General features: G+C 72.0%; 56 protein-coding genes (2 of these 56 only partly in view). 20 read left to right on the top strand and 36 right to left on the bottom strand.

All coding sequences use genetic code 11. The annotated features are described in order from the left end of the window. The 3 genes in view from ABGB18_RS19975 to ABGB18_RS19985 are tightly spaced (each overlapping or abutting the next) and all read left to right on the top strand, a layout consistent with a single transcriptional unit that may run on beyond the window. Positions 1–205: the 3' portion of an amino acid adenylation domain-containing protein gene (locus tag ABGB18_RS19975; RefSeq protein ID WP_347697043.1), read on the top strand. It extends 6,395 nt beyond the left edge of the window; only the last 205 of its 6,600 coding nucleotides appear in the window; its start codon lies off the left edge, out of view; the stop codon is at positions 203–205. Next, entirely contained in the window at positions 202–4,212 is a 4,011-nt protein-coding gene (locus tag ABGB18_RS19980) for an amino acid adenylation domain-containing protein (RefSeq protein ID WP_347697044.1), read from the top strand. Before ABGB18_RS19975 ends, ABGB18_RS19980 begins: the two co-directional genes overlap by 4 nt. Further along, a complete protein-coding gene (locus ABGB18_RS19985) occupies positions 4,190–5,485 on the top strand; it encodes an MFS transporter (RefSeq protein WP_347697045.1) in 1,296 nt (431 codons plus the stop codon). Before ABGB18_RS19980 ends, ABGB18_RS19985 begins: the two co-directional genes overlap by 23 nt. A gap of 80 nt (positions 5,486–5,565) precedes the next feature. Here ABGB18_RS19985 and ABGB18_RS19990 read toward each other — a convergent pair whose 3' ends face one another. From ABGB18_RS19990 to ABGB18_RS20030, 9 genes are all read right to left on the bottom strand, one after another. Next, complete coding sequence (locus ABGB18_RS19990; RefSeq protein ID WP_347697046.1) at positions 5,566–6,603, bottom strand: LLM class flavin-dependent oxidoreductase; 1,038 nt, start codon at positions 6,601–6,603, stop codon at positions 5,566–5,568. A gap of 64 nt (positions 6,604–6,667) precedes the next feature. Then, on the bottom strand, positions 6,668–7,885 hold the full coding sequence (locus ABGB18_RS19995) for a cytochrome P450 (RefSeq protein WP_347697047.1): 1,218 nt from the start codon (positions 7,883–7,885) through the stop codon (positions 6,668–6,670). Then, entirely contained in the window at positions 7,789–9,114 is a 1,326-nt protein-coding gene (locus ABGB18_RS20000) for a cytochrome P450 (protein WP_347697048.1), read from the bottom strand. The genes ABGB18_RS19995 and ABGB18_RS20000 overlap by 97 nt, the downstream gene beginning before the upstream one ends. After that, entirely contained in the window at positions 9,111–9,689 is a 579-nt protein-coding gene (locus ABGB18_RS20005; protein WP_347697049.1) for an ATP/GTP-binding protein, read from the bottom strand. Before ABGB18_RS20005 ends, ABGB18_RS20000 begins: the two co-directional genes overlap by 4 nt. Then, complete coding sequence (locus tag ABGB18_RS20010) at positions 9,670–10,020, bottom strand: DUF742 domain-containing protein (protein WP_347697050.1); 351 nt, start codon at positions 10,018–10,020, stop codon at positions 9,670–9,672. The genes ABGB18_RS20005 and ABGB18_RS20010 overlap by 20 nt, the downstream gene beginning before the upstream one ends. After that, the gene (locus ABGB18_RS20015) at positions 10,017–10,472 is read right to left on the bottom strand and encodes a roadblock/LC7 domain-containing protein (RefSeq protein WP_347697051.1); all 456 of its coding nucleotides are present in this window, start codon (positions 10,470–10,472) and stop codon (positions 10,017–10,019) included. Before ABGB18_RS20015 ends, ABGB18_RS20010 begins: the two co-directional genes overlap by 4 nt. 7 nt (positions 10,473–10,479) lie before the next feature. Beyond that, positions 10,480–12,057, bottom strand: a complete 1,578-nt coding sequence (locus ABGB18_RS20020; protein ID WP_347697052.1) for a hypothetical protein — start codon at positions 12,055–12,057, stop codon at positions 10,480–10,482. Between the two features lie 949 nt (positions 12,058–13,006). Further along, a complete protein-coding gene (locus ABGB18_RS20025; RefSeq protein ID WP_347697053.1) occupies positions 13,007–14,440 on the bottom strand; it encodes an MFS transporter in 1,434 nt (477 codons plus the stop codon). A 72-nt stretch (positions 14,441–14,512) separates the two neighbouring features. Further along, the gene (locus ABGB18_RS20030; RefSeq protein WP_347697054.1) at positions 14,513–14,992 is read right to left on the bottom strand and encodes a MarR family winged helix-turn-helix transcriptional regulator; all 480 of its coding nucleotides are present in this window, start codon (positions 14,990–14,992) and stop codon (positions 14,513–14,515) included. Positions 14,993–15,389: 397 nt separating this feature from the next. Between ABGB18_RS20030 and ABGB18_RS20035 the strand changes: the two genes are divergently transcribed. Next, positions 15,390–15,962: a TetR family transcriptional regulator gene (locus tag ABGB18_RS20035; protein WP_347697055.1), complete on the top strand. Its 573-nt coding sequence runs from the start codon at positions 15,390–15,392 to the stop codon at positions 15,960–15,962. Positions 15,963–16,104: 142 nt separating this feature from the next. Next, entirely contained in the window at positions 16,105–16,974 is an 870-nt protein-coding gene (locus tag ABGB18_RS20040; protein WP_347697056.1) for an NAD(P)H-binding protein, read from the top strand. 3 nt (positions 16,975–16,977) lie between these two features. Here the strand turns inward: ABGB18_RS20040 and ABGB18_RS20045 are convergent, their stop codons facing one another. From ABGB18_RS20045 to ABGB18_RS20065, 5 genes are all read right to left on the bottom strand, one after another. Continuing rightward, positions 16,978–18,180, bottom strand: coding sequence for an MFS transporter (locus ABGB18_RS20045; RefSeq protein WP_347697057.1), 1,203 nt, complete (start codon positions 18,178–18,180; stop codon positions 16,978–16,980). Positions 18,181–18,400: 220 nt separating this feature from the next. Beyond that, a complete protein-coding gene (locus ABGB18_RS20050; protein ID WP_347697257.1) occupies positions 18,401–18,808 on the bottom strand; it encodes an amidase family protein in 408 nt (135 codons plus the stop codon). After that, on the bottom strand, positions 18,805–19,542 hold the full coding sequence (locus tag ABGB18_RS20055; RefSeq protein ID WP_347697058.1) for an SDR family oxidoreductase: 738 nt from the start codon (positions 19,540–19,542) through the stop codon (positions 18,805–18,807). Before ABGB18_RS20055 ends, ABGB18_RS20050 begins: the two co-directional genes overlap by 4 nt. Before the next feature lie 166 nt (positions 19,543–19,708). Further along, on the bottom strand, positions 19,709–20,566 hold the full coding sequence (locus tag ABGB18_RS20060; RefSeq protein ID WP_347697059.1) for a helix-turn-helix transcriptional regulator: 858 nt from the start codon (positions 20,564–20,566) through the stop codon (positions 19,709–19,711). Between the two features lie 68 nt (positions 20,567–20,634). Then, on the bottom strand, positions 20,635–20,874 hold the full coding sequence (locus ABGB18_RS20065; protein ID WP_347697060.1) for a phosphopantetheine-binding protein: 240 nt from the start codon (positions 20,872–20,874) through the stop codon (positions 20,635–20,637). Positions 20,875–20,995: 121 nt separating this feature from the next. On the opposite strand from ABGB18_RS20065, the gene ABGB18_RS20070 reads away from it, so the two are divergent. Further along, positions 20,996–22,498, top strand: coding sequence for a class I adenylate-forming enzyme family protein (locus tag ABGB18_RS20070; RefSeq protein ID WP_347697061.1), 1,503 nt, complete (start codon positions 20,996–20,998; stop codon positions 22,496–22,498). Here the strand turns inward: ABGB18_RS20070 and ABGB18_RS20075 are convergent. From ABGB18_RS20075 to ABGB18_RS20100, 6 genes are all read right to left on the bottom strand, one after another. After that, a complete protein-coding gene (locus ABGB18_RS20075) occupies positions 22,493–23,947 on the bottom strand; it encodes a glycosyltransferase (RefSeq protein WP_347697062.1) in 1,455 nt (484 codons plus the stop codon). The genes ABGB18_RS20070 and ABGB18_RS20075 overlap by 6 nt on opposite strands. Continuing rightward, positions 23,944–25,149: a 4Fe-4S cluster-binding domain-containing protein gene (locus tag ABGB18_RS20080; protein ID WP_347697063.1), complete on the bottom strand. Its 1,206-nt coding sequence runs from the start codon at positions 25,147–25,149 to the stop codon at positions 23,944–23,946. The genes ABGB18_RS20075 and ABGB18_RS20080 overlap by 4 nt, the downstream gene beginning before the upstream one ends. Before the next feature lie 15 nt (positions 25,150–25,164). Continuing rightward, positions 25,165–25,680 carry a hypothetical protein gene (locus ABGB18_RS20085; protein ID WP_347697064.1) on the bottom strand — a complete coding sequence of 172 codons (516 nt, stop codon included), beginning with the start codon at positions 25,678–25,680 and terminating at the stop codon, positions 25,165–25,167. A gap of 60 nt (positions 25,681–25,740) precedes the next feature. Further along, positions 25,741–26,223, bottom strand: a complete 483-nt coding sequence (locus ABGB18_RS20090; RefSeq protein ID WP_347697065.1) for a cupin domain-containing protein — start codon at positions 26,221–26,223, stop codon at positions 25,741–25,743. Positions 26,224–26,325: 102 nt separating this feature from the next. Further along, positions 26,326–26,973, bottom strand: a complete 648-nt coding sequence (locus ABGB18_RS20095; RefSeq protein WP_347697066.1) for a Type 1 glutamine amidotransferase-like domain-containing protein — start codon at positions 26,971–26,973, stop codon at positions 26,326–26,328. A 7-nt stretch (positions 26,974–26,980) separates the two neighbouring features. Further along, a complete protein-coding gene (locus tag ABGB18_RS20100) occupies positions 26,981–27,973 on the bottom strand; it encodes an aldose epimerase family protein (RefSeq protein ID WP_347697067.1) in 993 nt (330 codons plus the stop codon). A 92-nt stretch (positions 27,974–28,065) separates the two neighbouring features. Between ABGB18_RS20100 and ABGB18_RS20105 the strand changes: the two genes are divergently transcribed. The 7 genes from ABGB18_RS20105 (at position 28,066) to ABGB18_RS20135 (ending at position 37,057) form a co-directional block, all read left to right on the top strand. Beyond that, positions 28,066–29,010 carry an LLM class flavin-dependent oxidoreductase gene (locus ABGB18_RS20105; protein WP_347697068.1) on the top strand — a complete coding sequence of 315 codons (945 nt, stop codon included), beginning with the start codon at positions 28,066–28,068 and terminating at the stop codon, positions 29,008–29,010. Between the two features lie 127 nt (positions 29,011–29,137). Next, complete coding sequence (locus ABGB18_RS20110; RefSeq protein WP_347697069.1) at positions 29,138–29,995, top strand: TauD/TfdA family dioxygenase; 858 nt, start codon at positions 29,138–29,140, stop codon at positions 29,993–29,995. Positions 29,996–30,012: 17 nt separating this feature from the next. Beyond that, on the top strand, positions 30,013–31,572 hold the full coding sequence (locus ABGB18_RS20115) for a pyridoxal phosphate-dependent aminotransferase (protein ID WP_347697070.1): 1,560 nt from the start codon (positions 30,013–30,015) through the stop codon (positions 31,570–31,572). A gap of 4 nt (positions 31,573–31,576) precedes the next feature. Further along, complete coding sequence (locus tag ABGB18_RS20120; protein ID WP_347697071.1) at positions 31,577–32,356, top strand: BtpA/SgcQ family protein; 780 nt, start codon at positions 31,577–31,579, stop codon at positions 32,354–32,356. Next, a complete protein-coding gene (locus ABGB18_RS20125) occupies positions 32,353–33,405 on the top strand; it encodes an SIS domain-containing protein (RefSeq protein ID WP_347697072.1) in 1,053 nt (350 codons plus the stop codon). Before ABGB18_RS20120 ends, ABGB18_RS20125 begins: the two co-directional genes overlap by 4 nt. Continuing rightward, positions 33,402–35,219: a non-ribosomal peptide synthetase gene (locus ABGB18_RS20130; RefSeq protein ID WP_347697073.1), complete on the top strand. Its 1,818-nt coding sequence runs from the start codon at positions 33,402–33,404 to the stop codon at positions 35,217–35,219. The genes ABGB18_RS20125 and ABGB18_RS20130 overlap by 4 nt, the downstream gene beginning before the upstream one ends. Then, entirely contained in the window at positions 35,219–37,057 is a 1,839-nt protein-coding gene (locus tag ABGB18_RS20135; RefSeq protein ID WP_347697074.1) for a hypothetical protein, read from the top strand. Before ABGB18_RS20130 ends, ABGB18_RS20135 begins: the two co-directional genes overlap by 1 nt. A 4-nt stretch (positions 37,058–37,061) precedes the next feature. Here ABGB18_RS20135 and ABGB18_RS20140 read toward each other — a convergent pair whose 3' ends face one another. From ABGB18_RS20140 to ABGB18_RS20175, 8 genes are all read right to left on the bottom strand, one after another. Continuing rightward, positions 37,062–38,723 carry a condensation domain-containing protein gene (locus ABGB18_RS20140; RefSeq protein WP_347697075.1) on the bottom strand — a complete coding sequence of 554 codons (1,662 nt, stop codon included), beginning with the start codon at positions 38,721–38,723 and terminating at the stop codon, positions 37,062–37,064. A 13-nt stretch (positions 38,724–38,736) separates the two neighbouring features. Further along, complete coding sequence (locus tag ABGB18_RS20145) at positions 38,737–40,215, bottom strand: amino acid adenylation domain-containing protein (protein WP_347697076.1); 1,479 nt, start codon at positions 40,213–40,215, stop codon at positions 38,737–38,739. Positions 40,216–40,228: 13 nt separating this feature from the next. Then, positions 40,229–41,461, bottom strand: a complete 1,233-nt coding sequence (locus ABGB18_RS20150) for an MFS transporter (protein WP_347697077.1) — start codon at positions 41,459–41,461, stop codon at positions 40,229–40,231. Continuing rightward, positions 41,458–42,747 carry a hypothetical protein gene (locus ABGB18_RS20155; RefSeq protein WP_347697078.1) on the bottom strand — a complete coding sequence of 430 codons (1,290 nt, stop codon included), beginning with the start codon at positions 42,745–42,747 and terminating at the stop codon, positions 41,458–41,460. The genes ABGB18_RS20150 and ABGB18_RS20155 overlap by 4 nt, the downstream gene beginning before the upstream one ends. Before the next feature lie 10 nt (positions 42,748–42,757). Next, the gene (locus ABGB18_RS20160) at positions 42,758–42,994 is read right to left on the bottom strand and encodes a phosphopantetheine-binding protein (RefSeq protein ID WP_347697079.1); all 237 of its coding nucleotides are present in this window, start codon (positions 42,992–42,994) and stop codon (positions 42,758–42,760) included. A gap of 22 nt (positions 42,995–43,016) precedes the next feature. Next, on the bottom strand, positions 43,017–44,279 hold the full coding sequence (locus tag ABGB18_RS20165) for a hypothetical protein (protein ID WP_347697080.1): 1,263 nt from the start codon (positions 44,277–44,279) through the stop codon (positions 43,017–43,019). A 606-nt stretch (positions 44,280–44,885) separates the two neighbouring features. Continuing rightward, positions 44,886–45,704, bottom strand: coding sequence for a phosphotransferase (locus ABGB18_RS20170; protein ID WP_347697081.1), 819 nt, complete (start codon positions 45,702–45,704; stop codon positions 44,886–44,888). A 25-nt stretch (positions 45,705–45,729) separates the two neighbouring features. Further along, positions 45,730–46,371 (bottom strand): TetR/AcrR family transcriptional regulator C-terminal domain-containing protein, encoded by a 642-nt coding sequence (locus ABGB18_RS20175; RefSeq protein WP_347697082.1) that lies wholly within the window; start codon positions 46,369–46,371, stop codon positions 45,730–45,732. 26 nt (positions 46,372–46,397) lie between these two features. Here ABGB18_RS20175 and ABGB18_RS20180 point away from each other — a divergent pair, with 26 nt between their 5' ends. Beyond that, on the top strand, positions 46,398–46,766 hold the full coding sequence (locus ABGB18_RS20180; RefSeq protein WP_347697083.1) for a hypothetical protein: 369 nt from the start codon (positions 46,398–46,400) through the stop codon (positions 46,764–46,766). Between the two features lie 18 nt (positions 46,767–46,784). Here the strand turns inward: ABGB18_RS20180 and ABGB18_RS20185 are convergent, their stop codons facing one another. Together ABGB18_RS20185 and ABGB18_RS20190 are read right to left on the bottom strand one after the other, a co-directional pair. Then, the gene (locus tag ABGB18_RS20185; protein WP_347697084.1) at positions 46,785–47,123 is read right to left on the bottom strand and encodes a metalloregulator ArsR/SmtB family transcription factor; all 339 of its coding nucleotides are present in this window, start codon (positions 47,121–47,123) and stop codon (positions 46,785–46,787) included. Positions 47,124–47,209: 86 nt separating this feature from the next. Continuing rightward, entirely contained in the window at positions 47,210–47,461 is a 252-nt protein-coding gene (locus tag ABGB18_RS20190; RefSeq protein WP_347697085.1) for a hypothetical protein, read from the bottom strand. A gap of 138 nt (positions 47,462–47,599) precedes the next feature. Here ABGB18_RS20190 and ABGB18_RS20195 point away from each other — a divergent pair, with 138 nt between their 5' ends. Continuing rightward, positions 47,600–48,676, top strand: a complete 1,077-nt coding sequence (locus tag ABGB18_RS20195; protein WP_347697086.1) for an acetamidase/formamidase family protein — start codon at positions 47,600–47,602, stop codon at positions 48,674–48,676. A gap of 63 nt (positions 48,677–48,739) precedes the next feature. Here the strand turns inward: ABGB18_RS20195 and ABGB18_RS20200 are convergent, their stop codons facing one another. Continuing rightward, complete coding sequence (locus ABGB18_RS20200) at positions 48,740–48,913, bottom strand: hypothetical protein (RefSeq protein ID WP_347697087.1); 174 nt, start codon at positions 48,911–48,913, stop codon at positions 48,740–48,742. A 219-nt stretch (positions 48,914–49,132) separates the two neighbouring features. Here ABGB18_RS20200 and ABGB18_RS20205 point away from each other — a divergent pair, with 219 nt between their 5' ends. Then, positions 49,133–49,918: a GntR family transcriptional regulator gene (locus ABGB18_RS20205; RefSeq protein ID WP_347697088.1), complete on the top strand. Its 786-nt coding sequence runs from the start codon at positions 49,133–49,135 to the stop codon at positions 49,916–49,918. Positions 49,919–50,068: 150 nt separating this feature from the next. On the opposite strand, the gene ABGB18_RS20210 is transcribed toward ABGB18_RS20205, so the two are convergent. Further along, positions 50,069–50,500, bottom strand: coding sequence for a calmodulin-binding protein (locus ABGB18_RS20210; RefSeq protein WP_347697089.1), 432 nt, complete (start codon positions 50,498–50,500; stop codon positions 50,069–50,071). Between the two features lie 248 nt (positions 50,501–50,748). Here ABGB18_RS20210 and ABGB18_RS20215 point away from each other — a divergent pair, with 248 nt between their 5' ends. After that, on the top strand, positions 50,749–51,390 hold the full coding sequence (locus ABGB18_RS20215; RefSeq protein ID WP_347697090.1) for a response regulator transcription factor: 642 nt from the start codon (positions 50,749–50,751) through the stop codon (positions 51,388–51,390). A 90-nt stretch (positions 51,391–51,480) separates the two neighbouring features. Here ABGB18_RS20215 and ABGB18_RS20220 read toward each other — a convergent pair whose 3' ends face one another. Then, positions 51,481–52,323: a universal stress protein gene (locus ABGB18_RS20220; RefSeq protein ID WP_347697091.1), complete on the bottom strand. Its 843-nt coding sequence runs from the start codon at positions 52,321–52,323 to the stop codon at positions 51,481–51,483. A 123-nt stretch (positions 52,324–52,446) separates the two neighbouring features. Next, positions 52,447–53,037, bottom strand: a complete 591-nt coding sequence (locus ABGB18_RS20225) for a DUF305 domain-containing protein (protein WP_347697092.1) — start codon at positions 53,035–53,037, stop codon at positions 52,447–52,449. Between ABGB18_RS20225 and ABGB18_RS20230 the strand changes: the two genes are divergently transcribed. Continuing rightward, positions 53,036–53,209: a hypothetical protein gene (locus ABGB18_RS20230; protein ID WP_347697093.1), complete on the top strand. Its 174-nt coding sequence runs from the start codon at positions 53,036–53,038 to the stop codon at positions 53,207–53,209. The genes ABGB18_RS20225 and ABGB18_RS20230 overlap by 2 nt on opposite strands. Here ABGB18_RS20230 and ABGB18_RS20235 read toward each other — a convergent pair. Continuing rightward, the gene (locus ABGB18_RS20235; protein WP_347697094.1) at positions 53,188–53,397 is read right to left on the bottom strand and encodes a heavy metal-associated domain-containing protein; all 210 of its coding nucleotides are present in this window, start codon (positions 53,395–53,397) and stop codon (positions 53,188–53,190) included. The two genes, ABGB18_RS20230 and ABGB18_RS20235, sit on opposite strands and share 22 nt — an antisense overlap. Positions 53,398–53,611: 214 nt before the next feature. Here ABGB18_RS20235 and ABGB18_RS20240 point away from each other — a divergent pair, with 214 nt between their 5' ends. Further along, positions 53,612–55,021, top strand: a complete 1,410-nt coding sequence (locus tag ABGB18_RS20240; RefSeq protein WP_347697095.1) for an MFS transporter — start codon at positions 53,612–53,614, stop codon at positions 55,019–55,021. Positions 55,022–55,143: 122 nt separating this feature from the next. After that, a complete protein-coding gene (locus tag ABGB18_RS20245) occupies positions 55,144–56,112 on the top strand; it encodes an NlpC/P60 family protein (protein ID WP_347697096.1) in 969 nt (322 codons plus the stop codon). A gap of 66 nt (positions 56,113–56,178) precedes the next feature. Here the strand turns inward: ABGB18_RS20245 and ABGB18_RS20250 are convergent, their stop codons facing one another. Next, a protein-coding gene (locus tag ABGB18_RS20250; RefSeq protein ID WP_347697097.1) for a hypothetical protein crosses the window boundary here: on the bottom strand, positions 56,179–56,303 show its 3' portion. The gene runs 163 nt beyond the window's last position; only the last 125 of its 288 coding nucleotides appear in the window; its start codon lies off the right edge, out of view; it ends in the stop codon at positions 56,179–56,181.

Here is a 56,303-nt window from a genome sequence, read left to right on the forward strand (position 1 = left end):
CAGTCTCAAGGTGGTCGCCCGCCTGCGCGAGGCCGGTTACGCGGTCCGGCTGGAGCAGCTCTTCCGCCACCAGACCATCAGGGAGCTGGCCGGACGGCTCCTGCCCGCATCGGCGGTGGCCGAACCACCCGAGGCGCCCGAAACCCCGTTCGGCCTGCTCAATCCCGAGGACCTGGCACGACTGCTGGAAGGCGAGAGGCGATGACCGTCACGACGGGAGCCGCGCGCGGCCTGGAGGACGCCTATCCTCTGGCCGCGTTGCAGGCCGGGATGCTCTACCACAGCGCGTACGAGCCGGACGCGGCCACCTACCACGACCTGACCACGATCACCTTGCGCGGCCGGTTCGACGCGGCGGCGTTCGAGGCGGCGCTGGCCGAGGTGACCGCCCGGCATCCCGTCCTGCGCACCTCGATCGACCTGACCGGGTTCAGCGAGCCGTTGCAGCTCGTGCACCGCGTCGCCACGCTGCCGCTGGAGGTGACGGACCTTTCAGGCGATCCGGCGGCGGGCGACCTGCTGGCGGAGTGGTCGGAGGCGGAGAAACGGCGGCCGTTCGACTGGTCGTCGCCGCCGCTGGCCCGCGCGCATGTGCACGTGCTGTCCGGGGAGCTGTTCGCGTTCAGCCTGAGTTTCCACCACGCCATCCTCGACGGGTGGAGCGTGGCTGCCCTGGTCACCGAACTGTTGAGCCGCTATCACGGGCACCTGTCCGGAGACCCGCTGCCGCTCACCCGCCCCGGCGCGGCCTTCCGCGATCTGGTGGCCACGGAACGCACCGCGGTCGCCTCCCCAGAGACACGCGCCTTCTGGCACACCCAGGTGACCGACGCCCCCGACACCCGCCTCCCCCGCCCACCCAAGCTGAACGGCGAGCCGGGGGCTGAGGTGTTGCGGGTGCCGCTGGCGGCGGAGTCGCTGGAACGGCTCAGCGCTGCGGCCAGGGAGCTGGCGGTGCCGTTGCGAACCCTGCTGCTGGCCGCCCACCTGCGCGTGCTCGCCCTGCTCACCGGTGAGAGCGAGGTGATGACCGGTCTGGTCACGCACAGCCGGCCGGAGAGCGAGGCCGGGGAGGAGGTGCTCGGCCTGTTCCTGAACACCGTGCCGCTGCGCCTGGACGTGACCGCCCCGACCTGGGCGGTGCTGGTGCGCAGGGTGTTCGAGGCGGAGGTGGCGCTGCTGCCGCATCGGCGGTATCCGTTGTTCGAGATCCAGCGGGCGGCCGGCCGTTCCCCGCTGCTGGACGTGCTGTTCGACTTCCGCGACTTCCACGTCTACCGTGGCCTGCCCGGCGTCGAGATCGTGAGCCAGGACTTCTTCGAGCAGACCGACGTGCCGTTCGCCGCCGCGTTCAGCCGCTCGCGCGAGCACGGCGGGTTCGACCTCACCCTCACCTACGACCGGGCCCAGTTCGGTGCCGACCAGATCGGCCGGATCGGCGAGCACTACCTCACCGCGCTCCGCCAGGCCGCCGACCCCGCCTCCGACCCGCGCCCCGCCGACCCGTACCTGGTTCGCGACGCCGCCGCCATCGACGGCTGGAACGCCACAGCCCAGCTCTACCCGAGCGCGACACTGCACGACCTGATCAGCGAGCAGGCCGCGCGCACCCCGACCGCGCCCGCCGTCTGCTACGACGGCACGTGGATCACCTACCGCGAGCTGATCGAGCGAGCCCGCGCGATCACCGCCCGGCTGCTGGCCGCCGGCACCCGCCCCGGCGACGTCGTCGGCGTCTGCCTCGAACGCGGCCCCGACCTGCTGCCCGCCCTGCTCGGCGTGCTCGGTGCCGGTGCCGCCTACCTGCCACTGGAGCCCGACCTGCCACCGGAACGGCTGGCGTACATGATCGAAGACGCGCGGGCGCGCACGGTCCTGACCGCGAATACGGCCGGCATGGCGGGCGAAGCGGGGACGGCGGTGCTACCGGACGGTGTCGCCCTGACCCTCACCGACCCTGGCCCGGTCAGCGAGGCCACCACCGCCGACGCCACACCCCCGGCAACCACCATGCCCGGCGCCAGCGCGTCGCCGCCGCGTGTGCATCCTGACGCGCTGGCGTACGTGATCTTCACTTCGGGCTCCACCGGCCGCCCCAAGGGGGTCGGTGTGTCGCATCGGGCGATCGTCAATCGGCTCCGGTGGATGCAGGAGGCGTTCGGGCTGGCCCCGGACGAGCGCGTACTGCACAAGACGCCGCTGTCGTTCGACGTCTCGGTGTGGGAGCTCTTCTGGCCGCTCATGGTCGGTGCCGGGCTGGTGGTCGCCGAGCCCGGCGGGCACCGGGACAGCGCCCGGCTGGCCGCGCTCGCCGCCGACCACAACGTCACCACCATGCATTTCGTCCCGTCCATGCTGGAGCTCTTCCTCGACGAGCCCGACCTGCCGGCGCTGCGCCGGATCGTCTGCTCGGGCGAGGCACTGGGCGCCGAGCTCGCCGCCCGCTGCCACGGCCGCCTCCCGCACACCGAGCTGCACAACCTGTACGGCCCCACGGAGGCGGCCGTGGACGTCACCTGGCATCCCTGCGAGCCGGGCGAGCGGCAGGTGCCCATCGGCCGGCCCGTCGCCAACACCCGCCTGGAGGTCCTCGACGCCGACGGCCGGCGGGTCCCCGTCGGCACCCCGGGCGAGCTCTGCCTGGGCGGTGTACAGCTCGCCCGCGGCTACGTCAACCGGCCCGAGCTCACGGCCGAGCGGTTCGTGCCCGACCCGTACGGCCCGCCGGGCGCACGGCTCTACCGCACCGGCGACGTGGCCCGCTGGCTGCCCACCGGCGAGGTCCAGTACCTCGGCCGGACCGACTTCCAGGTCAAGATCCGCGGTCAGCGGGTCGAGCTCGGCGAGATCGAGGCGCTGCTGGCCGCCGATCCCGCCATCCGCGCCGCCGTCGTCGTGCTGCACGGCGAGCGGCTCGTCGCCTACGTCGTCCCCGACAGCGGCGACCGGCCCGAAGGTGACGGCGTCCCCGAGAGCGGCCACCTCACCACCGGCGACGAACTTCTCCAGAACGACCTGGAGGCGGCGCTGCGCAGGCGGTTGCCCGACCACATGGTCCCGACCGCCTGGGTACGGCTGGACGCGCTGCCCGTCACCGCCAACGGCAAGCTCGACCGCGCCGCCCTGCCCGAGCCCGGCGACGCCGGGCGCGCTCCGTACATCCCGCCCCGCGACCCGTTCGAGGCCAGGCTGGGCACGCTGTGGGAGGAGACGCTGGGCGTGGACGCCATCGGCGTGCACGACGACTTCTTCGCCCTGGGCGGCCACTCCCTGCTGGCCCTGCGCCTCACCATGCGGCTGCGCAAGGAGCTGGGCCGCGACGTGCCGCTGTCGGCCGTGCTCACCGCGCCGACCGTGGCCAGGCTCGCCACTGAGCTGCGCCGCCCGCAGGACAATGACGGCGCCCCGCAGCGGATCGTGCCGTTGCGCCCCACCGGCGACCGCGACCCGGTCTTCCTGTTCCACGCGCTCGGCGGCCAGGTCTTCCGCTACCTGCCGCTGACCCGCCACCTCGGCCCCGACCAGCCCGTATACGCGGTCCAGGCAGCCGGGCTGGCCCCCGGCGAGGAGCCGCACGCCACGCTGGCGGAGATGGTGGACGACTACACCGCCCACCTGCTGAAGCTCCGCCCGCACGGCCCGTACGTGCTGGGCGGCTACTGCATCGGCGGCAACATCGCCCTGGAGACCGCCCGGAGGCTGCGCGAGCTGGGCGAGAAGGTGCCGCTCGTCGTCCTGTTCTACTCCGACGCGGACGAGCCGGTGCTGCGCGCCTCGCTGGAGGACGACGCCGTCCTGCTCACCCACGCCCTGGCCGGCGGCAAGGTCCAGGTCGACCTGGACGACCTGCACCGGATGAGCCCGGACGAGCGGCTGCTGGCCGTGATCGACGCCGCCGCCCGCGCCGACACCCTGCAGCCCGACACCGCCGACCTGCGCCAGGCCCGCCGGTTCGTCGAGGTCTTCCGCGCCAACGCGCACGCCGTCGGCCACTACCGGCACGCCCCGTACGACGGCGACGTCCTGCTGTTCTCGCCCGCCGCCGAGGGCGTCCCGCCCGACGACATGGGCTGGCGGAGCGTCGTCACCGGCCGCCTGCGCATCTCGCCCATCCACGGCGAGCGCTTCACCGTCATGTACGAGCCCCGGGTCGCCCTGGCGGCCGCCGAGTTGAGGAGCAGCATCGACCATGGCCTCACCCCCCACGACTGAGCCCCCCACAACTGGGCCCCCCACACTGCCTCCCACGCTGTGGCAGAACCGCGACTTCCTCAAGCTGTGGAGCGGCGAGAGCCTGTCACTGGTCGGCTCCCAGGTGACGGTGCTCGCCATGCCGATCGTCGCCTACCTGTGGCTGAACGCCTCGGTCGCCGAGATGGGCGTGCTCGGCGCGCTGTCCAGGCTGCCCATGGTGCTGTTCTTCGTCGTGGGCGTGTGGGTGGACCGGATGCGGCGCCGGCCGGTGCTCATCTGGAGCGACGTCATCCGCGCGTTCATGCTGGCCACCGTGCCGCTGCTGTTCGTCATGGACATGCTGACGCTGTGGTGGCTGTACGCGGTCGTGTTCGTGATGGGCGTCTTCGGGGTGCTGTTCGAGATCGCCTACCGGTCGTACCTGCCGGTGCTGGTGGTCCCCGAACACCTCGGTGACGGCAACAGCAAGCTGCAGCTCAGCGACTCGGTCTCCAAGGCGGTCGGGCCCAGCCTGGCCGGGTTCCTGATCGCCACCCGCTCGGCGCCGCTGGTCATCCTGGTGGACGCGATCAGCTACGTGCTGTCGGCGCTCTGCCTGATCTCCATCCGCAAGCGCGAGGACCCGCCGCCGCCCGACAGCGGGGGCACCATGATCGCGGCCATCCGCGCCGGCTTCGGGTGGGTGATGTCCCATCCGGTCGTCCGCCCGCTGGCCATCGCCAGCGCCGTCTACTCCTTCTTCGACATCGGCATCCTGCAGACCCTCTACATCCCGTACGTCATCGACGGCGCCGGCGTGCCGGCCGGCTGGGTCGGGGCCGTGCTCGCGGTCGGCGGGGTCGGCGCCGTGGCCGGCGCGTGGCTGTCGGTGCGGCTCATGAAGGGCGTGGGGCCGGGGCCGACCATGTTCTGGTCCACGGTCATCGGCAACAGCGCGCTCATCCTGGTGCCGCTGGCGGGCGGGCCGCTCTGGCTGGCGATCGGCGTGCTGGCCTGCTCTCAGTTGCTGGTCGGCCTGTGCACGCAGGTGTTCGTGGTCAACAACATCACCGTGCTGCAGTCGGCGACGCCGCGCGAGCTCGTCGGCCGGGTCATCGCCACCATCTGGGCGATGGGGCTGGTGCCCGCGCCGCTCGGCGCCCTGCTGGCCGGGCTGCTCGGCGAGGCCGTGGGCATGCGGCCGGTGGTCCTGGTCGCGGCGGTGATCGGCGCGGTCGTGCCGATGATCGTGCTGGCGCTGTCCCCGATCCCCCGGATGCGCGAGATGCCCGAGGCGCCGGCCGCGACCTGACCCGGACCGCGGCCGGGCGAACGTTCAGGAGTTGAGCTCGACCGGCCGGCCGAGCTGCTCGGCGCGGCCCTCCAAGGGGTTCAGGAGTTGAGCTCGGCCAGCCAGCCGAGCTGCTCGGCGCGGTCCTCCACGGTGGGCGCGTTCAGGCCGACGATCACCCTGGTCGCGCCCGCCTTGCGGTATGCCTCCAGCCGCTCCCGCACCCGCGCGGGCGTGCCGCACAGGGCCAGGGCGTCGACCAGGTCGTCGGGCACCTCCTCCATCGCCTCGCCCAGGTCACCGCCGAAGTAGGCGTCCTGCACGCGCGCCGCCGCCGGGCCGAACCCGAGGCGGTGCGCGAGCCGGTTGTAGAAGTTGACCCCCTGGGTGCCCATGCCGCCCAGGTAGAGCGCCAGCATCGGCCGGATCAGGTCGCGCGCGTAGTCGGCGTCGTCGTCCACCATGGCCATGACCATCGGCGAGACCTCGACCCGGGCCGCGTCCCGCCCGGCCCGGGCCGCCCCGGCCCGCAGGTGCTCCATCGTCTCGGCGAGGTGCTCGGGCGGGAAGTGGATCGGCAGCCACCCGTCGGCGATCTCCCCGGCCAGCGCCACCGCCTTCGGCCCCATGGCCGCCAGATGGATCGGCAGCGGCTGCCGCGCCGGCGAGACCGTCATGCTCAGCGCCTTGCCGCGGCTGTCCGGCAGGGGCAGCACGATCTCCGGCCCGGGGTGCTCGACCGGCCGCCCCTCCAGCGCGGTACGCACCACGGCCACGTAGTCGCGCAGGTGCGCCAGCGGCCGCTCGTACCGCTGGCCGTGCCACCCCTCGGCCACCTGCGGGCCGGAGGCGCCCAGCCCGAGCAGGAACCGGCCGCCCGACACCCGGTCGATCGTGGTGGCGGCCATCGCCGCCGAGATCGCGGTGCGGCCCGTCACCTGGATGACGCCGCTGCCCAGGCCGATGCGCTCGGTGCCGGCCGCCAGCCAGGCCAGCGTGGTCGCCGGATCCACCCCGTACCCCTCAGACGCCCACACCGAGTCGTATCCGAGCCGCTCCGCCTCGCGCACCAGCGTCAACTGGGCTTCATGGGTGGCCGCCACAGGACCGAGGGTGCCGATGCTGAATCCGAGCCGCACTACCGCCTCCTCACGGGCCGATCTTGCTCTACTGTCCCGCAGAAGCCGGGCTCAGACCAGGGGCTCAGCGCAGCAGCAGCGGCAACTCGCTCCACCCGTGCGCGATGAACGACGGGACCTGCTTCACCTCGTCCGCGGCCACGGCCAGGTGCAGCCCGGGGAAGCGGGCGAACAGCGCGGGCAGCGCGGTGAGCGCCTCCTGCCGGGCCAGCGGCGCCCCGATGCAGCGGTGCACCCCGATGCCGAAGGACAGGTGCTCGTCACGCTCCTGCGTGGCGTCGAACCGGTCGGCGTCCTGGCCGTGCCGGTCGAAGTCGTGCCCGGCGGACATGTAGGTGGTGACGATGGCGTCGCCCGCCCCGATCCGTACGCCGCCGACCTCGATGTCCTCGATGGCGAAGCGCAGCGGCAGGTTGGCGATGGAGGGCGCCCAGCGCAGCGTCTCCTCGATCACCGCCTCCCAGGTGATCTCCCCGGACAGCACCCGCCCAAGCTGGTCGGGATGGGTGAGCAGGGCGTGCACGGCGTTGCCGATCAGGTTGACCGTCGTCTCGTGCCCGGCGCCGATGAGCAGCAGCAGCGTGTCGCGCAGCTCGTCGTCGCTCAGGCGGTCGCCCTCGTCGCGGGCGTTGATCAGCTCCGTGGTGAGGTCGTCGCCCGGGTGCTCGCGCTTGTAGTCGACCAGCGCGGGCAGCACGGTGGCGATCCGCTGCAGGGTGGCCATCGCCGCCTCGGGAGTGGCGGTGGTGTCCATGATCTCTTCCATGAGCTGCGCCATGTCATCCCACATGTGGTCGGGGACGCCGAACAGCTCGCAGATCACCCGCATCGGCAGCGGGTACGCGTACGCGGCACGCAGGTCGACCACCTGACCCTCGGGCACCGCCGCCATGGCGTCGAGCTGCTCGGCGACGATCCGCTCGATGATCGGCTGCAGGGCCTTGCTGCGGCGGGCGGTGAAGCTGGGCGAGATGAGCTTGCGCAGCCGCCGGTGCTCCTCGCCGTACGTGCTCAGCATGTTACGCACGCCGATCCAGACCTTGATCCACGTCCAGGCGTGCTCGGAGTCCACCCGCGACAACAGCCGCCAGTGCTGCTTGTCCTTGCTGACCAGCGGGTTGAGGATGAGCTCCTTGAGCAGGTCGTGGCGGGTGACGGCCCAGGCCGGGATCCCTCCGGGCAGCTCTACGAGGACCACGGGGCCGAGGTCGTGTAGTCGTCTGACCTCGGCGGCGAGGTCGGATCCGAAGGGGTCGAGGACGACGGGTGCTGCGTTGACCAAGGGGATTCTCCTGGCTGGTCGGGACGGATGGGGGTGAAGCGCACCGGCAGGTGGGCCAGGGACCGGTGGAACGGCCCGGGCCGCCAGTCGAGCTGCTCGCGGGGCACGGTCAGCTCCAGGTCGCTCAGGTGGGAGGTCAGTCGCTCGATGGCGGTCATCGCGATGAGCAACGCGGGGTCGGTGGCCGGGCAGCGGTGCGGCCCGGCGCCGAGGCCCACGTACGCGCCGCTGTCCGAGCGCAGCTCCTCGGGCACGTCGCAAGGCTCGGTGTTGGCCGCCGCGTAGGACACCAGGACCAGCTCTCCGGGCTGGATCCAGGTGCCGTGGAACTCCGTCGGCCGCGAGACGAAGTACGGGCCGTAGTTGGCCATCGCGGGCTCGGCGCGTATCACCTCCAGCAGCGCGTCGTACGTGCTCAGCGCGCCGTTGGACAGAGAGTTGTAGTAGCGGTCGTCGCTGACCATGCGCGAGATCGCGTTGGAGATCAGGCTGGCCATCGGCTCGAAGCCGGCGCCGATGATGAGGATGAGGTGCTGCAGCACCTCCTCGGGGCTCAACGCGGCCGGGTGGTCGATGAACCAGGAGGTCAGGTCGTCGCCGCGTTTGGCGTATTTCGACTCGATGAGCTCGCCGATGTAACGGCCGTAGGCCTCTGCGCCGCGCGCGCCCACCTCGCCGTCGGCCTCCAGCATGTCGGACAGGGCCGAGATCAGCGCGGAGCTGTCGGCGTCCGGCCGCCCGAGCAGACGGTTGAAGACCCGCAGCGGGATCGGCCGGGCGAAGTCGGCGGCCAGGTCGGCCGTGCCGGTGGCGGCGAAGCGGCTGATGAGCGAGTCGGAGATGTCGATCACCAGGGCGCGCAGCTTGTGCGGCTGGATCATGCTGAAGCAGTCGGCGATGACCTTGCGGTAGCGGGCGTGCTCGGCCCCGTCGGCGAACAGGACATTGGTCCGGTAGCCGAGCATGCCGATCATGGCCGCGGCCTCGGGGGTCTCGGGCAGCCGCGCCTGCCAGGCGCGCGCGTCCTTGGTCCAGACGCCGCCCACGTTGGTGAGCACGTCCACGGCCGCCTGGTAGCCGATCACCAGGTGGGCCTCGACGCCGGGGGCGATCTCGGCGGGCGCGACCACGCCGTGGTGGGCCCGCATGGCGGCGTAGATCGCCTGCGGGTCACGGGCGAACTCCGGTCCGTACAGTTTGCCCGCGTCGGGCAGGTAGCGCAGGGTCATGGCAGCATCAGCTCCCGGATGTGCTCCACCAGAGCGATCAGCGAGGCTCTCGCGGAGGCGGGGTCGCGGGCGTCGCACACCAGCAGCGGCGTACGCGGGTCAAGGTCGAGTGCCTGGCGCACGGCCTCGATCGGGTATTCGGGCGAGTCGGGGAAGTGGTTGACGGCCACGGCATACCGGACTCCGGTGCTCTCCACCAGGTCCAGTACGGAGAAGCTGTCGTCGATGCGCCGGGTGTCGGCCAGCACCAGCACGCCGAGCGCACCGCGGGCCAACTCCTGCCACAGGATCTGGAACCGGGTCTGCCCCGGCGCCCCGAACAGGTAGAGCACCACGCCGGGCAGGGTGAGCCGGCCGAAGTCGATGGCGGTGGTGGTGGTCGTCTTCTCGTTGACGCCGGTGAGGTCGTCGACCAGCGTGCCTGCCTGGGTCAGGATCTCCTCGGTGTTGAGGGGCTTGATCTCCGACAGGGAGTCCACCATGGTCGTCTTGCCCACGCCGAACGGCCCGGCGATGATCAGTTTGACCGGTATGTGGTCGGCACTGATACGGGTGTCAGAGGGCGCGGAGGCCACTGAGTACCAACTCCAAGATCTCGAGGTCGGGTGCGGTCACGCGGGGCGGATCTCGGGTCAGCAGCATCCCTGCTTCCGCCAGGCCCGCCACCAGCAGCCGCACCACGCAGTACGGCAGGCCGAGGTGTGCCGCACACTCGTACACCGACAAAGGTCCCTCGTGCAGCAGGGCGACCAGGTGGGAGCCGGGCGGGTCCAGCCCGCCCGCGACCGCGTCCGGGGCGACGTAGACGAGGGTGGTCCGCTCCACACTGATGTGCTCGGGCACGGCCAGCTTGGCAGCGGCCATGTAGTCGGGGACGACACGCCGCCGCTGCCGCCCGGAGGTCATGCCGGGATGTCCGGTGTCCTGGCGGCGCTGGCGTCGTTGAGCGCCTTGATGAGCTTCTGCACCTGGAGCTGCACTTCGTAGGCCAAGGAGCCGATGTTGACCGCCCCGGTGGCCGCCACCACGATGGCGGCGCGGTCACCCGCCGGGGCGATGTAGTAGTAGCCGGTGCCCGCGGAGATGACGATGTCCACCACCTCTCCGTCGGCGCCGTTGCTGAGCCCGTCGCACAGCGCGCGGGCGGCACCGAGCACGGAGCTCGTCATGGCGGCCGTACGCTCTCCGGCCTCGACGCTCACGTCGGCGGAGCCGCCGAGAATGAGCCCATCGCGGCTCAGCACCACGCCGCTGGTGACTCCGGGCAGCGCCAGCAGCGGCGACAGGACCCAGGACACGTCGAGCGTCAGCGGCCGGCGCCGGCCTTGGGCGGCGGCGGCGGTGGTGTGGGCGTCCATGGAGCGGTCAGTTCCCTTCGATAGCGTCGTGCGGCTTTGACGGCATCGCGTCACGGCGTCCGGCTTCGGCCCCCGTCTGGAAGTCGCCCCACCGCCTCTGGGCCTCCTCAGGAGTGGTGCGGGCTGTCATCTCGGGGGAACGGGGGGCGGCGGACGGCGGGGGCTGCCGGCGGCGCTGTGGGAGCCCGGGCAGCGCCCCGGCCGCCGTGGCCGCCGGGCTCACGGGCTCCGGCGACGCCTCGCCCTCCACCACCGCGGGCTGCTCCACCGCGGGCCGGCCGACAGGGATCTCCGCGGTGACCGGCTGCCGTACGGGGAGCTCCGCCGTGGCCGGCTGCCGCACGGGCAGCTCAGCGGTGGCGGGCTGGCGCACGGGCAGTTCGTCGGCCGCCCGGCGCTGGGCCGGTGCGGTGGACACGGGCCTGACCGGGTCGGGCGCCAGCACCGAGGGCCGGGTGCCGTCCGGCATCTCCACCAGCAGCGCCGCGGGCACGCTGACCACGGCCTGGACGCCGCCGAACGCGCTCTTCTTGACCGTGACCTGCATGCCGTAGTGGCTGACCTGGCGGCCGATCGCCGCCCAGCCGGTGCGCGGCGGGTTGCCCAGGTCGACCAGCCGCACGGGGTGCTTTCCGCTGAGCAGGCGGGTGGCCCGCGCGTACTGCTCCTCGTTGAGGCCCACGCCCGCGTCGTCGATGACGATGGCCGCCCCGGTGTTGGTCTCGTGAACGGCGATGGTCACCTTGAGCGTGCCGTGGGAGTGGTGCACGGCGTTGGCCAGCAGCTCCGAGGTGATGAACAGGATCGGCTCCGCGGCCCGGGCCGCCACCCCGACCCGGCGGCGCAGGTGGTTGGCCGGTCCCTCGATGCGCTGCTCGAAGTTCTCGACGCGGGAGATCGCGCCCACGACCAGGTCCACCAGATAGGTGTCGTCGCGTGAGAGGCCCGTGGTGGCGCCGCAGGCGATGCCACTGGCCTGCGCGCGACGCACGATGAGTTCGTTGAACATGTCGAGCCCCAGCACCTCGCGCACCAGCGCGGTGTGCTCGTCGCCGCTGTAGCGCTGCTGCACCCCCGCCAGCAGGTCCTGGGCCCGCAGTGCCTGGGTCTGCACGCGGGACATGGCGCCCCGGACGACCGCCTGGGCCGCCTCGTCGATCCGCTCCCCCTCCTCGCGCACGCCGTGGGCGACGGCGTCGAGGATCTCACGGTGCTGCCTGTCGAGGTCGGTGCCGGCCAGCGCCGCGTTCTGCAGGCCGGGCACGATCACGTGCGGGGCCCGCAGGTGCGACATCAGAGCGGGAATGCGGCTGGAGAGCAGGTGGTCGGTCTCCGCGCGCGCGAGGTCCTGCTGGGCGCGGGCCTTGCGGACCTGCTCCGCGGCCTCCTTGACCTTCCGGTCGGCCTCCTTGAGCTGCCGCTCGGCCTGCTGCAGCCGCTGCTCCCGCCCGCCGCTCTCGCGGGACAGGCGTTCCTGCCCCCGGCGCGCCTCGGCAAGCTGTCTGCGGGTCTGGGTGAGCTCCTTGTTGACGCTGTTGCGGTAGAGCAGCACGCCCACGACGGCAACGACGATGACGCCGATCACTATCGCAACGCTGAGGGAATCTGGCGGCATGACAGTCCTGGGGTCTGGGGGGCAGGGAGAACCGGCGCCGTGCGCCAACCAGTATTACCGTCGCGTCAACATAGTCAAACGATCAGCAAACCACCGACACGCGCTCACATATACCCAAAAACCATGACAAACCGCCACTAAATGGTCTTTTTCCGTGACTCACGGTGATAGTTTGCCCGCACCGTCCACCCACACCGGAAACCCATCCGCCACATGCGCCCCGAGCTGCGCAAACACCTCAGAACTGCCGCGAGATCCCTCGCGCCGCCACCCGGCGCCCCAGCACCGTCCCCGGCCGAATCGGGCCTCCAGAACTGGTGCTTTGCCCGGCCCCATGACGGTGGCGCCCCCTGCCGCCGGGCGGGACATCGGCTCGCGCCACGGAAACAGACCGTGACTTCCATCCACCGGAATCCTCGCGCCCGTCCCGGCCCGGCCTGACATCTCGCCTGACATGCAGAGAACGCGCCGAAGCTCTTTCCAGGCGCCCCGAAAATGGGCATAGTGAGGCCATCAAGCGCGGGAGGAGGGGCCGTCAAGGCGGTGCAAGCCTGCCGCAGCGTTGCTCACCGTCGCCTGCCCCTCCTGCCCGTTCCATATGAACATTTATCCATTTTGTACGAGAAAGCCATCAAAAGGCCGTATATGTCGCTTGCTGGTGGCGCCTCGCGCACCGCATAGTGGATGGCGCTGACACTTTCTGAGTCCTTCCCAGGACAGGTGCAGCGCGGGCCGTGACGACCACGACCCGCGGCGTGCCGGCCTTCCATCCGCACGGACGTTTCGGCACACGGCCTCCCGGTGCATTCGCGGCCGGCCACGACACACGGTCGGGCAGCCGTGTCACGGCCTGCTCCCTTTCTCGGGAGGCCCCCGCCGGGGCATGGCATGCACGCCGGCGGGGACCACGGCCTTCGCTTCAGGAGGCCCGGACGGCGACCTTCCCGGCCTCCGCGAAGGGTGCGGGCGCGGCGCGGCGCAGCACCGCCAGGCTGACGACGAGGGCGGCGGCGAGCAGCCCGGCCGCGACCACGAACGCCAGCCGGTACCCGCCCGCCAGCGCCGCAGCCTCGGAGGCCCCGGAAGTGAGCATGGTGCCGGTGCGCGAGGCGGCCAGCGTGGACAGGACCGCGACGCCGAGCGCCATGCCGATCTGCTGGGTGGTGTTGAACAGCCCGGACGCGAGGCCCGCGTCGTCGGCCTTTGCGCCCGACATGCCCAGTGCGGTCAGCGCGGGCAGCACCAGCCCGCCGCCCGCGATCAGCACCATGACCGGGAGCAGGTCGGTGACGTAGGCGGCCTGCACGGGCACCCTGGTGAGCCAGCCCATCGCGAGCAGCAGCAGCACCAGACCGGCCGCCAGGACGGCGCGCTCGCCGAAGCGGGTGTTGAGCCTGGCGGAGACGAACAGCGACACCGCGCCGATGGCGACCGCCGCGGGAAGCATCGCGAGCCCGGTCTGCAGGGCGCCGTAACCGAGAACCTGCTGCATGTAGAGGGCGACGATGATCTGGAAGGCGAACATGGCCGACAGCGACAGCATCTGTACGAGGTTGCCGCCGACGACGCTGCGCGAGCGGAGGATGCGCAGGGGCATCAGCGGAGTGCGCGCGGTCGCCTGGCGGGCGAAGAACCCGGCCAGCAGGAAGGCCGCCAGTGCTCCGAGGCCCAGCGTGTGGCCGGACAGCCAGCCGTACTCCTCGATCTTGACGACCGTGTAGATCCCGAGCATCAGACCCCCGGTGACCAGCACGGCGCCGAGGACGTCGGCACCCGCCGCCAGGCCCGGGCCCCGGTCCGCGGGGAGCGCCTTGACCGCCAGCGCGACGGTGGCCAGCCCGATGGGCACGTTGATGAAGAAGATCCAGTGCCAGCTCAGCGTGTCGGTGAGCACGCCGCCCAGCACCTGGCCGATCGACGCACCGGCGGCTCCGGTGAAGCTGAAGACGCCGATCGCCTTGGCCCGCTGTCGCGGGTCGGTGAACAGCGTCACCAGGATGCCCAGCACCACCGCGGAGGCCATCGCGCTGCCCACGCCCTGCAGGAATCGCGCGGCGATCAGCAGCTCGGGGCTGGTGGCCGCGCCGGCGAGCAGGGAGGCGGCGGTGAAGACCAGATTTCCGGCCAGCAGCATCGCCTTGCGCCCGAGCAGGTCGCCCAACCGGCCGGCCAGCAGCAGCAACCCGCCGAACGCGATCAGGTAGGCGTTGATGGTCCAGCTCAGCCCGGCGGGGGTGAAGCCCAGATCACTCTGGATCGCGGGCATGGCCACGGTCAGGATGCTGCCGTCGAGGATCGTCATGAGCATGGTGACCGACAACACGGTCAGGGCAAGACGTTGGGATTGCGACATGGCTACTCCTGTTCGAAGCGGAACAAGAGAAACCGTAGCAGATAGTTCCGTTGCAGACGATCCCTTACGGACCTATTGTCGGGCCCGGCGCGCCACCTGCGGCGCCTCCACGGGGGTGGACAGGTGTCCTTCGACCAGCAGGCCCAGCGCGTTGAGCAGCGCCTTCGCCGCGTCGGCCGGCAGCGAGTCCAGGGCCGCGCGGTGAACGCCGTCGACGACCTCCTGACTGCGCCTGGCCGCCTCCTTGCCCTTCTCGGTGACCGCGATGATCCTGGCCCGCCGGTCAGTGCTGGACGGGCGGCGCTCCGCCAGCCCCGCCCTCTCCAGGGCGTCGACCGTGACCACCATCGTGGTCTTGTCCATGTCGCCGATCTCCGCGAGCTGGGCCTGCGTACGCTCCCCCTCGACGGCGTGCACGAGCACGCAGTGCATGCGGGCCGTCAGCCCGATCTCGGCGAGCGCCGCCGCCATCCGGGTGCGCAACACGTGGCTGGTGCGGTCGAGCAGGAACGACAGGTCGGGCTCCGCGCGCCGGGGCGCCATAGCAGTCATAGGTCACAGTATAGTTTCGTTGCGGATTATCTATCCGCCTGTCACCGCCCGGGCCCCCTTGACTCCCGGGCGCCGGTCCAGCTCTACGTGGACCTGTACGGCGCCCGCCCCGAACCGCTCCGGCCCCTTGAGGCGCTCAGCGGTTCCGGGTGGCGCGGCGGCGGGCAAGGACGCGCGGCGGCGCCGGCGGCCCGGACGAGCGCGACCTGAACCACCTATATGGGCGCGACGATACGCCCGTATCGTATCCGACATCCGTCACGGGACCACGATCCCGCCCGGCAGGGCCCGCGGTACCGCCGGAAGACGCTCCTCGCAGGGTTCGCCCGATCGGCGAGCCGCCCGGACCCGAAGCGTGAGAGCGGGCTCTCAGATGGGGGTGAAGTAAAGTGAGGGCATGGCGACCGGCGGGCTGCGCGAGCGCAAGAAGGCCAGGACCAGGGAGACGATCCTGCGCGAGGCGTTCAGGCTCTTCCGCGAACGCGGCTACAACGCCACCACCGTCGACCAGATCGCCGAGGCCGCCGAGGTCTCCCCCGCCACCTTCTTCCGATATTTCCCGACGAAGGAGGACCTGGTCGCGCTGGACCGTTTCCCGCCGCTCATGGAGTCCCTGGCGGACCAGCCGCCGGGCCCTCCGGTCACCGTCCTGCGCGGCGCGTTCCGGGCGGCGTTCGCCTCCGTGCCCCCCGAGGAGATCGCCGCGGGGCACGCGCGGGAGGTGTTCGCCGCGACCGTTCCGGAGCTGGTGGCGGTCAACCTGCGCAAGGGCTCCGCCCTGTTGCCGGAGGTCCACGCGATCCTGGCGGACAAGTCGGGACGGGAGGTGGGCGATCCCCGGACCCGGAATGCCGTGGGGGCGGTCTTCGGCATCGTGACGCTGGTCTGGCTGCAGTGGGCCTGGGATCCCGACCTGGACGGGCCCGCCGAGATCGACCGGGCGCTGGCGCACCTGGAGTCCGGCCTGTGATCAGCGCAGCCACCGCACGGCGAGCAGGCCCATCACGTCATTCGGCACGTTCGGGTCATGCCTCTCGAACATGACCAACGTCCTGCGCCATCGAGCGGACACGGCTTGACTTGAACTTTGGTTCAGGTTCGAGCATGGTCGTATGTCTGAAACAACAGAGCACACGAAGATCCTCATCACCGGCGCGACCGGCAACGTGGGCCGGCCGCTGGTGTCCATGCTGGTCGAGGCCGGATACACGCCACGCGCGCTGACCAGGAACCCTGGCTCGGCCCGCCTGCCCGAGGGGGTGGAGGCGGCCGCCGGGGACCTGACCGATCCGGCCTCCCTCGACGCGGCGCTCGACGGCGTCGAGGCGGTGTTCCTGCTGTGGCCGCACGTCACGGCCGAGGGAGCCGCGCCAGTGGTGGAGCGGATCGCCAAGCACGCGCGCCGGGTCGTGTACCTGTCCGCCCACCACGTGCGCGACGACCGCGAGCCGGCGGAGAACGGCGTGTGGGGCCAGGTCGAGCGGCTGGTCCAGGACTCCGGGATGCGGTGGACGTTCCTGCGCGCGGGCGGGTTCGCCACCAACACCCTGGGCTGGGCCGGCCAGATCCGGGACACGGGCGTGGTACGGGCCCCGTACGCGGGGGCGGCCCGGTCGCTGATCCACGAGGCCGACATCGCGGCCGTGGCGGCGCTGGCGCTGACCGAGGAGGGGCACGCGGGCAGGAGTTACGTGCTCACCGGCCCGGCGGTCCTCACCCAGGCCGAACAGGTACGCCTCATCGGCGCGGCGATCGGGCGCGAACTGCGCTTCGACGAGCAGCCACGCGAGGAGGCCCGCGCGCAGATGGTCGCCGCCTGGGGCGAGCCCGCCTTCGTGGACCAGTCGCTGGACTACTGGGCCGGCCTCGTCGACGAACCCGAGCCGGTCTCCCCCGCCGTGCAGGAGGTGACCGGCCGCCCGGCCCGTACGTTCCAGGAGTGGGCCGAGGACCACGCGGCCGACTTCGGGCCCGCGCGGTAACGCTCAGCCTGCGCCGACCCGGGCGAGGGTCCAGATCATCAGCGCCACGCCCGCCACCACGGCGGCGGAGATGATCGGCACCAGCGCGGGCCAGCCGCCGCGCTCGGCCAGCAGGCCGAAGAACGGCGGGCCGAGCATCGAGCCCAGGCTGCCGAGCTGGGCGACGATGCCGTTGCCGAGGTCCATGTGCGTCAGGCTGACCAGGACGTGCGGCAGGGTCGCGAAGACGATCGCCACCAGGATGCCGTTCTCGAAGGAGATGACACCGGCCCCGATGGCGGTGGTGGTGACCGAGGACTCCTCGCGGAAGGCCAGCCAGGCCGCCGGGACGATCACCACCCCGCTCAGGGCCAGCACGCTCGGCGCCACCGTACGGCGGAGCAGCCCGGCCGCGACGATCCCCCCGGCGACGCTGATGAGGGAGATCACCGAGGTGAGGGCGCCGGCGGCCGAGGCGGGCTGCCCGTACCGCTCCGTCAGGAAGGCCGGCAGCAGGACGACCACGGAGAGCGTGGCCATCGCGATCAGGCAGAAGGCGAACGCCAGCAGGACCGGACGGACCAGCGCGCCGGGCCGCGTGGGCACGCCGCTGTGCTCCGCGGACCGGCCGGACGGCAGCCGGCGCCAGGTCACCAGGGTGCACACCAGGGTGACGGCCGCGACGACGCCGAGCCAGACGCGCCAGCCGGCACCGGTGCCGACCAGCCCGCCGACCAGGGTGCTCAGGCCGATGCCGACCGGGACGAAGGTGCCCCAGATCGACAGCGCAATCGCCCGGTCCCGGTCACTGGCCAGGCGCGCGATCAGGACGGGACACGCGACGGTCACCAGCAGGTATCCCAGGCCCTCGACCAGCCGCGCGGCCAGCAGCGTGCCGAACCCCGTCGCCGCCACGCTCAGCGCGCTCGACACCGTCACCACCGCCAGGCCCGCGACGAGCATCCGGCCCGTGCCGTACCGGCGGTTCAGCACCCCGCCGGCCAGGCCGACCGCCGCGCAGATCCCGGTGATGACGGAGATGAGCCAGCCGAGCTGGGAGAGCGTCAGACCGAGCGCGTCGGAGAGCTGCGCCCCGACGGCCGAGATCTTGCCCAGGCCGAAGGCGGCCACGACGCCCGCGACGTAGGCCACGATGATCCGCGGCCAGTCCGAACCACCGGCCCCGCCGGTCTCGGGTCGCCCGGGCGAGAACCGTTGCTGATCCATCAAATAAGCCCCCTAGTGCGAGCCGTCGGCGGGATGCCGGGCACCAGACCGGCCCGCCGCCCTTCGACCACACCTTCGGGCGGGCGAACCCGTGGGTGGCAACAGCCTGTCACACGGCCCGGACCTCGGCCCCGACGCAGGGCCGAGCGGATCGGCACGCACAGCCGTCCGGCTCCGGTGGCGGTGCGGGGCCCTCCCCGCACCGGCGCGGCCAGGCCGGTCAGGGCAGCGTGCGCAGGTAGGTCGGCGGCTTGCGTACCTTTCCGGCCTGCTCGAACGCGTACCCCAGGGCGATCAGGGTGGATTCGGAGAAGCGGGGGGCCGAAGAAGGGGACGCCCAGCGGCAGCACCTTACCGGCACAGCCGGCCGGGACGGTGATCGCCGGATACCCGGAGACGGCCGGGGGCGCGGACGAGGAGACGAAGTCGCTGAAGTCGTCGCCCTTGACCAGGTGGTGATCGGGCCGGCGGTGTCCTGCCGCGCGGAGATCGGGACCACTCCGGCGCGGCTGACCAGGCCGATCGTGGGCTTGATGCCAACGACGCCGTTGATGCCCGCCGGACGGACGATTGAGCCGTCGGTCCGACAGGTTCGCCGCTTTTGCCGGAACCGGGCCGCTGCGGTCAGCCCTGGGCGGTGGGCCGGATGACGATCTCGCTGACATCGACGTCGCCGGGCCTGCCGACGGCGTACCCGATGGCGTCCGCGACGGCGGAGGCCGGGATGGCGAGCTGCTCCATCGCGGCCCGCACGGCGGCCCGCGCCTCGGCCTCGCCGCCGCGATCGGTGAGCTCCGTACGGGTGAAGCCCGGGCTCACGACGGTCACCCTGATGTCCCGGCTCTCCTGGCGGAGGCCCTCGGACAGGGCCCGGACGGCGTACTTGGTGGCGCAGTAGACCGCGGCCGTCGGGTCGACCCGGTGGGCGGAGGTCGAGGCGACGTTGACGATGTGCCCCTCGCCCCGCTCGCGCATGAGCGGCAGGACGGCCGCGATGCCGTGCAGGACACCACGCAGGTTCACGTCGATCATCTGGTTCCACTCGGCCACGCGCAGCGCGGCCACCGGTGACAGCGGCATCACGCCCGCGTTGTTGACCAGCACGTCGATCCGGCCGTGCCGCTCGTGGGCGGCTGCGGCGAAGGCTCGCACGCTGCCGAGGTCCGTCACGTCCAGCTCCCGGTGGTCGGCCCGGCCGCCGGCGGCGTGGATCTCGTCTGTCAGGGACGCGAGCCGGTCCACCCGCCGTGCGCCCAGCACGACGTGGTGGCCGTCCGCGGCCAGGCGGCGGGCGGTCGCCGCGCCGATCCCGCTGCTGGCTCCGGTGATGAGAACGACCTTGCCGGTCGGGGGCTCGCTCATGACAACTCCTGGAAAGTGATGGACGCCGGATCGCGCCGTGGGAACCAGCGTGCGGCCCCGGCCGCACCAGGAGAAGGACGCCTCTTCCTGGGTGCGGCGCACCCAGGAAGAGCCTGACGTGTCAGGGGGTGATGTGCGCGGCGGCCAGGCGGACGCCGTGGCGGGGTCACGGGACGGTGTGCGCGGCGGCCAGGCGGGCGAGGGCGTCGGCGCTGGAGCTGCCCGGCTGCGGCGTGCCGACGAGCAGTTGCTGGCCGGGGGCGTCGCGGACGTCGAACGTCTGGTACGTCAGCTCGATCCGCCCGGCCACCGGATGGACGAAGACCTTGGCCATCCGGGCGAGCCCGGCGACGCTCTGGCCCTCCTGCCACCGCGCCCGGAAGTCCGGCGAGGTCCGCAGCAACTCCTCCACGAGGGCCGCGATCCGGGGATCGTCCGGATAGGCGCCCGCGTTGAGGCGCAGGGCCTGGACGACCCGCTCCACCAGAGACGGCCATTCGACGAACACGGCCTTCGCCCGCGGATGCCGGAACAGCACCCGAACCATGTTCATCCCGGAGTGCGTCATCCCGGGGTTCGTCATGCCCGAGAAGGGCGAGAGCAGCGCGGCGGCGACGGCGTTGGCGGCCAGCACGTCGAACGCCGGGCCCAGCACGTATGCGGCGGCGGTCGGGAAGGAGTCCAGGAGCTGCAGCAGCGCCGGGTGGACCGGCTCCCGGGAGCGGTCCGGGGCCGGGCTCGGACTCAGCCGGGCCAGGCGGAAGAGGTGGGCGCGGGCGTCGACGCCGAGGTTGAGCGCCCGTCCGATCGCGTCCAGGACCGGCGCGGACGGGTTGCGCTCGCGCCCCTGCTCCAGCCGGGCGTAGTAGTCGATGCTCACGCCGGCGAGCACGGCGACCTCCTCGCGGCGGAGCCCCGCGACCCTGCGATCGCCTCCCCCGGTCAGGCCGACGTCGGCGGGCCCGAGTCGCGCGCGATGAGCCCGCAGGAACTGCCCGAGCGTGTTGGTGGCGGCGGCCGGCATGGCGCCCAGCTTACCCAGGCCGGCCGGTCGCACCTCCTGTGACCTGCGCTTACTCGGGCCGGGCGGCGTCAGGAAGCCAGGCGGCGGACCGAGTCGGCCAGGGAGCGCACGCTGCCGAACGTACCGACTTCGATGATTTCGTCCGGAAATTCGATGGAAAGTCGCTCTTCGAGCTCCGTCATCAATTCCACCATTCGCAGCGAAGTGAGCCCGACGGCCCGCAGGTCGTCGTCCGGACCCAGCTCCCCCGCGCCCATGCCGAGACATTTACCAGCGATATTCGCCACCATTTCCTGGATCTCATCCACGGTGTTACCCTACAGCAGCACTCTGTCACTCAACGAGCGTTGAAGGGTGAGGCCGCCAGTGGACGAGACCTGGGCTGACGTTCATCGTTATCCGGCCGACCCGCCGCCGAAGCGTAGTTTTGTGGAATACTTCGCGGATCACCGCAAATTCCGCAACGATGCCCCGTACATTACCGGGCAGACAGCCGAAACAGCCGTCGAAATCACCCTTTCCTATCGAGATCTCGACGTTTACAGCGGCCGTCTCGCCCACTGGCTGAAAAGCGAGCTCGGCGGCACCGGAATCGTCGGGCTCGTGCCGAAGAACGAGCTCACCTCGGTCCTGGCGATCTTCGCCCTCGTACGCGCGGGCCACCGCGTCCTGTTCCTCAGCCCCGCCGACCCCCCGGCGCGGCTGCGCCGGCAGGCCGAGGCGCTCGGCGTCACCACCGTCCTGAGGTCGGCCGCCGTGCCCGACGACGCCTACCCCGGCGCGGCGGCCATCCCCGCCCCGTACGACCTGCCCCACCGCGAGCCCCCGGCGGCACCCGTGCCCGCCCGCGACGACGAGGTGTTCTACTTCGGCACCTCGGGCTCCACCGCCGCCGCGAAGCTGGTCGCCCAGTCGCACGGCAACGTGGTCTCCAACGCCGAGGCGGTCCGCCGCCACCACGGCCTGGGCCCGGGCGACCGGCTGCTCGGCTGCCTGCCCATCCACCACGTGAACGGCGTGCACTTCTCGCTGATGGCCACCTTCATGGCGGGCGCGCACCTGATCCTCGCCGGTGCGTTCGAGCCCTTCGGATATCCCAAGCTCATCGAGCGCTTCCGGCCGCGTATCGCCAGCGTGGTGCCGAGCATCCTGGAGACGCTGGCCGCCACCTGGCGGCGCCCCGCGCTGCCCGCCGAGTTCGGATATTTCGTCTCGGCCGCCGCCCCGCTGCCCACCGCGACCGCCCGCGCGGTCACCGCCAAGCTGGGCGCCCGCGTCCTACAGGGCTACGGTCTCACGGAGACCACCAACTTCTCCGCCACCATGCCCGCCGACCTCTCCCCAGAGGACATCCGGCGTTTCCTGACCGAAGCCGATATTCCGTCGATCGGCGTCGCCGTGCCCGGTAACGAGATGGCCGTGCTGGCCGAGGACGGCACCCGGGCGGGGGTCGGCGAGATCGGGGAGATCTGCGTGCGCGGCCACAACGTCATGAGCCGCTACGCGGGAAACCCGGCGGCCACGGCGGCGGCCTTCGCGGGCGGCTGGTTCCACTCTCAGGACCTCGGCTTCGAGCTGCGTGACGGGTCGGGGCGCGCCTTCTTCTGCGTCACCGGGCGGCTGAAGAACATCGCCAAGGTGGGTGGCGAGTCCGTCTCGCTGGAGGAGATGGAGAAGGTCCTGCGGGCGGTGCCGTACATCCAGGACGCGGCGTGCGTGGCGCGCCCGCACCGCTATCTCGGGGAGGAGATCATCGCCGCGGTCGTGCACACGAAGGACGCCCCCGAGGCGGTCGACGTGCGACCGCACCTGCTCGCCGCCTTCGCCCGGAGCGTGGTGCCCAGCCGGGTCGTCCGGCTCGACGCGATCCCGCGCACCGCCACCGGGAAGATCCGCCGCCCGGACCTCACCCACCTGCTGAGCTCGTCATGACCGTCCCGCCAGCTCGGCCACCAGGCGGGCGGCGCGTTCGGCGCCGCCGGCCGCGGCCATCCGGCGCCTGAGCGCCAGGCACGCCTCCCGGTGGGACGGGTCGCGCAGCGCCTGCCGCACCGCCCGCTCCAGCAGCCCGGCGTCCATGGTGGCGAACACGTCGTGCGGATCCCAGAGCGCCACCGCGGCCCCGGCGGAGATCGCGATCTCGGCGTTCGGTATCTGGTCGCCGGCACCGGGCACCGAGACCATCGGCACGCCGGCCAGGATGCTCTCCGCGGTGGAGCCCGTCCCGTGGTGGGTGATGAAGGCGCCGGCATGGCCCTCCAGCAGTTCCCGTTGCGGGAGGAAGGCCCTGACCACGAAGTTGTCCGGCCATTTCGGCTCGTCAGCCGCGGCCAGCACCGACCCCGTCGCCGCCACCACCAGCAGGTCCTCGCGGTCCCCAAGCGCCGCCGTCAGCCGGTCCAGCAGGGCCATGAGGTAGGCGCGCCCCGTCGGAGCACCCCCGACCGGCGAGTCGAACCTGAAGTCGGTCAGCACCGTGCCGAGCGAGAACAGCACGATCGACCGTCCGTCCCGCCTGGCCCGGTCCAGCAGCGCGTACGGAAACTCCGCGGCGAACCGGTCGTGCGCCCCCGAGCCGGCGGACGCCGCCCCCGGGACGCCCCCGTCGGAACGCCGGCCCGGAGCCGCCACCGGCTCGGGCGTGAACCTGACCGCGCCGACCGACGGCCCGACGAACTCGCAGGTGGCCTCGAACCGCGACAGGCAGGCACGCAGGCGCGGCATCATGACCGCGTCCACCCTCCGCGACAGCGACTCGACCGCCGTGACGATCGACAGGTCCCCGGAGGGGAAGAGCACCGGCAGAAATCCCTCCCCGAGCAGGTCGAGCCCGTAGAGCTCGCGGTAGCGCTGGTTGGCCCGGCCGAGCTCCGCGTGCGGGCCACCGTGCTGGACCGCGAAGTGCTCCCCGAGCACCCCATATCCGGGGAACGTCACCAGCGACGCCGACGGCAGGCCAAGGGCGCGGGCGGCGACGAGCCCGTGCACGCAGAAGACGTCGTAGAGCACGACGTCGGGGCGGAACGCCGCGGCCCGCGCGGTCATCTCCTCGATGATCGCGAGCGGCCTGACGAAGCTCTTGAACGCCAGCTCCGACATCGACGCCGGCACCGGGCCGGCCGGCGGGGTGTCGATGGGGACATGGCGAGCGCCCGCCGCGGTGAAGGTTTCAGTGAGGGCGGCCGCCCCGAAGCTGCGCACCTCCGCCACCTCGGGACGGGTGGCCAGGGCCGCGACGACGGGCAGGAGCGGGTTGACGTGCCCGATCGCGTCGATCGGGAAGACCGCGACCTTGACGCCACCGGCCGGCGCCGCCTGGCCCGCCCGCGGCGTCCCCGCCTCAGGCATCCCCGCCTCGGGCGACTCCATCTCGGCGGTCACACGAGCGGAAGCGGTCTGCGGACCTGGATGGCGGGCTCGATCCTGGGTGTGCGGTAGTCGCGGCCGTTGCAGAAGGCGCACGCCCGCAGATGCGTCGACCTCCCGTACAGCCGCTGGAGGTCGGCCCGCAGTTCCGCCCCCGCCCGGTCGCCGGTCAGGTCCACCACATCGGCTGAATCCTCCGGGATCGCCCCCAGATTGGTGCCGTTGGCCGAGAACGGGCACCGGTAGAGCTTGCCGTTGAGCAGGGTCAGCACGTCGTTGACACAGCAGTTGCGGAACATGTCGTCGAGCTCGGCGGCGCTCCGCTCGACATATTTGATCCGCCCCGAGTCGGTCCACACCGGGATCTTCGTCAGGTGGACGACGCCGTTCGCCTGGAGCGTCTCCAGCAGCTCGTCATGCTTCCTGGAGTGCCGGCCGTAGTTGGTGATCTCGACGACGACCTTGTCGTGCTTGAGGCATTCGAGGTTGTCACCGCGCGGGACGATGGTGGCGTTGGTGTAGATCACCACTTTGTCGACCTGCTCGTAGCCCGTCAGCTTGGTGATGACCCGGTGCACGCGCGTGTTGACGAACGGCTCCCCGCCCAGCACGCGGAACTCGTAGATCCCGTCGATGGCGGCCATGATCCGGTCGACCGCACTCTCCAGCAGGTCGAGGTCGCTGTGCCGGGGCTTGGCGTAGTACTGCATGAGGTTGGAGCAGTCCTGACACTTCATCGAGCACGCCTCGGTCACCACGACGTCGAGATATTTCAGGATCAGCAGGTCGTCGCCGGCCTCCTTCGCCTTCAGGCACTCGCGCTTGTGCAGGGCGACCTTGCGCTCGATGAACACGAGGTCCATGCCCGTGTCCGAGCCGCCGAAGTCGAAGCCGTCGAGGAGCCCGACGCAGTCGTGGAGATCGGTGAACCCCATCCCACGCAGGCGCGCGGTCATCGTCGCCAGGTAGTTGCCGCAGAGGAAGACGCAGGTGTCCGACGGGAGTCCGGCCAGGTGCTCGGGCGCCCGGATCTCCAGCCCGCGCAGGGTCTGCCCGTGCTTGACCCGCCGGCCGTCGGAGAAACAGGTGACGCGCACCCCGAGGCGGGTCAGCGCGTAGTGTGCCAGCACGCCGAGGTCGCCAGCGCCGAAGAGCACGACGGGCCGCCCGGTCGCCGCGAGCTCGGCCACCAGCTCCGGCACCACGTAGGTCTGCATCGAGGTCCCCTGCCGTCACAGGCTCTTCTGGAGATGTACGTGGCGCCGCCCGGTCTCGTCGGTGTGCACGGGGCCGTGCTGCAGGAAGCCGAGCCGCGCCAGCATGGCCCGGGTGCCGGTGAGATCGGGATTGGCCTCCGCTCGCAGCGCGTCGGCCCCCGACGCGGCGGCCAGCCGGACCGCCCTCCTGACGCACCGGGTGCCGGCCAGGGAGCCCGCGGCCAGCAGGTCTGGCCGGACCGCGAGCCTGCTCAGGTAGGCGGGCCTGGAGGCGGGCGGGTAGGCGGCCAGGTCCAGGCCCGAGGGCGGCGCCTGGCTCAGGGTGAACATCGCGGCCGCCCGCCCCCGGCTCCTGAGCACGTGCACGCACCCGCTCGACACCCGCGCCCGGGTGGTCTCGATCCGCCGCTCGGGCGCGGCGGTCCCCGAGTGCTCGGCCTGGTAGGCGTCGCAGGCGACGAGCAGCGCCTGCAGTTCGTCCGCGTCGCCGCCGATCTCCCAGGACCAGTCCGGTCCGCCCGAGCCGTTCATGCCTGCTCCGCCGCACTGCCCGAGCCGGTCATGCCTGCTCCGCCGAACTGCCCGCATCGTTCATGCCTGCTCCGCCGCCATGGGCGGCCTGACGACCGTCATCCGCTTCGTGGAGTCGATGGGCATGTGCGGCACGCCGAACGCGAGCAGCTCCAGCGGCTGGTCCACCGCGGGGTCGGTCTTGACGCCGTGCGGGTAGTCGGCCGGCACGTAGACGGTGTCGCCGGCGGCCATCTCGTAATCGACGCCGTCGACGTGGATGTAGCCGCGCGAGCTGAGCACGTAAAGGATGTGCGCGCCTGGGTGGGTGTGCAGCTCGAATTCGGCGCCACTCTCCATTTTGATGCGATCCGCACCGACGGATATTCCCGGTCCGATGATCTCGGCCGCGCCGGATGTCCCCCTTATCCCTTCTAGCACGGTTCCGTCGGAGCTGTGGAGAAAGCACTCCGGACGAGTAAAGACATTTCGGATGTGCTTGCCCGGGTCGAACAGCACCTCGTTTTCCCCGAGCCCGACGGTGGAATTCCCGTTGAGTGGCATGGTTCGCATGCTAGTCGGCTCGCGAGCGCACAACAATCACGCCGGTCGTTATCGGAGCCGGTGGCAATAGCGATTTATGCGGATAAAGCGCAGCGGGAAATCTCACCCGACCACGGTGCGCTTGTCCCCTTCGATCACGATGGCCTGCCCGTCCCGCAGGGCGATGAACGGAATGTGGTGCTCGATGAAGTAAGCGACCGAGCGGTCGATCTCGGCCGACTCCACATGGTCTGATTTGTAGTGCGGCGCGATGACATACGGGAGGATGCCCAGGCCGTCCCAGTTCAGGGTGGTCTCTTGGTAACCCGCGGGGACGAGGCGCGGGTCGTCGATCTCCCCGTCGATGCCGCGCAGGGTCGGTCCGAGCATGCAGGGCCCGGCGCTGTAACCCGCGTAGACGACGGCGTCCTCGGCGAGCAGCCGCTTGATGACCTCGTCGGCGCCGCTGTGCTGGAAGGCCCTGCGCAGCACGAAGGCGCTGCCGCCGCGGACGTAGATCAGGTCCACCCCGGACAGCACCTCGGCCAGCGCCTCCTGCCTGCCGAAATACTCGCGCAGGTCGACCTCGAAGGGCCGCAGCCCCACGCCTTCCAGCTCGTCCAGCTCCCGCTTCAGCGAAGCCCGGCGGGCCTCGTCGTCCTTGTAGTCGTCGGCGTTCAGGATGAGCGCCGTGCGCCGGCCCTCTCCGAGCAGCCGCAGCAGCTCGTCAGGGCGGTTGCCGATGCGGAAGGACGACAGGTAGAGCCTCATCGGGCGGTCAACTCCTCGCGGTACGGAACTCGTGGATCGTACGGTGCCGGTAGGTCGCCCCGGGATCGAGCCGCACCGGCGGGAAGTCGGGCCGGTTGGGCGCGTCCGGCCAGGCCCCCGTCTCCAGGCAGAGCCCGGCCCGGGGGCTGCGGTAATGGTCGGCAGAGTACACACCCATGCCCGGCTGGTCGGTGATCACCCGCATGGCCCGCCCGCTGGCCTCATGGGACAACTCGGCGGCCCAGGCGGGATCGTCCAGCACGAAGAAGTCGTCCAGCCTGCTCCCGGCCAGCGGCCTGGGGGTGGTGTGGTCGAGCCGCGTGCCGGTGATGTCGCGCGGCGGGCCGGCCACCGGGATGAGCTCGTCGTCGAAGGCCACGACGCGGCGGGAGTTGACGGCCAGCCGGTGGTCGTCGATGGTCTGCGGCCGGCCGGCCAGGTTCCAGAAGGCGTGGTTGGTGAGACCGGCGATCGTGGGGGCGTCGGCGGTCGCGCAGAAGTCGAAGGTCAGCCGGCCCTCGCGGTCGATCTCATAGCGGGTCTCGGCCGTGAGCGTGCCGGGATATCCCTGGTCACCGTCCGGGCTGCGCAGCCGCAGCCGCAGCACGAGCCGGTCGTCGCGCGACTCGGCCTCCGCCCGCCACACCTGGCGGTCGAACCCCCGCGTGCCGCCGTGCAGGTGGTGCTCGCCATCGTTGCGGTCGAGCTCGTGAACGACGCCGTCCAGCGTGAAGCGGCCGCCGGATACGCAGCGGCAGTAGCGGCCGACGGTGGCGCCGACGTAGGCGTTGCGCGTGGGGTCCTCGTACGCGTCGAGGCTCGGCAGCCGCAGCACGACGTTGCCGGGCCGGCCGTCCCGGTCCGGGACGAGCACCTCGACGAGCGTGGCCCCGTACGTCCACACGGTGATCGCGAGACCGCGCCCGGAGTCGAGCGTGTACGCCTCCACCTCGGCGGACTCCCCGGCCGTCCTCCCCACGGCAGTGCGTACGATCTTCACGGCCGCCCCCCGGCGGGCTGATCGTGTGGCACGTCGGACCATCCCCTCGCTGAACAGGCATGACGCGGGCGATCCCCGGGGACCGGACAGGCATGCTGAGATTCGGAGTTCACTCAGGCCAGCAGTACAGCACTTTCGGCGACTGTCTGGAGCTCTGGCAGCGCGCCGAGGAGCTCGGATTCGACTGGGTGTCCGTCTTCGACCACTATCGGCCGCCACTCGGCGGGCCCGACGGCCCCTGCTTCGACGGCCCGGCACTGCTGGCCGCGCTCGCGGCCCGGACCAGCAGGGTCAGGTGCGCGATCCTGGTCTCCGCGGTCACCTGGCGGCACCCCGCCACGGCCGCCGCCATCGCCGCCACGATCGACCACGTCTCGGCCGGCCGCCTGGAGTTCGGCCTCGGCGCCGCCGGGCCCGACCTCGCCTACGAGCAGTACGGCCTGCCCTTCCCCGACGCCGGCGTCCGCCTCGACATGCTGGAGGAGGCGTGCCAGGTCATGCGCGGCCTGTGGGGCGGGGGGCCGGTCACCTTCCACGGCGAGCACTACCGGCTCACTGGCGCCTGCCTGCGGCCGCGCCCGCTCCAGGAGCGCCTGCCGCTGGTGATCGGCGGCGGCGGCGAGCGGCGCACGTTGCGCGTCGCGGCCCGGCACGCCGACGTCTGGAACACGCTGGCGGGCGACCTGGCCGGCTACCGGCGCAAGGCGGAGCTGCTGGCCCGCTACTGCGCCGAGGAGGGCCGCCGGCCCGCGGAGATCCGCCAGTCGGTGACCTTCAGGGCCGTGCTCGCACCGACCGAGGCGGACGTCGCGCGCCGCCGCGCCGAACGGCTCGCCCTGCTCCCGGCGGACTCTCCCGACCTGGCGGAATATCTCACGTTCGGCACTCCGGAGCAGTGCGTCGAGGATCTGCTCGGCTACGCCGGGCTGGGGGTGCGGGACTTCCTGCTCGGCTGCCGCCCGCCGCTCGACTGGGAGACGATCGAGTTGTTCGCCACGCGGGTCGTTCCCGCCGTACGGGCGCGGCTGGCGCAATAGCTTTTACCGATAAATAGGCAAATATCAGCGCTAAAAGTCCGCCGCTGACAAGGCGCGTCAATGGAAAATGCTCGACTTGGCAGATCCGACCCGGATAACATGCCTGGGTTCCCGGGGGGTGTGACACATGCTTCATGGTGCATTCACAGAGAATTCGACCGACAAGCATGTCGCATTCAGGCGCGACCTGCTCGACAGCGGCAGGGTCCTGCCGCCGCCCCCGACACCCGTGACCCACGCGACCGCCGCCGATTTCCTGGACGGCCCCGTTCACGACGCCCTGCGCAATCTGGCCGCCACGGGTTCGGCCGTCGTCCAACTGGACGAACCCCTCCCGACACCGCGGTTTCTCGCTTTCGGCGAGCTGCTGGGAAAGGCCATGCCGGAAACGGATCCCGCTGTCCAACCATATGTGGAAAACGGCGTCATCTTGCAGCTCCGCCGCGAGCACGCGACCACCGCGGACGTTTCCCTGCAACCCTTCGCCACCAACTCGCTTTCGCTGCACACGGAGAGCAGCGGCAGAAAGGCCGAGGAGCAGCCTCGATACATCGTGCTGATGTGCGTGGCCCCCGGCGGCGACCCGACCGCCGCCCAGACGGTCCTGGTGCCCATGACCGCCATCGCGGAGGCGCTCGCGCCGGAGTCGCCGGCCGTGCTGGCACGCACCCGATATCGGAGCAGCACGGAAGGGCCGCGCATCCTGCGGACGGTGGACGGCCGCCGGGTCTTCTCCTTCCGCGACTTCCTCTCCCAGCCGCTGCACTGGGCCCACCTGGGCGACGCGGACGAGGCCGCGGTCAACCGGAGCATCCTCGACCTGCTGGCCGCCATGTACGGATCGACCGCCGCCGGCGTCCACTGGTCCCGCGGAATGATCGTGGTCATCGACAACGCCCGCTACTTCCACGGCCGTACGGCGAGCCCCGCCGAGGCCGCGGCCACCGACTCCCCGCGCCATCTCAAGCGCCTGCGCATCACGTGATCGAAGGACCACACTTCATGCGGCTATTCGAAACCGTACGTCCGGCCTGCCCGCCCGCGCCTCCCGCCCCGGCTCCGGCCGCCGCGGGCCCGGACGGGTTCGCCGGTGGCTTCGTGCCCACGGTCGACGAGCGCATGCTCGACGTGTACTCCCGCGCGCGCGACCCGGAGGATCCGCTCGAACTGCGCGACCTGTGGCTCGGCCGGGTGGAGTGCGAGCTGGGGGCGCGGGGCCACCGGCCGGCGCTGGCCCGGATGTGGCGCACGGCCGCCCCGCTCCGCAGGGTCGAGCCCGCCGACGTGCTGGGCTCGCGGGCCACCGTCCGTTTCGTCAAGGAGCTGTTCAACTGGTTCTTCCGCGACGACCTCTACGGCGACCTGCGCCCGCTGGCCACCCACATCCTGTCCGGGGGATCGATCGACGAGCAGGCGTGGGGGCTGCCGCAGACGCTGAAAGACTGCCTCCGCCACGCCCTCGACCTCGACTGGTACGGCTACTCCGACTCGCGCGGCCGCCGGCCGGTGCGCGAGGCCGTGGCAGCATACGAGAACGCGCGCATGGAGGCCGCCGCCTACGGGCCGGAGAACGTGGCGATCACCCTGGGCGGCACGTTCGCGGTCAGCTCCCTGGCGGACTTCATCCTGCACGGCGCCCCGGCGACCGGCTCGCCCGCGCTGTGCGCGATCCCCAACTATCCGCCCCTCGTCGAGACCGTGGCCCGCCGCTCGCAGGTGCGGCTCGTCCCGCTGCCCTCGCGCGCCGGGCAGACCTCGCTCCAGCCGCTCATCGACGCGCTGTCGCCGGACACCCCGATGGTCCTGCTCCAGACGGTGGGCAATCCGACCGGCGCGGCCGTCGTCGAGGCGGAGCTGGCCAAGCTCGTCCGGGCCGCCTCCCCCTCGACGATGATCGTGCTGGACGAGTGCCACGAATGGCTCGGCCCGCTCGAACCCTGCTCGGCCGACCGGGCCGCGTCCAACGTCATCCGCGTCTCCAGCCTGTCCAAGACCTGGTCGGCGCCGGGCATGAAGGTCGGCTGGCTGCTGGCGGACGGGCGGTTCGTCGCCGACTACTACGAGTACGCCTCCACCACCTTCGGCGGCCCGCCGTCGTTCTTCTACACCCTCGTCGAGGTGCTGGCCCGGATGGAGCGCTGGCTCCTCACCGGCCTGGAGGAGCCGGCCGCCGCCGAGCTGGCCGAGTTCGAGCCGGACTACGGCCTGCGGCTGGACACGCTGAGCGCGGCCTACCGCTCCTACCGGGCCGAGCGGCTGTCGCGCGACAGCGGGCTGAGGACCCTGCGCGCCGTGGCCAGCCGCGGGCTCGCCCAGGTCCCCGTACGCGTGCTGGAGCCGCACTACTCCATCAACACCATGGTGGAGTTCACCGGCTGGGACGACTCCTATCGCTGCTTCCGCGACCTGTTGCACGATTGCGGTGTGTCGGTATTCCCGGGCATCCTCACGTTCTGCTTCGCCGGGGGGATCGCCCGCATCACCAGTTCACGCCGCGAGCAGGACCTCCTGGCCGCCCTCGACCGGCTGGAGTCCGCCCTCGCGCCTACCCCGAAGCGCTGAGGCCATGTCCAAGCTGATCATCGGGATGGTCCACCTCAAGCCCCTGCCCGGCACGCCGTACCACCAGCAGGGCAGCCTGGAGGACACCCGCCGGACGGCGGTGGAGTCCGCCCTGGCCCTGTTCGAGGGCGGTGCCGACGGCTGCCTGGTGCAGACGGTCGAGCGCGTCTACCGGGTGGACGACGAGTCCGACCCCGCCCGGACGGCCGCCATGGCCCTCGTCGTGAACGAGATCGTCCGGGCCACCGGCCCGCGCTTCCAGGTGGGCGTGCAACTGATGCGCAACGCCATCAGGGCCTCGCTCGCCGTCGCCGCCGTCACCGGCGCCGCGTTCGTCAGGGCGGGAGCGCTGGTCGGCATGACCCTCACCGAGCACGGGATGGTGACGGCCGACCCGATGGGCGTCATGGAGTACCGCCGCCGCATCGGGGCGCAGGGTGTACGCATCTTCGCCGACGTCGACTCCTCCCACTTCACCTGGTACGGCGGCGGCAAGCCGGCAGCGGAGGTGGCCAGGGCGGCCATGAAGGTGGGCGCCGACGCCGTGGTGCTGGGCCACGCCGACGAGGACAGGACCCGGCGGCTGATCGCCTCGGTCCGCGCGGCGGTGCCCGGCGTGCCGATCATCCTGGCCGGTCACACCGATCACGGCAACGCGGCCCGGCTCCTGGCGCTGGCCGACGGCGCGTTCGTGGGCACCTGCCTCGAACCCGGCGGCTGGGGCGGCGTCATTGACACCAACCTGGTCAGGGACTACGTCGAGATCGTCCGGGGCATCGAGTGAACCCCGAGGTGCTGATCCGGCAGGCGGCCCGGCTCGCGGACGACCTGCGGGAGTTCGCCGGCCTGTTCGCCCGGCGGGCCGGCGACCTGCTGAGCGGGCCGGAGCGAGCCTCGATCGGGCAGGTCTACCTGGTGGGCCAGGGCGACTCCTACCACGCCGCGTGCGCCGCCGAGCCGGCCTTCGCGTCGATCGGCGGGGTGCCGGGCCGGGCCGCCGGTGCCTTCCGGTTCTCGGCCTACGACTCCCGGTGGGCGCACCGGGGCGGGGCGGGGCGGACGCTGGTGGTCGCCGCCAGCGCGTCCGGCCGCACACCCGCCGTCCTGGCCGCGCTCGAACGGGCCCGGGACGCCGGGGCGCTCACCGTGGCCGTCACCGGCACGCCTGGCTCGCCCGTGACCGGGGCGGCCGAGCGGGTGCTGGCCGTGGACCTGCCCGGTCAGGAGCCGTCGCCCGGCGTGCGTACGTACCAGGCGAGCCTGCTCGGGATGCTGCTGATCGCGGTCCGGCTGGGCGGGGCGGAGGCCCTGCACGGCGAGCTCGCCGCGCTCGCCGGGCCGGTGGCGGCCACGCACGAGGCCACCGGCCCGCGCGCCCGCGCGGAGGCCGAGCACGCCGCCGGGTCCCCCGGCGCCGCCGTGCTGGGCAGCGGGCCGAACCACGGGACGGCCATGTTCGCGGCGGCGAAGCTGGTCGAGTCGGCGGGGCTGCCGGCCGTGGGGCAGGACCTGGAGGAGTGGGCGCACGTCGAGCGCTGGGCCCGCCCCCGGGACACGCCGGTATACGTGCTCGCCCCGCCCGGCCACGCGCACGGGCACGCGGGGGCGATCGCCGCGCGCGCCCGCGAGCTCGGGAAACGCGTCGTCGTGGTGGCCGAACGCGGCGACGCGGCGGCCACCCGGGCGGCGCACGCGACCTTCGAAGTGGCCGGCCGGGCGCGGGAGGAGTTCTCCCCGTTCCTCTACCACGTGTTCGCCGTCCACCTGGCGGCGCGGGTGGCGCAGCGGCTGGGCAGGCGCCCGTTCCAATCACGCCCAGAGGAGAACCATTGAGCCCGACCCTTTCCGCCCTCTTCGAGGAGCAGGCCGCGCGAACGCCCGACGCCCCGGCCGTCCACCACCCGGACGCGGGCGTGGAGATCAGCTACCGCGAGCTGTCCCGCGAGGCCGACCGGATGGCTCAGGCGCTGGTCGCCCGCGGCCTGCCCGAGGGGGGCGTGGTGGCCGTCTGTCTGCCGCAGGGCGTGGCGCGCGTCGCCGCCTTCCTGGCGGCGGGGAAGGCCGGCGCCGCGTACACGCCCATGGATCCCGCGCATCCCGCGGCCCGGCATCGGTTCATCGCCGAGGACAGCGGCGCCGCTGTCGTGGTCACCACGGAGGACCTCGCCGGGCACTTCCCCGGCCTGCCGGTGCTGCGCGCCGACGCCGACCGCGCGGAGATCGCGGGCATGCCCGCGGCACCGCCGTCGCCCGGCCGGCACCACGAGGCCGCCATCATCTACTACACGTCCGGGACCACCGGCACGCCCAAGGGCGTCCTGGTGCCCCACCGGAGCATCGCGCACTTCCTCTCCAGCATCCGCGACCCCGGCCTGACGCCGTCGGACCGGATGGCGCAGCTGAGCAGCCCGGCGTTCGACGCGAGCACCTTCGAGATCTACGGGCCGCTCACCAGCGGCGGCTGCCTGGTGATCGTGCCCCGCGACCTGCTCACCGACCCGGCCGGGCTCGGGGAGGCGGTCAGGCGGCACGGCATCACGACGATGTTCCTCGCGACGTCGGTGTTCCACGAGATCGCGGCCACGGACCCGACGGTCTTCGGCCCGCTGCGGCTGCTCGTGGTGGGGGGCGAGGCGATGGACCCGCGCAGGGCACGCGACGTGCTGGCCGCGGGACCAGGGCGTTTCCTGAACCTCTACGGGCCCACCGAGACGACCACGTTCGTGATCTGGCACGAGATCACGGAGATTCCCGACGACGCGCGGTCGGTTCCCATCGGCCGGCCGATGGGCCGGGTGCGGGCCCACGTCCTGGACGAGGATGGGCGGCCGGCGCGGGAGGGCGAGCTGTGGCTGGCCGGGCCCTGCGTGGCCCTGGGGTATCTCAACCGCCCGGAGCTCAGCGCGGCGGCGTTCGTGCCCGATCCCGGGGTGCCGGGCGAGCTGATGTACCGGACGGGTGATCGGGTGTGGCTGCGGGCCGACGGGTTGCTGGAGTTCGCGGGGCGTACGGACCAGCAGGTGAAGATCCGGGGACACCGCCTGGAGCTGGGCGAGGTCGAGGCCCGGTTGCTCGCGCACCCGGAGGTGGCCGGCGCGGCGGTCGCGGTGCTCGGCGAGGGGGCTGAGGCGCGGCTGGCCGGGTTCGTCGTGCCCGCCCGCGGGGTGGGCGGTGACTTGCCCGGCCGTCTGCGTGCTCACCTGTCCGAGCTGGTGCCGTCGTGGATGGTGCCCGTGGTGACGGTGATCGACCGGCTGCCGCTGACGTCGCTGGGCAAGGTCGACCGGGCCGCGCTGGTGCGGCTCGCCGGGGCGGCACCCAGGGCCGTGGCCGGGGTGGCCGGGGTGGCCGGGTTGACGCCGCTGGAGAGCTGGCTGGCCGAGGTGTGGACGGACCTGGTGGGCGCCGCCCCGGCGGGGCCGGACGACGACTTCTTCGCCATCGGCGGCCACTCCGTCCTGGTCGGCCGGCTGCACGCGAGAGTCCGCTCCGTGCTCGGCGCGCAACCGCCGATGCGCTCGTACTACACCCACACCAAGCTCTCCGACCAGGCCAGGATGCTGCGGGAGCAGGACACCGGGCGCGATCTCGACGCGCTCGTCTCCGCGCTGGACGCCGGCGAGCCGGCGGAGGGGCGGACCCGCTGATGGAGCCGGTCGTCCTGTGCCGGGACGCCGCCGAGTTCGCCGCCCGGGCCGGCGGGTGGACACCGGACCGGCCCTTCCCGCTGCTGGCGGGTCCCGCGCTCGACAGGTACCGCTCGCTGTTCCCCGGCGGCCGGTTGCCCGTGGCCGAGCGGACCCCGCGGCCCGGCGTGGTGGTCTCCGTCGGCGACGGGGCGGCGGCGGCCGGCCGCATGCTGGCCGTGGCCACGGACCGCGAACACCACCGGGTCGAGCCCGAGCGGCTGCTGAAGGAGCTGACCGCGTATGTGGGCGAGCTGGTCGCCGTGGTCGGCCTGGCGGAGGACCTCACCGCCGCGGGCGACTGGCCGGGCGAGTCGGGCGCCGGCGTCGGCGTGCTGGCCACCCGCGACCTGCCGTCGCTGGCCTGCCTGGTGTACCGGAGCCTGACCGTCGACGCCGTCGGCGACGACCGCCTCCTCGTCGCCTCGCACCCCATGCTGGAGGACTCCGAGCTGGCCGACACGGTCGAGTTCGCCGGCCTGGACGTGGTGCGCGAGCGCAGGCTGAAGGTGGTGGTGGTGCGCGCGCTCGGCAAGGAGTGCTCGGTGGCGCTGCCCGACGGCATCATCTGCGGCCGCTCCGACCCGATCGACGGGCCGCTGCTGCGCTTCGAGCCGCGTTACCGGCACATGCCCTGCATGAAGGGAGAGGGCTGCCATCGCGCCGACCTCCCCGAGGAGCGGCGGCTGCGCGCGGCCGACCTGCACGCCACCCTCGTGTTCACCCACGGCTGCGGCTCCATCGGGGTGGGCGCCAACATCTATCCCAACCACATCGCCCTCGCCCTGGGCCTGCTGGAGGGCACGGCCGTGGCGGTGGTGGGCGCGATGGGCGTGCACATCGTGCAGCGCAGCGCCCAGGGCGAGTTCGAGGCGGCGCTGGCGGACGGGCTGCCGCTGGGCCGGGTCGTCGAACGGCTGGCGGCCCGGGTCCACCCGATCAACGGCTACCTCAACCGGTTCGGGCTGCTCGGCGACCCCGGCCTGGTGGTGTCGTGGCCGGGCCGGGCGGGCGCCGTCAGGACCACGCCCACCCGGCGCGCCGACGAGTCCGTCGTACGTAGGCTGGCCCAGCTCAACAACGTGGTCCTGCCCCGGCTGGAGCGGCTGACCTGGCTGGAACCCGTCGTGGACGCCGCCGCGGTGGCCGGCCTGAACGAGCGGGTACGCGACCTGTCGGCCGACCTGATCGCCCCCGGCCTGTCGGAGGCCGTCACACAGCTGGAGGACGACGTCGCCGGCTTCCAGCTCCGTACCGTCCGGGACGTGGCCGGCAGCATCTACGTCTCCGGCTGGAACTACGGCGGACCGTCGCTCGACGGGCTCCGGCAGGTCTCCCAGCAGGACCGGACCTGCCCGAACTGCGGCCGGGACACCGCCGTCCTGGTGACCCTGCGGCACGCCGTTCACGACCGGCTCACCGTGCGGACCCTGCAGTGCCGCAGGTGCGGGGACATCTGGTGGACCAGCGAGGACGGGGAGCCGGAGGTGGTGCTGCACGGCCCGGTGGACGTGGACGCCCGCCGGGGCAGCGTGGCCGGGCTGACGAGGGAGATCCGCAACGGGAGTGGGGAGAGGCTGCGCGGCGGCATCGGGTTCGCCTTCGCGATGCGGAAACAGTTCGGGCTGCCGCCGGAGACCAGCGCGCCCGTCTCGGTCGCCCCGTACGGGACGGCTTCCTACACGGCGGACATCGACCTGGTCACCTACCGGCCCAGGCCGGACGTGCACACGTCGGTCTTCGTCGCGATCCTCAACGGCCACTACCTCGCCTCGGCCCTGATGATGCGCCTGTCTTGACCGCTCACCGGGCGCGCAGGCCGGTGAGCAGGTCCGCCAGCTCGCTCACCACCGCGCGCCCGGCCGGTGCGTCGACCACGTCGGTACGCCAGCGGGCGGACAGCGTCCAGCCGCCGTCGGGCTGCGGCTCGACCTCGACGATCAGCGGCGCGGTCGTCCGGGGCGCCCGGACGCGTACCGGCTCGACGGTGATCTCCGTGCCGCCGAACGGGCCGGCCTGGCGCGGCGCCTGGAGCCCGACCATCACCTCGTACAGTGGCCGGCGCGCGGTGCCCGGCCGCAGGGCGCGCACGACCCGATCGTAGGGGGTGCGCGCGTGCCGCAGCCCCCGGAGCGCCATGCGAGCCGTCTCCTGGACTCCCTCCCCCGGACAGCCGTCCCGCGCCGGCGCGAAGGGGAAGACGATCGGGTTGACGAAGCAGCCCACGACCGGGTCGAACACGCCCTCGTAGCGGCCCGACGAGACGGTGGCCAGGTTGAGCCGGCCGGCGTCGAAGACGCGTCCCAGCGCGCGGGCCGTACCGTGCAGGACCGCGGCCAGCGGGAAGCCACCCCAGGTGCGTACGGCGGCCAGCAGGTCGTGGGTGGCCGCGGGATCGAGCGCGATCTCGTGCTCCTGGCGCGGGGCCTGCTCGGTCAGGTCGGAGGCGGGCAGCAGGGCGGGCGGCGGCGAGCCGAGGAGGTCCCGCCAGAAGGGGAGGTCGCGGGCCGCCCACGTGTCCACCATGTCGTGCTCCCACTGGGCGTAATGGTGGTAGCCGGGGATCGCCGGCCAGCGGGGCGGCCGCCCTTTCGCCCTGGCGGCGTGGGCGGCCCCGAGCTCCCGCAGGAGGATCGGCTCGGACTGCCCGTCGAAGACGATGTGGTGCAGGCTCAGGCAGAGCAGCCACGCGTCCGGCCCGAGCTCGGCCAGCCGGGCCCTCAGCGGGGGCTGCCGCTCCAGGTCGAAGGGCTGTTCCCACCAGCCGGCGCAGAGCTCGGCCGCCGCCTCGCCCGCCTGCCGCCCGGCGGGGGCGGGGACGGGTCCGTCCAGCGGCGAGCGGCCGGGGTCGGCGGGCAACACCCGTTGCACGGGGCCGAGCTCGTCGTCCCAGCAGTGGACGGTACGCAGGATCGGGTGCCGCTCCACCACGTCGTCGTAGGCGGCGGCCAGCGCCCCGGGGTCGAGCGGCCCGGACAGCAGGTACGCGAGCACCACGTGGTTGTCGTCCTGGGCCGGGGCGATCCCCTCGTCCAGCAGGAACCGCTGCTGAGCGTGCGAAAGCGGCACCGCCTCGCCCGCCCTGCCCCCGGGCAGCGCCTTTTTCGCCCCGCCGGCGGGCACCGGCTCCCCCGCCCCACCCCCGGACACCCGCCTCCGCTCGATCAGCCGGGGGAGGGAGCCGCTGCCGAGGACGTCGGGCACCCGCACGTCGATGCCCAGCCGGACCGACAGCCGCATGGCCACCCGCAGCGCCTGCTCCGCCGTCAGCCCGGCGGGGTCGAGCGCGGCGGCGGCGCCGAGCCGCCATCTCGCCGTCAGCTCGTCCAACTCCGCCAGCAGCGACGGCACGGACCTCGACCCCTCACCCACCGGCGGCGCGAACCTCGTACCGTCACCCAGCGGCGGCACGGACCTCGTACCGTCACCCACCGGCGGCACGGGCTCCTGTCGTCGACCAGTCATCCGGCCACCTCCATCATCCGGTCGCCTCCGCCAGCCGGGCCCGGTCCAGCTTGCCGCCGGAGGTCAGCGGCAGCTCGGCCACGCGCCGCCACGAGACCGGCACCATGTAGTCGGGCACCCGGGCCGCCACGTGCTTCCTGAGCGCCGACGCGGCCAGCTCCTCCCCCACGTAGACCGCCACGAGCTGGGAATCCACCACGACCACGGCCACCTCCGCCACCCCGTCATGGCTGCGCGCCGCGGCCTCCACCTCGTCCAGCTCCACCCGGTAACCACGCAGCTTGACCTGCCGGTCCAGCCGCCCCAGATGCACCAGGGCGCCGCTCTCCCAGCGCACGCGGTCGCCCGTGCGGTACCAGTCGCCGGGCTCCGGCGTTCCGGTGGCGATCTCGTACGGTCCGTCGCCGCGCAGGAAGCGCCCGGCGTCGTCGGCGGGATCGACGTAACCCGAGAAGCGCTGCCCGCCGCGCACGCACAGCTCGCCCTCACTTGCGACGGCCCGCCGCTCGTCGAGCACGACGGCCTCCAGATGGTCGTAGACCCGGCCGATCGGCACCGTCCCGTTGCTGGTGGGCGTCCAGTCCGCCGGGGCGGCGGGCAGCCGGTGGTTCGCGCACACGCCGGCCAGCTCCGTCGGGCCGTAGTTGTTCTCGATGGCCCGCCCACCGCCCACCGCCGAACGCCAGGCGGCCACGGCGGCGTAGCCGAGCTGCTCCCCGCTGAACATGCTCCACCGCAGGTCGGGGAGGCAGCCCTCGGTGAGGGTACGGGTCCGGCGGGCCAGCGTGATCACCGAGGGCACGGTGTCGAGGTGTGAGATCCGCTGCTCCCGCAGGAAGCGTACGGGGCTCAGCCAGGTCCGCTGCCCGGCCACGACGAGTGTCGCGCCGGTCGCCCAGGTCGCGAGGAGCTCGAACACCGACGCGTCGAAGGTCAGGTCCGCCGCCTGGGCCACCCGGTCGGCCGGGCCCAGCTCGTACAGCCGGGTCACGTGGCCGAGGTACTGGGCCAGGGCCCGATGCGTGATCGGCACCCCCTTGGGCCTGCCCGTCGATCCCGAGGTGTAGATGACGTACGCCTCGTCGTCCGGGTCCGGGCCGGTGACGGGCGACCGCGATCCCGTCGCGGGCACCGGCAGAGCTCGCCTGCCGGCGGGCGGTTCGAGGTGCGGCACTCCGTAGGTCAGCACCACGTCGGGGTCGGCGGCGCGTACGACGTCGGAGACCCGGGCGGCCGGCCAGCGGGAGCCGAGTGGCAGGACCGCGCCGCCCGCCCGCAGGATGCCGAGATAGGCCGCGTAGGTCGGAGCGGACCTGTCACCGCAGAGCGCGACCCGACGGGTGCCGCCGAGCATGGGGGCCAGGTACGCGGCCACGACCGCGGACATGTCCCACAGCTCGCCATAGGAGATGTCCTTGCCTTCGAGGTGGAGGGCGGTCAGGGACCGGTGGCGCCCGGCCGTTTCCGCCACCTCGGCGACGATGTCACGCATGACCGCCTCCCGGTCAGTTCGCCAGGGCGGGCTCAAGGGCACGCAGCCGCCGTACGCTCGGAAAGGTCAGGCTGAGCAGCCGCGGCAGGGCGACGAGGGCCGCCATCATGAGCAGCGCCGCCGTCACGGCGCCGGTCGCCGCCACCGCCGCGCCCAGCGCGTATCCCACGGGCCGCAGCGCCTGGGAGCTCAGCCAGTCATAGGACGAGACCTTGGACAGTGAGTCCTCGGGCACGTGCTGCTGCATAGTGGTGATCCAGAGCGAGTCGGCCGCCGTCATGCCCGCTCCGGCCACCGCGATCATGACCACCTGGACGGCGGCGGGCGCGCCGACCGCCACCAGGACCAGCGCGGGCACCAGCAACAATTCGGCCAGCCGGGCCACCAGCAGCGGGTGCCTGGGCCGGTAGCCGAGGAGCAGCACCAGGTCGCCGAGCACGTCACCGACGCCGAGCGCCGCGATGACCAGGGCCCAGCCCAGCGCGCCGCCCTCCGCCCGCAGCGCCAGCACCGGCCCCACGATCATGAACACGGCGATGGCCACCTGCGTGCACATGAAACCCGTGACGCTCGTCCAGATCCACGGCGTACGGGTGACGAGCCGGAAGCCGTCCGCCAGCTCCCGCAGCAGGTCGCCGCCGGCCCGGCGCCGCGCGGCCGGCGCCTTGATCCGGGCCGCGAGCAGGCCGCTGACCAGGAACGTGACCCCGTCCAGCAGCAAGGCCCAGCCGGCGCCGACGGTGGCCGCCAGCCCGCCGGCGACCACCGGCCCGGCGATGCCCGACAGGCTCCTGGTGACCGACATCAGCGCGTTGGCCCGTCGCAGCTCCTCCTTCGGCACGGTGAACGCGGTCAGCCCGGAGGCGGCGGGCAGGTGGAACGCCTGCGCCGTGCCGAACAGCACCTGCAGAACGATCAGCAGCGGCAGGTTGACCTGCCCGGTGAGGACCATGGCGCCGAGGCCGAACTGCACCAGGCCGCGCACCAGGTCCATCGCCGCCATGATGAGCTGGCGGGGCAGCCGGTCCGCCCAGACCCCGCCGATCAGCAGGAAGCCCACCAGCGGGATCGTGCTCGCGCCCAGCGCGACCCCCGCCGCCGCGCCGGAGCCGGTGACCTCCAGCAGCCCCACGGTGAGGGCGACCAGGCTGAGCATGTTGCCGGTGACCGATATGGAGAAACCCGCATATTGGTATCTGAACTGCCGATGCCGCAGCGGCGTCAGCGGCTCCTTCCACCGCCTCACCCGTCGCCTCCCTCCGCGAAGCCCTCCGAGAGGGTGCGAAGAACCTCGCCCACCGAAGCGTCGAGCGCGGCCCGGTCGTCGCCGCGCAGGGTCAGGTTGGCTATCCGATACTGAGTGGCCGACTTGTCCGCCCCGTCCTGCGCCAGCTCGTCCACCGCGCACACGCCGGGGATCTCGCGCAGCATGCGTCGCCGCAGCGAGGTGCGTACCGGTCCCCGCCTGCGGGCGAACGTGGGGAACACCCCGGCCGCCGCGCCCGGCGCGATGGGCGGGCCCACCTCGGGCATGTCGCCGACCGCCACCTGGAGGGCGATCCTGACCAGGTCCGGCCCGCGCAGGAGGCGGAACAGCCGCGAGGTGTGCCCGGCCAGGCGCCCGTTCACCTCCAGCACGTCGAACCCCTCGGGGGTGAGCAGCAACTCCGTGTGCGTCACCCGGGGCCCGACCTTGAGCGCGTCGAGGATCTCGCCGGTGTACTGCCTGGCCGCGCGGCTTCGTTCCGGGGACAGGCCGGACGGGAGGAGGTCGCCCTGGACGTGTACGGCGTCCGCTCCCCCGGGACCGGCGCCCCTGGTCACCGCGACGGGCAGCTTGTCCAGCACGCCGAGATGGACGCGTTCGGCGCCCGTGGACACGGTCTCGACCGAGACCAGGCTGCCCAGCCAGGGCGGACCGGTGGGGTGCGGAGCGGGGTCGATGCGCGTCTCCAGCATCAGCCCGGTCCAGTCGCGGCGCAGGTCGAGTTGCCGCCGCACGTCCCAATCGGCGTCGATGAACGCGATGCCCTGCCCGCCCGCGGCACGCCGGGGCTTGAGCACGCAGGGGCGCCCGAGCGTGGCGAATCCCCGTACGAGGTCCTCGGGCGCGTCCACCGGCACGGCATCGACCGAGGTCAGGCCGTGTTCCCCGAGCACGCGCCGCTGCACGAGCTTGTCCCACGGGTTGTGCGTGGGGGCCGCCGTTGCCGGGTGCAGTGCGTCGGCGAGTTCGAGCTCGTCGTCGTGGAAGGTGGTCACGCCGCGCAGCCCCAGTGGGGCGACGATCTCCGCCACGTGGTCGCCGGGCAGCGCGCCGTCCCCGGGCAGAACGTGGCCACCGGACAGGACGTGGCATTCGAAGAACCGCTCGGCGACCCGCATGATGTCCGGATTGGCCGCCGCGACCGCCGCCCTGACCAGCAGGACCACCTCGCACACGCCCTGGGAGGCGACATAGATCTCGCGGAGGTTGGCGGCGCCGTCGGGGCCGTGGCAGACGCCCAGCCTGGGCGTGGTGGGCTCGGGCATGTCGGCTGGGCTAGCGGGCGCCGGCCGTACGGACGCTCTCGAGCAGCGTGCCCAACCGGCCGTCCATGAAGAACCGCTCAAGGGGGATCTCAGCGCCCAGCCGCGACTCGATGCGCTCGATCAGCGTGACGGCGAGCAGAGAGTTGCCGCCCAGCTCGAAGAAGTCGTCATCGGCCCCGGGAGCGGTGACGTCGAGAACGTCACACCACTCGGCCAGCACCACGTCGTCGGCTACCCGGTTCTCCACCAGTCCTCCATTCAAGAAACGATCATGTGAGTCTTAGAGCCCAGACAGGAGTGAGCACCGCGCCCCTGCGTGTCTTGGGTGTCTCGGCATCGAGCCCGAGGTCGATTTCACCGAGGCCCTTGTCGATGGCGTACCGGAGCGGGGCCTGGACCAGGCTCTCCACATAGGCCGCGTGCCGCAGTGGCGTGTCGTCGGCGACTCCGGTCTCATAAATCTCCAACCGCCCCCCGGCCCGGCAGGCGAACGTGACCGCAAGGCAACCGGACGCGACCCCCACCCGGCCCGGCTCGACCCCCGGGCAGCCGGGCGCGACCTCCACCCGGTCCGGCGAGTCCCCCGGGCGGCCGGGCCCGCCGCCGGCCTGCACGACGAAGGCCAGCCGTTCGCCCAGGGGCTCGGCCGCCCAGGCGGACAGGCGCATCCTGAGCAGGCGAGGGTGCTCGGCGAGGCCGTGCCTGCGTTTGACGCACGCGACGAGTGCCGCGCCGGCCGCCACGGCCTCCCGCGCGGTCACGACGGTGGTCCGCAAGCCCGCCTCGACCACCGCCCGGCGATCCTGCACCACGGTCCGGCGCCGGCTGTGCGCAAGGCTCGCGAGGTAGCGCTCATCATCGGCCGGCACCACGATCCGGGAACACCGGCCGACCTCCTCACACCACCACTCATCCGAGCTCCCCCGACCACCCGAACCCTCACCACCACCCGAACCCTCACCACCACCCGAACCCTCACCACCACCCGAACCCTCGCGACCGCCCAAGCTCCCCCGACCATCCGGGCCCTCCCCATCCCCCGAGCGCTCTCCCTGGCCGGTCGGGGCGAAGGCGGGGCGTTCCCCGTCCCGCACGTAGATCGCGGCCGCGACCAGCCCCCGGCGCCCGGCCTCGGCTCTGGCCGCGCCGACCAGCGCGCGCCGCACGTCGTCGGTCTGGTCGGCGGTGAGGGTGGCGGCGGTCACGGTCCCGGCGACCAGGTCGGTGCAGCCACCCACGAAGAGGTACGACCGCGCGTCCTCGACACTCCCGAACAGCCGAGGCGCCAGAGCGGCGGGATCGAAGACGGCGCTCGGCACGTCCCGGCTCTTGGAGCGCTGCAGCGGGAGGAGGCCCAGGACGGCGCCCCCCTCGCCGATGGCCAGGACGAACTCGGTGTGCCAGGAGGCCGGCAGGTAGGGGCGCCCGAGCCTGCCGGGCATGAGGCTCACGGAGGCGGCCCGCCACCCGTCGCCGGGAAGGTCGGCGGGCAGGCCGTCGAGGCCGACCACCACCGTTTCCAAAGCACGCAATTCGCGAATTTCCGTGCGTGACCCCGTCATCCCCGCCGCCTGGTCAGCAATTCCCGTGGACGTCGCGTTATCCCCTCGGGAATCTACACCTTCACCGCCTGGAACAACGAATGGCGCTCCATCGCGGAATGATGTCCGCAGCGACAAGACGACACCTGCAGCGCGCAGCCCACCGGCCGCGGACCCGCTCCAACCAAAGCATTTATGAATTTCTTCCCGAAAAATGCTCGCCCGACGAAACGCTGGGTCTACGCAGCGCCAGATCGGACCCGCACCGAAAACACCGGGAAACGCGCAATTTACCGAATTTCGACTCTCATCCCAGGTGACCCGCCTACACCCTGGTCGGGAGCTCGAACGAGATGGCGTCGGCGAGCCGGGACATCACCCGGGCGTGCATACCTCAGCGAGTCCGCGTCGAACACCCACGCGCAAACCCCGCCCCGCCAGAACATCCTCCACATGAACAGGGTAAGCGGCGAAATGCCGAATCATGCGGCGCGCCGGACGACCAAGCCGGCCGAGGTCCCGAATAACGCCTTGAGCTGGTTCTTGGTTTATGGCCACATCGGCATGGACCCCGTTCGGGATGCCGAAACGGTCCGGCTAGATCTCGGCGGGTCTGAGCCGGTCGGCGATGTCGAGCCAGGTCGTGACGTCGGACGCGGTGAAGTGCCGGATGGCCCAGTCCGCCATGCGCAGGCTCATGTGCGCCCAGGAGACCAGGGCCACCGAGGCCGGCACGGATGCCTGCGAGCCGGAATCCGGGCCGGGGGTCAGGAGAGGAGCCAGGTGGGGAGCTCGGTGGGCGAGGTCGAAACGCAGGGTGAACAGGTCGAAGCCGGCGTCGCCGCGGGTGGCGCCGTCCCAGTCGATCACGCCGGTGACCGTTCCGGCGGCGTCGGTCAGTACGTTCTCCGGATGGAAGTCGGTGTGTACGAGGTCCTCGCCCTCCAGCGTGTCCGGGAAGGCCCGGCCGACCTCCTCCACCTGGTCGAGCAGCCGCCGGGTCCGGCTGTCGTAGGCGCGCGGCGGGCCGTGCAGGCAGAAGCCGGGACCGTCCGCGCGCAGGTGGAGCCGCAGGCCCGGCAGATCGGGGCGGCCCGCGAGCACGCCGCGGCAGCGCCGGTTGACCTCGATCATGGACCGGACGGTGGCGGCCGTGGGCATGTGCGGGGTGGTGCCGGGGAGCAGCTCCTGGACGACGACCGGCGGGTGCACCAGCTCATACCTCGGCGCCGGGACACCTGCCGCCCGCGCCGACGCCAGCAGCTCGCTCACGTCAGGCCCCCGGGTGAGCACCGATCGGTGGCCGTCCGGCCAGCGTACGTATGCCGCGCCCACCTGCCCACCCGGACAAGGACCCTCGTATTCGAGCGGGACCGGCAGCTCCCGCAGGACCTGGTAGACATCGAGGCGGGGCACGCGAGGGAATGTCATGGCGGCGGCCTCAGCGCGGCAGGCGAGCCAGGGCGGCGGCGGTGCCGTCGATGAGCGTACGCAGGCCGTGCTCGAACGCGGCCTCGCCCATCGAGCCGCCGTCGCGCAGGGCCACGAGCAGAGGAGCGGAGACGCCGCCGTCGAGCAGGCCGGCCAGCTCGTCCATGGGCGTGGCCGGCAGGTGCTCGTTCTGCTCCTGGAGCACGAAGCCGAGGACGTAACGGCCGATGGCCGCGATCGTGTCCAGCGCGAGCAGCGGGGTGAACCCGCGCTCCACCATGGCGGCAAGCTCCCGGTCGAGCTCCTTGACCGTGTCCAGGCCCAGCAACTTGCCGCTGGCGACCAGGCGGGCGCCGTCGCGGTGCGTGAGCACGGCCCGGCGGTAGGCGCGGGCCCGGCGGGCGAGCCACTCCTGCCAGGACTCGCCGTCGCGCGGCGGGCCCATCCCGGCGGACCTGGTGATCGCGTCGGCCACGCCGTCGAGCAGATCCTGCTTGGTGCGGATGTGCCAGTAGAGCGACGGTGACTTGACGCCCAGCTCGGCAGCGAGCCTGCGCACCGTCAGCCCCTCCAGCCCGACCTCGTCGAGCAGTCGCAGGGCCGTCTCGATCATGGTGTGGCGGGTCAGGCCGGCCCGCGTGTCGTCACCCACATTGACACTCTAGCAATGCTAGAGAAATGACGATCTTCCTGCGGGACACGGTCGGGCTGCCGGCCTGGCAGTCCTGGCTGGCGGGGAGGGTCTCCGCCCTCGTCCCGAGATTCCGCCGGCTCGCGCCGTGCCAGCTCGACTCCCTCGAAGCACTGGACCGGCTCGGCGTCCGCCTGGACACCTACGCCCGGATCACCGTGCCGACCGTGCTCCTCAGCGGCGACCGCAGCCCGGCGCACCTCCCCGAACGCCTGGACGCCATCGGGCGGGTCATGCCGGACGCCGAGCGGGTGGTGATGCCCGGGCGTGACCACAGCGCCGACCTGAGGCACCCCCGCCAGGTGGCCCAGCTCATCGAGGCCCAGGCCCGCAAGGTCCGCCACCTGCCCGGTTAGCAGCCCGCCCGGTGGCGGTCAGGGGATCAGGCCGCGTAGCGCGTCGAGGCGTTCGGGGACGATGGCGTACCAGGCCCACTTGCCGCGCTTCTCGCGGGTCAGCAGCCCGGCGTCCACGAGGATCTTGAGGTGGTGGCTGACGGTGGGCTGGGTCAGGCCCAGCGGGGCGGTGAGATCGCAGACGCAGGCCTCGCCGGTCACGCTGCCGCTGATCATGCTGAGCAACTGCAGACGGGTGGGGTCCGCGACCGTCTTCAGCGCCCCGGCGAGCCGCTCGGCCTCCGATCGCGAGAGGGGTTCGGCGGCGCTGCGGGGGGTCTCGTCAGGATCGGTCAGCCGGGTAACGGGGTGCTGCACCAAGCCAGTTTAGGGACTGATCGACGATCAGTGACTCCCTGTCCGGGAAGTTGGTTATGTGTCCCCGAGCGCTCGTTCCAGCGCTCTCACGACGGCTCGGACCGGCGTCTGATGCCGGTCAGCAAGCGCCGCAGGAGGACCACGTGCCCGCGCGTGCCGATGACGAGCAGCCGGTAGAGGCCACCCGTCCAGCCACGGCACGGGCGTAGCCGGGTCGGGCGGCCGGCCCCGGAGAAGGCCCGGTTCACGGCCTCGGCCAGGACCGGCCAGACGTCGTGGACGTCGGCCGCGATGGTCGTCGCGTGCTCGTCCAGGCACGGCAACTGAGAGTTCTGCACCGAAGCCTCCTTGACGCTCAGAAGCCTCCCCTGAGCGTGCCATGCAGCCGCGACAAGGTATAAACAGGATAAGATCGTGACGAAACACGCCGCGGTCCGACTCCTGACGTTCTTCCCTTCCGCCGGAGACCGACTGACGTGAGATCGCCCGAGTTCCCCGACCGCCCGGCCACGCTGCGAGCCCTCGGCACCCCCGTGCCGTCCGAGGCGGCCGCGTCGCGACAGAGCGACCCGGAGCCCGTCGTGCTCGCGACCACCCAGGAGACCGCGATCTGGGGCTACTTCCCCACCGACCGCGCGCCGGTGCTGACCGTGGACTCCGGGACGGTCGTCAGGATCGACGCCGTGAACCAGTCCGGAGTGTCGGAGCCCGAAGGGCCGGTCGCCTACTTCGAGGCCCTGGGCGTACCGGCCGGCCAGGTGTTGCCCGAACTGGCCGAGGTGGCGAAGAACCCGCGCCCGGCCGGCTCCACCGGGCACGTCCTCATCGGCCCGATCCAGGTCAGGGGGGCCGAGCCCGGAGACGTCCTGGAGATCCGCATCCTGGACGTCACGCCGCGCGTCCCGTACGGCGTGAACAGCACCGGGCCGGGCCGGGGAGTCTGCGGCGACCTGCTGGACGAGGCCTCGACCCGCCTGCTGTGGCTGGACGCATCGGGCAGCCACTACTCGTTCGGGCACGGCATCAAGGTCCCGTTCAAGCCGTTCGCGGGGATCATGGGGGTCGCGCCGCCCACGTCGGCCGGCTTCGTCTCCGCGAACCCGCCGGACCGGTGGGGCGGCAACCTGGACTTCCGCGACCTCGTCGCCGGCACGACGCTGTACCTGCCGGTCTTCCAGCCGGGGGCCATGTTCTACACCGGCGACACGCACGGCGCGCAGGGCCACGGCGAAGTCGACCAGACCGCCGTCGAGCACTCGATGGCGGTCACCGCGCAGTTCGTCGTCCGCAAGGGCGCGAGCCTGGAATGGCCGCGCGCCGAGAGCGACGAGTATTTCTGGTGCATGGGAATCGACGCCGACCTCGACGTCGCACTGGAGATCGCCGTCAAGGAGGCGGTCGGCCACCTGGTGGAGGTCAGCCAGGGGGCGTTGACGAGCGCCGACGCGTACGCGTTGTGCAGCATCGCGATCGACTTCGTCGTCGCCGAGGCGGTGGACGGGAACAAGGTCATCGTGGCCTACATCCCCAAGTCCCTGCTGCCCTGGCACTGACCGGCCACCCGCACCCACCGCCGCCCGATCCGCAGCGATCGCGCGGCGGTCTGTTTTGTGCGCTCAGAACGAGCGGTGCAGGCCCAGCAGGGCCAGGATCACAGTGACCACGGGGATCAGGTCGGGCCAGACCACGACAACGATGATCACCGTGGAGGAGAAGACCAACTGCAGGAGGCGGCCACGCTCCCGCGGCGGCTCCGGAGGCAGGGGGGTTGTCGGCGCCGGATCATTCATAGTGTCCGCTGTCATTTCTATACAGAAATCTGATGGTGGGCATCCAGAGGACCACAGCCACAGCAGACCGGTCCATATCCATACAGGTCATGTTGATGTCGTCCCGGAGACTGGTGAAATCGGCCGACAGGGTTACCATCGGAGCCAGCCATCTTCTGCAGAGGAAAAGTGGAGCCCCCATCCGTGACGGCAAGTCGTGCAAAACCGCGGAAGCGCCCGATGTACGGGCGCATCGCCGACGACCTACGCGACGCGATTCGCAACAACGCGCTGCGGGACGACGCCGATCAGCCGACCGATCTGCTGCCCGGCGAGGAGGCTCTCGCCGAGCAGTACGGGGTGTCCCAGGGCACCGCGCAACGCGCGCTCAACCAGTTGCGCCAGGAAGGGCTCATCGACCGCGTCCCCAAGCGCGGCAGCCGGGTCAGGAAGACACGCAAGAAGTTCCTCCGGGACGGGATCAAGCGGCTCGAACGCGACTCCGAGCACCTGTTCATGTTGGCCGACATCGACACGCGGGAGCTTCAGGTGCTGTCCATCACGACGGGCACCCGTACGGCGCAGGTCCACGAGGAGGAGATGGTCAAGTGCTTCGGCACCAACATGCGCCTGATCTTCCGGCGGCGCGTCTATGTGGTGGACGACAGCCCCGTCTCGCTGGCCACCAGCTTCATGCCTCTCTATCTGTTCAAGGACCGCGGCGAGGCGGTGCTGGCCCAGGACACGGGTCCGGGCGGCATCTGGGCCAGGCTGGCGGAGGCCGGTCATGAGGTGGTCGACGCCGACGAATACATCGACTGCCGGATGCCGACCCCCGAAGAAGCGGAGGAGCTGGACATCCCCTCGCACATGCCAGTGTTCGTGCTGTTCCGGGTCGCCGAGAACGCCCGCGGACAGGTCGTGGACCTCGCGGTCGTCGTCCTGCCAGGCGATCGCTGGCGGCTGCGTTACAAGGTCCGGCAGAAGCGCCAGGTGCTGACCAGGAGAGCGCCGACCGCACCATGACAACGCTGTCGGCGGGAGGGGGTGTCCGGACATCGGGTGAGACGCCACAACGCGGACACCCCCTCCCGCCGCACAGTACGTGCCGTCGGCGGCCGATCGCAGGGCCCCCGACGGCCAGGTTAGTGACTCCTCACAGGAGCCCGGCAGGGGTCAGGACGCCGGCAGTTCGCGTACGAGACGCGAGGTCCACGGGCACCAGACGAGGCCGGGCAGGAACGCCCCGCCGGCCTCGTCCAGGTGGTCCTCGACGTAGGGGATGGTCGCGTCACAGACTTCGATCGCGACGTCGAAGAAGTCGACCGTGTCGGAGTTCAGGTGGTAGCTCCAGCGCGGGTTGTAGGGCGCGGAGCGCTTGATGATCCGCCCGAGGAGGTGGGGCCGGTCCGTGGTGGCACCGCTGAGCAGGTCGCGGGCGTGCTGGATCCGGTCAGGATTGGTGAGCTGGACGACGAACCGCTCCCTGGTGATGTCGGTGAACTCGAAGTAGGTGGCGGATACCGCCTGGACGGGTGCCGGGACGGTCAGGGCGAGCAGCGCGAACGCCGACAGGGCTGCTGCGACCTTGGCGGGGATCATGCGCATGGGGGATGCACCTCCAGTGCCGATGGGCCGTCGTCTACGGCCAACGGTCACACACTGTAGGGATTGATTACTCATAGTGACAGTCCCAAACGTCAGGGGTTCCTCGACCACCACCGCGCAGGGCGCGTGCTGGAGGAGAAAGGCGTTTACCAGCGCTTGGTCACCGGTCCCCGCGCGCCGGGAAAGCCCTGGTGAAGCGGGCATGCCGGACCGCGACCGCCGCGTGATCGCTCGATAGCGTCGCAGGCATGATTCGTGTGTTCCTCCTCGACGCCCATGAGCTCGTACGGCGGGGCGTGGCGGCGCTGCTGACGGCCGAGGACGACATGGAGGTCGTCGGCGAGGCGGACACCGCGGAGTCGGCGCTGGCCCGCATCCCGGCGGCGGCGCCCGACGTGGTGGTGCTCGACATACAGCTGCCCGACGGCAGCGGCGCGGACGTGTGCCGCGAGGTCCGCGCGCGGGTGCCCGGGCCGGCCTGCCTGATCCTGACCGCGCACACCGACGAGAACGCGCTGATCCACGCCGTGACGGCGGGAGCCGCCGGCTACGTGCTCAACCGGATCCACGGCTCCGACCTGGTCGAGGCGATCCGCACGGTCGCCTCCGGGCAGTCCCTGCTCGACCCGGAGTCCACGGCCACCATGCTGCGGCTGGTACGCGAGCAGGCCGCCGGGAAGGATCCCCTGGCCGGGCTGTCGGAGCAGGAGCGGCACATCCTCGACCTGATCGGCGAGGGGCTGACCAACCGGCAGATCGGGGAGCGCATGTTCCTGGCCGAGAAGACGGTCAAGAACTATGTGTCCCACCTGCTCGCCAAGCTCCACATGCAGCGCCGCACCCAGGCCGCCGCGCTCGCCGCCCGGTTGCGCGCCGGCCGCCGCGAATGACGGCCGCGTACGCCGGCCCGGGTTTCCGCACGCGCGTACGCCGGCCTGAGTTTCCGCACGCTCAGACCGCGTACGCCGGCCCGGGCTTTCTCAGGTGCGGACCACCGCGACCGGGCAGCGGGCGTGGTGCAGGACGCCGCGGCTGACCGAGCCGAGCAGCAGCGAGCCCATGGTGCCGCGTCCGTGCGAGCCCACCACCAGCAGGTCCGCCTTGTCGCAGGTGGCGGTGAGCGCGTCCACCGGGTGCCCGGACTGGATGTCCTCGACCACCTTCACCTGCGGATACTTCTCGGCGAAGGCCGTCAGCCGGTCGTGCACGACCCGCCGTTGCGCCGCCCGTACCTCGTCCATGTCGTACACGATCTCCGGCGCGAAGGCGTGCACCGGGAGCTGCCAGGCGTACAGCATGCGCAACGTGCTGCCGCGCAGGCTCGCCTGCTCGAAGGCGTAGGCCAGGGCCGGCTCGCACTCCGGCGAGTCGTCCACCCCGACCACGACCTCGCCCTGCACCGGCCGCCGCTCGCCCCGCACCACCACGACCGGGCAGTGGGCGTGGCCGGCCACGTGCGTGCTGACCGACCCCAGCAGCGCACCGGTGAACCCGCCCAGCCCGCGGCTCCCGAGCACGATCTCGGTGGCGTCCTTGGCCTGCTCGCGCAGGACCGCCGCGGTCGGGCCCTCCTCGATCTGCGCCAGCACCTCGACCTCGGGCTGCCGCTCCCGGGCGAGTTCCTCCGCCTCGCGCAGGACCTTCGTCCCCTCTTCGCGTAGCGTGTCAGCCAGGTCGATGCTGGGATATCTGCCGATCTGGTACGGCGAGCGGTCCACGACGTGCACGATCCGCAACGGGACCCGCATCCGGAAGGCGTCGTTGGCCGCCCATTCCACCGCGGCCCGCGAGGCCATGGAGCCGTCCACTCCTACGATGATCATGGCCTGCCTCCTTTCCCCACACTCCCAGGGGACCTCGCCGGCGCCGGCCGCGGGCAGGGCCGGAGGTCGGTCGTGCCAGGGCCGAAAGACCCTGTTCAGGCGTTCGACCAGCGGTGGTCGGGGTCAGAGCCGGGCGAGGATCTTCTGGAGCTGTCCCACCTCGGCCTGCTGGGTGCTCTCGATCGTTGTGGCCAGCTCCCTGGCCTGCGGGTTCGAACCATCGGCCTGCTCGGTGCGGGCCATCTCGATCGCGCCCTTGTGGTGGGCGATCATGCGTTGGGCGAACAGCTTGTCGAATTTCGGCCCTTTGGCGGCGGCGAGCTGCTTCATGTCCTGCTCCGACGCCATGCCGGGCATGTCGTGCCCCATCCGGCCGGACGGCATGGGTTTGCCCCACGCGGCCAGCCAGCCCTTCATGGTCCGGATCTCCGCCTGCTGGGCCGCCTTGATCCGCGCGGCGAGCTTCTTGACCTCCGGATCGCTCGCGCGGGCCGGTGCCAGGTCGGCCATCTCGACCGCCTGCTCGTGGTGCGGGATCATCATCTGCGTGAACGTGACGTCCGCGTCGTTGAAGGCCGCGGTCGGCGTGGCGGTCGCGGGGGTGGTGGCGGTCGAGCCGCCGCTGATCCCCTCGTGCCCCGCCACGGGGTCGCCGCCGTTCCCGCCGCAGGCGGTGAGCAGGGCGAGCGCCGTCGCGGCAACGGTGATGGACATGGTGCGGTTGATGCGCATGGTGCTCGGTCTCTCGATCGTAGGAGACGCCGGCCTGGTCACGGACGGCCTCGGAGCCCGTCCGCCGTGGTCACCGGCCGAGATGCGCATGGCCGGTCCGGCGGCGGCCGTCGCCGCCTCCGGACGCTCCGGTCAGGCGGAGACCGGCTCGTAGCCCGCCTCCGTCACGGCGTCGCGCACGAGGGCCTCGTCAACGGGCCCGCTTCCGGTCACCGTCACCCTGCCGGTGGCCAGTTCGACCTCGACGTCCGTGACACCGTCGATCCTGCCCACTTCGGACCGCACGCTGCCCACGCAATGTTCACAGGTCATCCCGCTGACGGTATAGATCGCGCCGCCCATGCCGACTCCCTCCATAAATACCCCCTATGGGTATTATCCGACCCGAACGTATACCCGGGTGGGCATCCAGGGCCACCTATACCCCGTACCCGTATGTGAGACCCGGCATCACGGCCGGTGTGGCTCGACCCGGGCTTGACATATACCCCTGGGTGGTATTGATTAGCGTCTCGTATACCCCACAGGGGTACATGAGACGCTTGGAGTAGTCACCATGTCCGCACCATCCCCACGGCGTTGGACGGCCCTGGCCCTGATCGCGCTGGCCCAGTTCATCGTCATCATGGACACGTCGATCATCGGCGTGGCCCTCCCCCGCATCCAGGAGGACCTCGGCTTCTCCCAGGAGAACCTGTCCTGGGTCTTCAACGCCTACGTCGTGGCCTTCGGCGGTCTCCTGCTGCTCGGCGGCCGCCTGTCGGACCTGTTCGGCGCCCGCCGCCTGTTCGGTGCCGGCTGGATCATCCTGCTCGCCGGCTCGCTGATCGCCGGTGTCGCCCCCGAGGTGTGGGTCGAGCTGACCGGCCGCGCCGTCCAGGGCGTCGGCGCCGCCCTCATCGCGCCGTCCGCGCTCACCCTGCTGATGATGCTGTTCGGCCACAACCCCGGAGAGCTCACCAGGGCCCTGGCCCTGTACGGCGCCGCCGCGCCCGCGGGTGGCACCGCCGGGGTGTTCCTCGGTGGCGTGATCACCGAATACCTGAGCTGGCCCTGGGTGTTCTACATCAACATCCCGATCGCCCTGGTCGCGCTGCTGGCCACCGGCCCGCTGATGCCCGCCGCACAAGCCCGGCGCGGCTCCATCGACGTGCTCGGCACGCTGACCGTCACCCTCGGTCTCGGCGCCGCCGTCTTCGCCATCGTCCGCGCGCCGGAGGTGGGCTGGGGCTCCGCCCAGACGTGGATCGTGCTGGCCGCCGCCGTGGCGCTGCTGGCCGCGTTCGTCGCCATCCAGGCCCGCCGCCGCGAACCGCTGATGCGGCTGTCGATCTTCCGCGCCCCCGACCTCTCCGCGGCCAACCTGACCCAGTTGCTGCTGGGCGGGGCGTGGATCCCGATGTGGTTCTTCCTCAACCTCTACCTGCAGCAGGTCCTCGGCTACAGCGCCTTCCCCAGCGGCGCCGCGCTGCTGCCCATGACCGTGCTCATCATGATCGGAATGATCGTCCTGGCGCCGCGGGCCATCGGCCGCCTCGGTCCCAAGGCCGTGACCGTCACCGGCCTGGTACTGCTCGCCGCGGGCATGGCCTGGCTGTCGCTGGTCAGCCCGGACGGCAGTTTCGCGGTGGACGTCCTGCCCGCCAGCCTGGTAGCCGCGCTCGGCATGTCGCTGGCCTTCATCCCCTCCCTCGGCACCGCCATCTCCGCCGCCCGCCCCGAGGAGGGTGGCCTGGCCTCGGGCATCGTCAACACCAGCTACCAGGTCGGCTCGGCGCTCGGCCTGGCCGCCATGACCGCCGTGGCCGCCGCCAACGGCTCCGACCAGCTCGGCGACCTGCCCGCGCTGACCAGCGGCTTCTCCTCCGCCTTCGTCGGAGCCGCCGGCATCGCCCTGGCCGGCGCCCTGCTCGCCGCGGCCACCCTGCGCGGCCGCGCGGCCGTACCCGCCGCCTCCGACGGCTGAACACCCCGGGCCCGCCCCGCGTATCTCCAGACGGACGGCACGTACGCGGCGTACGTGCCGGTCCTGACCATCAGGCGCCGTGAACGCCCGGGTCGGAGAGACGAGGAGGCATCGTGGTGGCCGTGCCGACGAGGCTTGGGGGAACAGCGTTGACCGTGGCGCTGGCGTTGACGCTCGCCAACCCCGCTCCCGCCGTCGCCGACCCCTCGCCCGCCCAGGCCAGGGCCCGGCTGGTGAAGCTGAACGAGCGGGCCGACCAGGTGGTCGAGCGCTACAACCAGGCCACGGAGACCTACAAGAAGGCGAAGAAGAAGTACGACATGCTCAACGCCGAGGTCGGCCGCCAGGGCGCGGCGGCCGACGCCCTCCGCGAGGACCTCGTCGAGGTCGCGGTCAGCGACTACCAGTCCAACGCGTACGCGGGCTGGCAGCGCTTCGCCTTCCAGGGCGAGCCCGAGGCGACCCTGAGCGGCCTGGCCACCCTGGAGCAGCTCGCCGAGGCCAGAGCCGCGAAGCTGCGTGCCTTCCAGGCGGCCACCAAGGACCTGCGCGACCGCCGCAACGACGCCAAGGAGGTCCTCACGGAGGCCGACGACGCGCGTGACAAGATCCGCGGCGAGCAGGCGGAGATCGACAAGCTCATCAAGGAGCAGACCAAGCTGGCGCGGCGGCTGGGCGTCTTCCGGACCGGCGATCCCGACAGCCCTGGCATCGAGTACAGCGGCCCGGCCTCCGGCAACGCCCGTACGGCGCTGGAGTTCGCCTTCGCCCAGGTGGGCAAGCCCTACCGGTTCGGGGGCACCGGGCCGGGCTCCTTCGACTGCTCCGGCCTGACCCAGGCGGCCTGGCGCGCGGCGGGCGTCTCGATCCCCCGGACGACCTGGACCCAGTGGAGCTGGGGCGCCGGCCGCCGGATCCCGCTGGACGCCATCCAGCCCGGGGACCTGCTCTTCAGCAAGGGCCTGGGGCACATGGGCATGTACGCCGGTGACGGCAAGATGGTGCACGCGCCACAGACCGGCGACGTCATCAAGATCGTGGACCTCGACGACTACTGGCGCAACCGCCTGGTCGGCGCGATCCGTCCGTAACCACCCACCGCATCCACCAGGTCGGCGCGACCGACCGCAATTACCGCCGCATCCGCCTGGCGGCCGTCACTCCCGTCGGCCGGCCGCGACGAAGAGCGGCAGCGCCAGGAAGGTCCGCCCCGACCGGGGCCGCTCCTCCTGGTCGGCGATCCAGGCCGCGGCCTGTTCCCCGGCGATCGCACCCGCCTCCC

Source organism: Nonomuraea sp. B12E4 (assembly GCF_039871825.1).
Taxonomy (GTDB): domain Bacteria; phylum Actinomycetota; class Actinomycetes; order Streptosporangiales; family Streptosporangiaceae; genus Nonomuraea.

Bases quoted from the DNA above. Each gene is read 5' to 3' on its own strand.
- ABGB18_RS20030 (WP_347697054.1), bottom strand. From the start codon at position 14,992: ATGACTGCTATGGCGCCCCGGCGCGCGGAGCCCGACCTGTCGTTCCTG.
- ABGB18_RS20225 (WP_347697092.1), bottom strand. From the start codon at position 53,037: ATGTCCATCACCGTTGCCGCGACGGCGCTCGCCCTGCTCACCGCCTGC.
- ABGB18_RS20140 (WP_347697075.1), bottom strand. From the start codon at position 38,723: ATGACTGGTCGACGACAGGAGCCCGTGCCGCCGGTGGGTGACGGTACG.
- ABGB18_RS20220 (WP_347697091.1), bottom strand. From the start codon at position 52,323: ATGATCATCGTAGGAGTGGACGGCTCCATGGCCTCGCGGGCCGCGGTG.
- ABGB18_RS20155 (WP_347697078.1), bottom strand. From the start codon at position 42,747: ATGCCCGAGCCCACCACGCCCAGGCTGGGCGTCTGCCACGGCCCCGAC.
- ABGB18_RS20205 (WP_347697088.1), top strand. From the start codon at position 49,133: ATGTACGGGCGCATCGCCGACGACCTACGCGACGCGATTCGCAACAAC.
- ABGB18_RS20010 (WP_347697050.1), bottom strand. From the start codon at position 10,020: ATGACCTCCGGGCGGCAGCGGCGGCGTGTCGTCCCCGACTACATGGCC.
- ABGB18_RS20240 (WP_347697095.1), top strand. From the start codon at position 53,612: ATGTCCGCACCATCCCCACGGCGTTGGACGGCCCTGGCCCTGATCGCG.
- ABGB18_RS20025 (WP_347697053.1), bottom strand. From the start codon at position 14,440: ATGTCGCAATCCCAACGTCTTGCCCTGACCGTGTTGTCGGTCACCATG.
- ABGB18_RS20095 (WP_347697066.1), bottom strand. From the start codon at position 26,973: ATGAGGCTCTACCTGTCGTCCTTCCGCATCGGCAACCGCCCTGACGAG.
- ABGB18_RS19985 (WP_347697045.1), top strand. From the start codon at position 4,190: ATGGCCTCACCCCCCACGACTGAGCCCCCCACAACTGGGCCCCCCACA.
- ABGB18_RS20135 (WP_347697074.1), top strand. From the start codon at position 35,219: ATGGAGCCGGTCGTCCTGTGCCGGGACGCCGCCGAGTTCGCCGCCCGG.
- ABGB18_RS20115 (WP_347697070.1), top strand. From the start codon at position 30,013: ATGCGGCTATTCGAAACCGTACGTCCGGCCTGCCCGCCCGCGCCTCCC.
- ABGB18_RS20200 (WP_347697087.1), bottom strand. From the start codon at position 48,913: ATGAATGATCCGGCGCCGACAACCCCCCTGCCTCCGGAGCCGCCGCGG.
- ABGB18_RS20045 (WP_347697057.1), bottom strand. From the start codon at position 18,180: ATGGATCAGCAACGGTTCTCGCCCGGGCGACCCGAGACCGGCGGGGCC.
- ABGB18_RS20035 (WP_347697055.1), top strand. From the start codon at position 15,390: ATGGCGACCGGCGGGCTGCGCGAGCGCAAGAAGGCCAGGACCAGGGAG.
- ABGB18_RS20090 (WP_347697065.1), bottom strand. From the start codon at position 26,223: ATGCCACTCAACGGGAATTCCACCGTCGGGCTCGGGGAAAACGAGGTG.
- ABGB18_RS20000 (WP_347697048.1), bottom strand. From the start codon at position 9,114: ATGACCCTGCGCTACCTGCCCGACGCGGGCAAACTGTACGGACCGGAG.
- ABGB18_RS20105 (WP_347697068.1), top strand. From the start codon at position 28,066: ATGCTGAGATTCGGAGTTCACTCAGGCCAGCAGTACAGCACTTTCGGC.
- ABGB18_RS20210 (WP_347697089.1), bottom strand. From the start codon at position 50,500: ATGCGCATGATCCCCGCCAAGGTCGCAGCAGCCCTGTCGGCGTTCGCG.
- ABGB18_RS20055 (WP_347697058.1), bottom strand. From the start codon at position 19,542: ATGAGCGAGCCCCCGACCGGCAAGGTCGTTCTCATCACCGGAGCCAGC.
- ABGB18_RS20180 (WP_347697083.1), top strand. From the start codon at position 46,398: ATGACGATCTTCCTGCGGGACACGGTCGGGCTGCCGGCCTGGCAGTCC.
- ABGB18_RS20085 (WP_347697064.1), bottom strand. From the start codon at position 25,680: ATGAACGGCTCGGGCGGACCGGACTGGTCCTGGGAGATCGGCGGCGAC.
- ABGB18_RS20145 (WP_347697076.1), bottom strand. From the start codon at position 40,215: ATGCGTGACATCGTCGCCGAGGTGGCGGAAACGGCCGGGCGCCACCGG.
- ABGB18_RS20120 (WP_347697071.1), top strand. From the start codon at position 31,577: ATGTCCAAGCTGATCATCGGGATGGTCCACCTCAAGCCCCTGCCCGGC.
- ABGB18_RS20235 (WP_347697094.1), bottom strand. From the start codon at position 53,397: ATGGGCGGCGCGATCTATACCGTCAGCGGGATGACCTGTGAACATTGC.
- ABGB18_RS20230 (WP_347697093.1), top strand. From the start codon at position 53,036: ATGGTGCGGTTGATGCGCATGGTGCTCGGTCTCTCGATCGTAGGAGAC.
- ABGB18_RS20110 (WP_347697069.1), top strand. From the start codon at position 29,138: ATGCTTCATGGTGCATTCACAGAGAATTCGACCGACAAGCATGTCGCA.
- ABGB18_RS20015 (WP_347697051.1), bottom strand. From the start codon at position 10,472: ATGGACGCCCACACCACCGCCGCCGCCGCCCAAGGCCGGCGCCGGCCG.
- ABGB18_RS20215 (WP_347697090.1), top strand. From the start codon at position 50,749: ATGATTCGTGTGTTCCTCCTCGACGCCCATGAGCTCGTACGGCGGGGC.
- ABGB18_RS20040 (WP_347697056.1), top strand. From the start codon at position 16,105: ATGTCTGAAACAACAGAGCACACGAAGATCCTCATCACCGGCGCGACC.
- ABGB18_RS20060 (WP_347697059.1), bottom strand. From the start codon at position 20,566: ATGCCGGCCGCCGCCACCAACACGCTCGGGCAGTTCCTGCGGGCTCAT.
- ABGB18_RS20080 (WP_347697063.1), bottom strand. From the start codon at position 25,149: ATGCAGACCTACGTGGTGCCGGAGCTGGTGGCCGAGCTCGCGGCGACC.
- ABGB18_RS19980 (WP_347697044.1), top strand. From the start codon at position 202: ATGACCGTCACGACGGGAGCCGCGCGCGGCCTGGAGGACGCCTATCCT.